Raw genomic sequence first — 50,659 nt, forward strand, 5'->3', positions numbered from 1 at the left:
GATGATGGTCTCGAATGTATGGCCGTCATCGTGGTTGAGGAGTCCTGTGACGTTCTCAAGGAATAGATATTTAGGTCTGAGAATAGATGCGAACCGAGCAATCTCAAAGAATAGAGTCCCTCTAGTATCTTCAAATCCTGCTCGTTTTCCAGCAATGCTGAAAGCCTGACACGGAAATCCTCCGCAGATAACGTCCACACGTCCAATTCCTCGAACAGACTCATCTGTGACTGTTGTGATGTCATGAAATTCTATTTCTCCTTTCGTGTCATGTATTGCTTTGTAGCTCTTTCTGGCAAATGGGTCAATCTCGCAAAATCCAACGCATTCATGTCCTGCTGCTTCCATGCCGAGACGAAAACCGCCGATTCCTGCAAATAAGTCTAGGAATTTCAATCCACTTTCTCCCTAATATCCTCCAACTGTGCCAGTTCTGCCTCGCCCTGAATCAAAACCCAAGCTTGATTTGCCCCAGCATAGCCGGCAAAATCGGCTTTTACCCAAACGGTTTGTCCTTCTTGGAATTTTGTCATTTTGCTTTCTCCTCTAGCAATTCAAAAATTAGCCCAAACTGTTTTTTCACAAACTCATCGTCGTTATATTTCTTACAGACTTCTGCCATAGACCACACAACCCAGTCCCAGTATGCATCTGTCGCAAAACCAACTTCTTGCATCTTCTGGTTGCTGGCTCGCATCCAGTTTGGGATTTCATTTTCAAAAAAATCAATGTAATTCATCTAACACCTCAATCTTAATGTAGATCCCGACCGTATCTGACCAAAACTTTTCTGCAATCTCGCTGGCCACTTGGGCATCATCTTCCCAAAAACCGACAGCAGTCATGCAGTCCTTGAGCAACTTCTGCAGATTGTCTGTATCTGGCTTAGTAGTCTTATACTGGCCATGCTTGGATTTCTTCGTCCGAGGAAATAACCATTTGACTGTCAGACGAATTGGGCCTTGCAACTTGTCAGGAGGTACATGCCTAGCCAGCAATGTTTCGTACTTAGCCCTGGCATCTGCTAGCTTTTCAGGCTCGTAAAATTGTGGCTTACCGTTGACCACTCGGACTTGTTTCTGTTGGTGGGTCACAGTCGGTATTTTTTTCATTGGCAGGAAAAAATCAATCATCTGTTAACTCCTTCGCGAACTGCCATGCCCAAGAACAAGAAGATTTTTTAATCCTGTCCTCGGTTATTCCTCCGTCAGGAACATTCCTATTGTGTTTTTCAAGTAACTTAAGGGAAGCATAGTTATAGTCACCTAATACTAAATTTCCTGTCTTAGAATGTTGCACAAGTGTCTTATAAAACCCATTACCAACTGGGATAGCCACTGTGTACCGTTTTTTAGGATTGAGGTCAATGCCGTCAAGTTTTGCACGAAATTCCAAAATTTGACAATACACTTGCATAGCATGACATTGCATTTTCAAGACTTCGATAGGATATTGCAAATCCCAATCTTGAGTATTGCCTTTGTCATATTCTTTGATAAAGTTCTTCAATCTGATAAAACGCGTTTTAAGCTGCTTGTATTCTTCAATCACTCTTTTTTGATAATCTTCCATATTTATTTTACCTTTCATCTTTCCATATATTTTTTGTTTTGTTTTTTGTGCGCTTTGTCAAAGATGAGATAAAGGATAAAGGGGCAGGACTTACAGCCCCTTTTCCTTTTCTCTTTGACTTTCGACAGAAAGAAAAACACTTTAACAACTACTTTAGTAGTTGTAACGTTTCTTTTTCCAGAAAAAAACATAACTTTTCCTGTTTTTTTCACAATTTAGAAAAAATGAAATTTCCTATTTTTTTCACAATTTAGAAAAGGAAAAAAACATAACTTTTCCTGTTTTTTTCTTAGAAATTTTCCTGTTTTTTTCTTTCTTCACTATTTGGATTTTTGATATACAATTCCATTCTTGATATCAAATCCACCATGTTCTTTTATGTAATTTCTAATTGTTCTTTCAGATACTCCATCCATGTATTCTTGGAGTTCATCTAAAGAAACTGGGGTAGTTCCATCAAATAATGCACCGTATGCTGTATCCAGTTTTTGTTTTCTCTCTTCAGCTTTATCTTTTTTTGATTTCCTGCCATCTTTAGCTTTCTGCCAATTCGGCTTGCTTTCTTCCAACTGTATATCTGCCAGCACACCCGATGTGTCCACACTGTGCACTGGATAGCTAAACCACATGTTGACTGGCTTAAACTTGGCAAACTCTCGTAGCGTACCTTCGACACGCCACGCAGTGGAAATCTCTATCGCATGTACGACTTTTTCGATTTCGTCGTAGTAGACCTTTCGGACCATGATGTCATTGATAGCTTTTTCAAAATGTTGCTGCATCTGTGCCCTGCTTTCCAAGTCGTCCAATGTCACTTCCTGTTGATAGTAAGCTAGATTGCGTTCTTGCAAAGCCCGCTGGTAAATGGCACATTTGGCTTTATCAACTCGTAACTTCAGCAAGTCTTCAGTCAATTCAAGCTCTACTAAGTCAATCAATGCATCTGGATCACGAGCAAACACTCCTGACCCGCTCGCACGGTCCATTGACTTCTTACCGCCCTGACTACCTTTTGAGTGGTGGTGGCAGTAAATCACACTGCATCCCAGCTCAGTAGCTACCTTATCAAACTGATTTGTAAAATGTGCCATCTGGTCTGCTGAGTTTTCGTCACCCGTCAAGACCTTGTAAATTGGGTCAATGATGATGGCAATGTAATTCTTCTTCAGAGACCGTCGGATAAGTTTTGGTGCTAGCTTATCCATCGGGACGGTCTTACCGCGTAAGTTCCAGATGTCAATATTTTGGATATTGTTAGCTGGTACACCCATAGCTGCATAGACATCCTTAAATCGATGCAAGGCCGACGGTCTGTCCAACTCAAGATTGACATAGAGGACCTTGCCTTTGGTACATTCCCAGCCCAGCCACTTGATACCCTCTGCAATAGCAATTGAGAGTTCAATCAAGGCAAATGACTTACCAGCCTTAGACGGACCAGCCATGAGTAGCTTATGGCCTTGTCTAAGCACACCCTTGATTAATTCAGGAGCCAATTCTGGCATATCATCCCAAGACTCTGCTAATCCTTCTGGATCAGGCAGGTCATCGTTTAAGTCCTCAATCCACTGGTACCATTCTTCGTAGTTAGATTTTCCGATGTTAGTATCAATCAAAAACTGCTTCTTACCGTTTCGCATGATACCAGGCATACGTGATAATCGACTAGGGTTGCGGTTCTGGGTATCAATATCCAAACCATTCTTCTTACAGATTTGGTAAATGTAGTCCACACGCTTTCGGTACTCTTGGTAGTCTCTCGCATCTACCTTGACGATAGCATGCAGGGATTTCTTCCCACTATGGACCAAGGCAGCAATTGGCAATTCCAACTCTTTGAATAGTGCATATTGCTTGCCTAGTTCCATGCTATCAGACTCAACCAAGGCATAGCGGAAATCAGTCACGTTGTCATTCTTAACACCCTTCCCGTCCAGTGGATTGAAACGAATCCAAGCCCCAGCTTCTTCCTTGTAGTCGCCGAAGACTGCGCCGATGTCACCATTGCAACTCTGTAAAAGTTGAATTAACTCTCCAGCTGTCCTATCAAACGCTCCCTGTGTTGGTTTAAATACTGGCCCATTATCAGTGTCAATCTGATAAGTCTGCGTGACATAGCCGACATTGTCTGTACTATTGAAGATTGTCTCTAAGTAAGTAATCAATTCTTGGACAGGTTGCCAATTCACAGGCTCTCGAATTTCTTTTGATTCCAACCAGTTTTTATCAACGATTTTATAATCACGGTCAATAGTGTCATTCCAACCCAATTCATGGGCTTCGTCAGTCATTCTAAATTCAGACACCCAGCCATTTTCTTTGGCCATCTGCGTGATTGTCGCCCCGGTCACAGTGCCTAGACTGCCACCTTGGAAGCTATCCCATTTCTTAAAACACTCACCTTTCTTGTATCGGATTGTGTCTTTCTGTGACCACACATCCCAATCCATTGCAGTATAGCCCTCTTGCTTAAGAGCGAAACCTACATTGACCCAGTCTTGATAAGACAAGACAGATGGGTCAATGTATTCAAGCAATGGGATGAGGTCAAATTCTCTTTCTGTCATTTATTCTCCTATCCTGGTTGATATTCTTTTGGTCTCACACCTGCTGGACATCTCCAACCCGCGCCAGCAATGCGGTCAATCATAGACCTAGCTTGGTCAAACTGCCACATACCAACATTGCGGAAACCATAGCGTTCCAGTAGCCTGATTTGTTTTGGTGTTGTCAAGCCTTCATCACGACGCTTGGCCAGTCTATCCAGTAATTTCGCTGCCTTACCAGCATTGCCAATCTCATCTGTGAAAATGCCGAATTTTTCCAAAGCTTTCTTTTGCTTGTCGGAAACAGGCGACTGCTCCCAACCAAATTCTGGTACATAGTCCACTAAATCTTCCGCATGGATAGACATCTCAAACTGCAATGGGTCTACCAGCTTGCGTTTCCGTTTCCGCATTTCTTCCAGCTGTTTGGCCAGTGCTTCTTCACGCTGAGCCACTACATCTTCTGCTGATTTTACTTCCAGCTCTTCGATGTCAAACAAGGCCCCAGCCTCATCTTCCATATTCTCAACCATTTTCTTAGCTACTTCTTCTGTGCCCGCGATAAGATGAGCAGGTCGGCAGAGTTCGTGTCGCTCTGTGTGCCACAGGAAGTCCAACAGTAATAGATTTTCTTTTCCCGGAAATAGTCGAGTTCCACGTCCGACCATCTGGCTATATAGGGCTCGTACCTTGGTTGGTCTAAGCACTACCACACAATCAACAGATGGACAGTCCCAGCCTTCTGTCAAGAGCATAGAGTTGCAAAGGACATTGTATTTACCTTTGTCAAAGTTTTCCAAGACCTCTGCACGGTCCTTGGATTCTCCGTTGACTTCAGCAGCCTTAAAACCTTTGGCATTTAAGATGTCACGAAACTTTTGCGAAGTCTTGACCAGTGGCAGAAAGACCACTGTCTTACGGTCTGCACATTGCTTGACCATTTCGTCTGCTATCTGCTCAAGGTATGGATCAAGCGCAGTCCCAAGGTCGCTTGCTTTAAAATCTCCCGACTGCATAGACACGCTTGATAGGTCCAAGGTCAATGGAATCGTCACGGCAGTAATCTTGGAAAGGTAGCCAGACTTGATTGCCTGCACTAAGGAATACTCATAGGCTAGACTGTCGAAATACTGCCCTAGATTTCGTTTGTCGCCTCGGTCTGGCGTTGCAGTAACGCCCAAGACATTGCTGTCGTCGAAGTGTTGCAAGACACGCTGATAGCCATCTGAGATAGCATGATGAGCCTCATCAATGATGATAGTGTCGAAATAGTTCGGTGGAAACTGACTCAACCGCTTCTCGCGTTGCAAGGTCTGTACAGAACCAACAACTACTCGAAACCATGAGCCAATAGATGTGCTCTCTGCCTTCTCTAAGGCTGTGCCCAACCCAGTGGCGGTCATTAGTTTGTCAGAGGCCTGTTCCAGCAGTTCCGACCTATGAGCAAGGACGAGCACACGCTCGCCCATGCGCACTCGGTCTTCAATGATTTTGGAAAAGACAATCGTCTTACCGCAACCTGTTGGCAGAACTAACAATGTCCGCTTGCGACCTGATTGCCATTCCTGCTGGACTGCACCACGAGCCTCTTCCTGATAATCTCGTAGTTGCATTCAGACCCCCCTTAAAATCCTTTGAAGCCACCTTGCATTGGCTGTGTTGGCTGTTGAGGTTGATAAGCTGGTTGTTGATATTGTCCCTGTGGCTGTTGTGGTTGATAAGCTGGTTGTTGTGGTTGGCTAGCATTTAGAACTTTTGACCAATCAACTTCATCTGCATAGATCATGGACTTGATGTTGTCAAATTCCTGATCCGCATATTGACCAGTGCCTTTTCGCTTGTTGATACGGCAAACGCCTTTAGCGCCAATGATGTTCCAATTCATCCGCAATGGTTCCCCGTGTTTTTTCTGGCCAATCGCTCCAAAGAAAGCTGATAGCATTCCTTCTGTTGAGGTATGCAAGAACAGATTGTGTTTTAGTTGAGCTGTACCATCTGCAGTTTCAATTTCAATGGATACGACAGCCTTGTTACATGCAGGAAGCTTCCCTGGATTTTGAGTATTTGGTGTGTGACGGGTACGCTCTACACCTTTTACCGTAAATTGATAGTCACCCGGCACCAGCGAGACAAATTCACCGCCATCATTAACGATTTCATCTTCCCATCCAAGTTCGCGCTCTGGTTGATTGTATTGTTGTGTCATGTTATTTCTCCTTTAATTTCAATATTTAATTTACTAATAATTTCTAAGACCCAAAATGGTCTAAACTTACTCACCTTCGACCGTAAAGGGTACTTCTGGATTGGCCCGTACCTTTGTATTGATGACATTTAGGACCTTATCCCAAACTGTAACCATGTAATCCCAATAGCCAGCGTCAATCGCTTCTATCTGCGTGCCTAGTGGATAGATACCATTGACATAAGTAGCTTGCAAGATTTCATCTTGACTCACACGGGCAGTGGTCATCAAATCACGCAGGCTTTGTGGAATTAGTGGGTTAATTTCCTGTGTAGGTACTGGCTGAGCAGGCTGGTTAGGAACTGCTTCTTGAGCCTGTTCTGGTACAGCATGTGCGGATTCATGCATTGGCTGTGATTGTGCTGGTTGTTCTGTCACTGTTTGAGCAAAGATATGAGCAATCGCTGCAAAGTCCATAGGCAACTCTTCTGGCAAGTTATGACGGTTCTTGGCGTCCCAGCTTGGCGAGTGCGTAGTTTGCATGACACGCTGGCCACCCTGTGCCTTCTGCTTCTTGGTCTTTTCGTCCGTGATGATATAGGTCTTGTAGTTGAGAAATAAGACCATATCGGCCCACTCCTTGACCTTGGCAGATACGTTAGTCTCAGTCTTCTTGTTGCTCAACTTGAGCTCATAGCGGTCATAGCCCCCTAATTCATCGGGCTTGGTAAATTTCTTTACCTGGGCATGGGCAGTCAGCACCACGTTGATGCCGAGCTCGACAAGCTCCTGCAGTCTGTCCAATAGACGACCGATTTCCTCGATGAGATAAGTATAGCCACTGCCCCAGCCAAAGTCCTCAATACCACTCTTGCCGTGCTGAGCGCAGATGTATTGCAGTGCCAAGGCTTCTGCCCAGTCGATTGTGTCAATGACCAAGGTCTGACAGATTGTCGGATTGGCCTTGACAAATGCGATGTGATTCATGAGCATAGTCCAGCTAGTGGGCTTATCTGCCCGAGTAACATCCATGTTGTCGGTTGAGCCTTCCGTGTCGATAAAGAGAGGGTTGGGAAATTGTGCTGCTAAGCTAGATTTACCAATTCCCTCTGGTCCATAGATGACTACTCGTTGGGCTCGTGCCCGTTTTCCTTTTGTAATTTGCATGTGTTTACCTCCTGTTTTTTGCTTGAATTTTTGAGTCTACCCATCTGCAATTTGACGGTTCGTAATTTCCATCAACATCTATACGATCGATAGTGCAGCTTCCTCTCGGAGCATTTGGATCATATCCATTAGCTAACGCCCATTTTCTAAAGTTCAAATAATCTTTCCATTCCGCACAAACCGTGATACCTCTTCCGCCATAATTCGCATACCGATTATGTGTTTTTAGATAGCACCTTTGTTTCATGCCCATCCACACTCTGTACAGTCGCTCTCCAGTAAACCCATGAGTACGCTTTGCATTACCTGTTTTTGCGTGTCTTACTCTAGAACAACCACAAGTTGTTGATGAACCATTCCTAAGAGATGACCCTCTAGTAATGATTTCTCTGCCACAATCGCACCGACATTTCCAAAATGCTTCTCTCCCCGTATATTGAGACCGTTCTACTACAGTTAATTCACCGAATCTATGCCCTGTAATATCAATAAATTGTCCCATTAAAATCCACCTTCCCAAGAAGGCTTGGCAGTTGTATTTTTATGAGATTCATAGTTTGGATTTTCTTCAGAATATCCATCGGTGATTATTATCGAACATTCGTCACCAGTCGATACTCGTGTCGCAATAGCTTGCAAGCCCTCACGCTTCAGCCACTCGCCGAATTCCTTAAGTGTGACTTGATCCATCTGCTCCAGTTTATCAATGAGCACGAAGCCACATTCTGGCTTGAGTTTACGGACAATGGCAGTGGCTACCATGAGTTGCTGAGAACCCGACATGTTATCCCATTCTTGACCTTTGTATAGAAGTTTGCCATCTTCTACCACTAGATCTGGCAACGGTAGGTCTGCATTAGTCAGCAAATCACGCTTTTCTTTTCGTACTGCTTCAATTTCAGTTGTTAACGTGTTGTACTCTTCACGCTGTGCTTTCGCGTCTTCCTCTGCCTTCTCTTTATCAAGATTGGCACGTACCTTGCGATTGATTTCGTCAATTTGAGCAATATTTGCTTCGATTTCTGCAGTTGACTCATCCAGTAGATCCATGGCATCTTTTTGAGCAATAGCCACATCATTAGCCAATTTCGATAATTTAGCTTGTTCTTCTTCCAGTTGTTGAGCTAGTCGGTTGACCAGTGCTGTCTGATTATCAAGTTGAGCCTGATAGTTGGCTAGATTTTGACGCTTGCGAGCATTCTCACCGTTTTTAGCCAAGATTGCTTGCTGTTGTTGAATAAGCTCTGCAATGCTAACTAACTCTTTAGGAGCATCTGGATAGTATTCTTGTTCTTTAGCAAACTTTTCTTTCTGGTCAGCAATCACACCGATAGCGTGCCGGTTGTTGTAAATTTCTTTTTCTTTTAGCTCAAGCTCTGCCAGTTGGTCACCAACACCAATAATTTGCAAAAGCGTGTCTGCTTTTTCTTTTGGGGTGCTTTCCATAAATTTAGGTAAGTTGATAGCAAGCTCTTCCACAAAGCTGTCTAGCAGTTGCTGACCGCCTTTTTGACCATTTGGGTCAATTACCTTTAGACTTGCATTCTTACCCTTACGCTCTACGATAAGACCGTTAGACATTACGATTTTTAGCGTAGGCGGTACCTGCGAGCCCTCACGTTGAGCTTGGCTAGGCTTGTACTTATTGCCACCTAATGCCCAAGCAATCGCGTCCAGTACACTTGTTTTCCCTTGGTTGTTGTTTCCGCCAACGATTGTCAAACCTGTTGCGGATGGTTCGATTTTAACTGCTTTGATACGCTTGACGTTTTCGATTTCAAGCCGGTTAATAGTTACTGTCATTATGCTAATCCTGCCTTTCTGCGTTCTTCCTTAAGGAATCTGTATGCTTCTTTTTTGCGATACTCATATGAGTTGATTTTGTGGATTATGTAAAATCCATAGCCAATAGCTGTAAATGCTACCAGACTCATGGCCACAAGGGCGATTGTTAAAATTGTCGTCATGCTGCATGTCCCCCTCTCAGCAAATTACGCTTCCATAATAGGTCGTACTTTTTAAACCCTCGCAGTGTTTCTCGGTCTTGGCCGGTATAGCTAATGATTTCATCAATAATGTTTTCAATTCCAATCATTTTGTTTCCCTTCTTCTAATATAGATTCCCATTTTCTCCATTTGTTTGACTTCTTTCTCCCATTCTGGAGATTTTCGATACTGCAAGTAGCTGTCAAATCCAGCAACTGTGACCATGCCATCACGTAAATATTTTGCTTGGCTTGGTAATTTCTGCATTTCTCTCCTGCGGATCCCACAGGCTCTTGAACTGTGCCCAAAAATACGGGAAAGTTCCTTATCATTGGCAGAAATCTTTTCAATAATGACATCGTTTATTCTGACAACTTCCATTGTTCTTTTCTCCTTTCTGTGATATACTATTTATAGTTATTTTTTCACAGCCACTGTTCCCGCAGTGGTTTTTTTGCACTCAGCTACCTTCAAACAATTCCCAAGGCTCGCGGATGCTGAGTAATTTTGAAACGCGAAGTTTCAAATCTGCACTGCCTTTTCCAGATTTTAGCAAATCTGTAATAGTCCCTTGGCTACTCAACCCAACAGCTTGTGCAAGGTCTGCTTTATTCCAGCCTTTTTCTTTAAGCCGTTGCTCAACTAGCTCAACCCATTTCTTATGTTGTTGACTCATGCTCTACTCCTCTCTTCAAAATTGTAAAGCGAATTTTTTAGCGAATTCTCATGTAATTTGTTGACATTTTTTATCGAATTAGTTAAAATTAATGTATAAGAAAAACATCAAACAAATAAACGCATTAAACTAATTTTATAACTTGCCACAGTTTATTATTTTTAGCTTTATTTTCGTTTTTTGTTTCGCTTAAATATTCGCTTTACACATTATATTTTAATCTATTCATTAAAACATGTCAAGTGTTTTTATCGAAAAAGTTAAAATATTTTTCGTAATGCCTAGAAAGGTTGAGTTACCAATGTTCTCGACATTCGAAAAAATAAAAGAACTTGCCAAAAAGCAAGGAATTTCATTGAATACGTTAGAAGAAAAAATGGGGTACCCAAGAAATACTCTTTATCGGTACAAGACACAAATTCCTAGTTCTGAACGTGTTGCAGAAATTGCGGATTATTTTAACGTATCTACCGACTATCTGCTCGGTAGAACAAACAACCCAAGCATTGCCAAAGAAGATAATTATATCTACGATGGAAAGGAGGTTGATGTCAATGATCTAGCTGAAACAGCGATGGTATTTGATGGAAAACCATTATCAGATGAAGATAAGGCTGCTATTGCAGAAATAATAAAAATATATCTAGTAGGAAGACAGTAGAATGTTTAAAACGGACAAAGAATTTTTAAAAGAGAATAATATTGGACTTTGTCTGTTTGAAGAGCAATTGTGGAAGCGGGACGGATTCTACATCCCTGGAATCCGAACTATTTTTATAAAAAACAATCTAACAGACGATGATAAGCACAAAGTATTGCTGCACGAACTAGGTCATATACATCATGACCCAATCAAATATCAGAGACTTCTTCTTCAATACGAAAACCAAGCCGATAGGTTTATGGTGAAAAGATTGATTGAAGAAGAATTAACTCAATATGAACCTAGCGATTTTAATTGGTTACAATTTGCCAATAGGCATAAAATTTCAACTTCTTGGGGCCAAGAAATGATCCAGGAAGAGTTTAAAAATATTGTTGGAATCTAATAAATAAAGGAGAATAATATGGAAATCGATAAAGTAAAAGATGGTATAAAAGCTGTCGGTAAGCGTGTAACTGATTTGGCAGCAAATATCACAAATGAGGAGCAAACGAAAAATGCTTTTATTATGCCATTTTTTCAAGCTCTCGGATATGACATTTTCAATCCATTAGAATTTGTTCCTGAATTTACTGCTGATGTGGGTATCAAGAAAGGTGAAAAAGTCGACTATGCAATTATTATCGATGACCAACCTCAAATCCTGATAGAGTGCAAATCAATCAACGAAAAATTGACAAAGCACGATTCACAACTCTTCCGATACTTTGGCACTACTTCTTCTAAGTTTGGCATTCTGACTAATGGCCGTGAGTACCGCTTCTTTACTGATTTGGATGAGCCAAATAAAATGGATTCAACACCATTCCTCAGTTTTGATGTGACTGATATCCGCGACAATCAATTTGTCGAAATCGTTAAATTCCATAAAGGAAATTTCGATATAGATAATATCGTCTCATCTGCTTCCGAATTGAAATACCTAGGCATTTTAAAGGGCTTTTTGTCTGAAAACATCAAAGAACCGTCTGACGCTTTCCTGAAGTACCTTGTTTCGGAAATTTATGAAGGAAGGGCTACTCAGGCAGCATTGGCTACATTTAAACCTATCATTGTCAAAGGATTCTCCCAATTTATTACCGACATGGTCAACGAGAAATTAAGTGCTGCACTCAACACGTCTGTCGAAACCAAGCAAGAAATTGTGGTTGAACCAGAAGAAACAACAACGCGAGAAAGTGCCATCGTCACAACACCAGAAGAACTCGAAGCCTATACGGTCGTTAAGATGATCCTGAAAGATATCGTCACCCCAGATCGTGTCTACTATCGTGATAACAAGAGTTATTTCAACGTGCTACTTGATGACAACATTAAGAAATGGATTTTGCGGTATCGTGTAAATTCTGCTAAAACGACCATCGAAATCCGAAATGCTGGCATTTTTGAAATAACCTCACCTTTAGAAATCTCAAATTACTATAAAGAGATTGTCGAGGTCGCTCAAAATTTTAAATAAAAAATCCCCACACTCTCCGCGTCGAAACTTTGAGTGTGAGGTGTCTAGTATAAAGAATAGGCATTAAATGGCCCATTTCTTTGTACCCATTTTAACACAGAAATGAGGTAAAAATCAAATGTATCCTGAATATTTGGCTGATGGCCGTGTGAAGTATATAGCAGAGTACAAAGATCCATATACCAACAAGAGACGAAGAGCAACTACCATTGTTCCATCTGACAGCTCACAGAATAGGAATAAGGCTGCCAAAATCCTGCAAGAGCGCATTAGGCAAAACACTTTATCAGCAAATGCATCGGACATCACATTTTATGAGCTATACCAGCGCTTTTACGACGAGTGGAAACTATCAGTCAAGCATCGCACCCTCTACACTTACCGACATATAGACAAGAGGCTCCTAGACACTGTCGAGGACATCCCGGTTAAAAATATCAACAAGCGCTATCTCCAGGACAAAATCAACCTAATCTTCTCTCAAGGGTTCTCCACTAACACTATGAAGCTCTATGTCGGACGCATAAAGGCAATCATGGGTTATGGTCTTGACAAAGATTATATCCAAAACGACATTACCAGAACTCTGAAGAGTCCGAAGAAAAAAATGACTCTGGAAGAAAAAAGAAAGAAAAAATTGGACTACATTTCCAAAGATGAGTTCCGGACTGTCTTCGAGCACTATGCCAAGAAAACAAACAAGCGAACCATGCGAATTGTGGCTATCCTCTATATGACAGGTTTACGCTTTGGAGAGCTTCAGGCTTTGACCAAAGATGATATTGACTTTGAAAATGGAACCATCCACATCCGAGGTACTTATGATAAAACACAAGGCAGGAAGACTACGACCAAGACAGAACGTTCTGAGCGTTCCATTTTAGCCCCTAGAATCGTTTTAAATTACATCCTAGACCAAATAGCCGACAACGCCCTAAAATTGAATACAGAGGCTCACAGAAGGAATACAGAAGGCTATATCTTTTTTAACGAAAAAGGACTGCCTTATTCGAATTCAGCATTTGACATCTCACTCAAAACCAATGCCAAGCATTTTGGATTGTCTAGCCATATAACAGCCCACACCTTTCGTCATTCTCACATCTCGTTACTGGCAGAAATGGGTATACCTTTGGCCGCCATCATGGACAGAGTTGGTCATGCTGATTCAAAGACTACCATTCAAATTTACACTCATGTTACCCAAAAAATGGCTAATAAAATGATTGACAGACTCAATGAAATTCAAATATAGCGCCACTTCAATGCCACTTTTACCCAAACTAGAATTTCAAAAACAATGAAACCCCTTGATAGACAAGGGGTTTTAAAGTTACTAGAAAATATCGCTTCATTATACCATACTTTTCTAATACATGCACTTGATTTTTTGCATTTTCTAGACATCCAACGTCGAATAGACAGCATTTTCTTCAATGAAGTCACGGCGAGGCTCAACTTTATCTCCCATGAGCATATCAAAAATCTTATCTGCTTCTGCCGCATCGTCCACTGTAACACGCGCCATGAGACGGTTTTCGGGGTTCATGGTTGTCTCCCAGAGTTGATGGTCATCCATTTCTCCTAGACCCTTGTATCGCTGGATGGTTGGTTTGGATCGGCCTTCACTATGTCTAGCCAAGGCTAGTTGCAACTCTTCTTCTTGATTGGTTCCTGGCTGAATGTATTCCTTAATCTCGCTGCCCACCTTGATACCATAAATTGGTGGTTGGGCAATATAGACATAGCCTGCTTCGACAATCGGACGCATATACCGGTAAAAAAGAGTCAAAAGTAACGTTCGAATATGGGCACCATCGACATCTGCATCCGTCATAATCACTAATTTTTGATAACGAGCTTTTTCCACATTAAAATCAGCCCCAAAACCCGTTCCCATCGCTGTAAAGAGAGAGCGGATTTCCTCGTTTGCTAGAATCTTATCCATGCTGGCTTTTTCTACATTCAGAATCTTACCACGGATTGGCAAAATCGCTTGAAATTCACGATCACGTCCAGATTTAGCTGAACCACCGGCAGAATCCCCTTCCACGATGAAGAGTTCTGTTTGGCTTGGATCATTAGAAGAACAGTCAGCCAATTTACCTGGCAGGTTGGAGATTTCCAAACCTGATTTCTTACGGGTTACCTCGCGTGCTCGCTTAGCTGCTATCCGAGCCTTGCTAGCCAAAATACCTTTTTCGACAATACGACGAGCAACCTGAGGATTTTCCATCAAGAAATCAGAGAAGGCCTCAGAAAAGAGACGGTTGGTAATTTTCACAACTTCACTATTGCCCAACTTGGTCTTGGTTTGTCCCTCAAACTGAGGATTAGGATGCTTGACAGAAATAACAGCTGTCAGACCCTCACGGACATCTTCTCCTGTCAAATTATCCTCATTTTCCTTGAGAATTTTGTTTTTCTTAGCATAATCATTGATGACGCGTGTCAAGGCTGTACGGAAACCTTGCTCGTGTGTACCGCCTTCATGGGTATGGATATTATTGGCAAAGCTAACCACATTTTCATGATAAGATGTGGTATATTGCATGGCTACTTCGACTGTGATGCCATCCATTTCACCATCGGTATAGATAGGCGTTTCAAAGATGGGATCCTTATTCTCGTTCAAAAATTCCACATAGGATGCAATCCCACCCTCGTAATGATAGTCCTTGGTTTGCTCCAGACCATCTCGTTTGTCAATAATGGAGAGATGCAGACCTCGGTTAAGAAAGGCCAACTCTTGAACTCGCTTATCCAACTTTGCAAAATCAAACTCAGTTGTTTCTGTGAAGATTTCTGGATCTGGTGTGAAGTGAACAGTTGTGCCAGTTCGGTCTGTTGTACCTACCACTTCAAGATCTGCTACCACTTCACCTCGATGGTATTCTTGGAAATAAATTTGACCATTTTTATGAACATGGACATCCAGTTGTGTAGAGAGGGCATTGACGACGGAAGAGCCGACTCCGTGAAGACCACCTGAAACCTTGTATCCACCACCGCCAAACTTTCCGCCAGCATGAAGAACCGTAAAGACTGTCTCTACAGCTGGACGACCTGTCTTTTCTTGAATATCAACCGGTATACCACGCCCGTCATCCACAACGGTGATTGAATTATCTTTTTCAATGTATACCTGGATATGGGACGCAAACCCTGCAAGGGCCTCATCGATTGAATTGTCCACAATCTCCCAAACTAGGTGGTGCAATCCCTCTTTCGCAGTCGACCCGATATACATACCTGGACGGAGACGCACTGCCTCTAAACCTTCTAAAACTTGAATCTGACTAGCATCATACTCTTGTGCTTTTTCTTGCATTTCTTTGATTTCTTCTGACATGCTACTTCCTTTAACTATTATTGAAATTTTTCAATACGTTTACCCTTCATTATACCATATTTTTTGTACTTTTCATAGAAAAAGGAAGCGATTTTCAGACGCTTCCTGTAGAAAGTTTGGTATATCTCCTTTATTGGAATAATTGATCATAAACCATGGTTTGGGCCAACTGAGTCCCATTTCCACCAAGGAGATCAACCAGTTTGTAAGCAAAAGCCAGGGCTGTACCAGCTCCCCTACTGGTAACAATCTGCCCATCCACAACGACCAAGTCTGTCTGATGTTGCCCCAACTGGATATTGTCCTCTTGTCCAGGAAAGCAGGTATACTTTTTCCCAGCCAAAAGTCCAGCCCGGTCCAAGACAACAGGAGCCGCGCAGATAGCTGCAATATACTTACCAGCTCTAGCTTCTGTCTGCAGAGCTGCAATCAACCCTTCATGATCACGAAGATGATGGGCTCCAGGCAAACCACCTGGCAGAACAATCATGTCATAAGACGATAAATCCCCATCAAAGACCTTATCCACAAGAACGGAAATAGCATGGGAACCTGTGACGGTTTGGTCAGTCAAACCAATCATATCGCATTCGATAGCTGCCCGACGCAGGACATCTACTGGCGTCAAGGCTTCGATTTCTTCAAATCCTTGTGCAAAAATAACAGCAACTTTTGGCATTATATCACCTATCTTTCTACCCTTTTTATGGTAATTTTTTTATAAGATCTCGACCTACTGAGTCGCTTGTCTTCTGATAAATAATATTGGTAACTCATGGACAGTACCAGACCCACTCCTATCAAATTCGCGATAATTGAAGAGCCACCCTGTGAGATAAAAGGAAGTGGTATACCTGTCAGTGGGAGAACTCCTGTAGCCGCCCCAATATTTTCAAAGATATGGAAAAGGAGCATCATGATATAACCAGTAGCAATATAAGTGTAGAAGCGATTGTTAGAAAGGAGGGTAGCCCTTAGCATACGAAAAATCAAGAGGAAATATAGGGCAATCACCACCAAGCCACCAACAAAGCCAAAATTTTCCCCGATAACTGTAAAAATCATGTCACTTTCCCGTACAGGAATTAGGAGATTACTCTTGTTAAATCCAAGACCTGTCATACCACCACTTCCTATGGCAATCAAACTTTGAGCCTGCTGGTAGGTTGTAGACTGGGCATACTTGAAAGGATCCAACCAAGCGGTTATGCGGTTAATCTGGTAAGTATCCATACCTATATTGTGAAGTACGGTAGTGCCTCCAGGCGACGTAAACAGTAAAAGAAAACCTGCGATTAGAGACACAGCAAAAATAATAGCCGGTAGCAAAATCTTCCAAGAAACTCCTGACATGAGAACCATCCCACTAAAAATGGCTAAGAAAACCAAGGCCGTCCCCAGATCCCTTTGAAATCCAAGCAATATAAAGATAGGAAGGGTACAAAGTACCAAATAGCCTATTAGCTGAAAATCTTTTTTAATCCCCCGTTTAGGATGTTTCTGATGAAAGGCAACAATGATTCTCGCCATCGTCACAATATAAGATATTTTCATAAATTCAGAGGGCTGAAACAAGGTAACACCATTGATTGTGACCCAGTTTTTAGCCCCTGTTGAAGCCACCAAGGATGGACTGTAGAAAAAGAGAGGTAAAACCATTAGTCCGATGCCTAGCAAGTAGAGAAGAGGTGTTACCTGCCAAAGAAATTTGGTACTAAAAAACATGACCAAAAAAGCTAGCAGAATCCCTAAGAAAATCCACATAACTTGCTGTCCCACTACCGTTACAACATTATTAGGATAATCTTGACTAACTGCCACATAAACTGCCAGTACACCAATAATCAACAAAAAAAGAGTTGGCAAAATCACACTATAATCAATCCGACTCTCAATTGAGCCGCTTTTCATCTTCATATCTTTCCCCATTACTTTCAAAACACATTCATACTAAACTACATTCAGTATAGCAAAAAAATACCCATTTTTGAAGAAAAAGCAAAAGAAAACCACTCTCAAATCTTGAGAGCGGTTTAAGTTCAACCTTGTATTGTTTCTTATTTGATACCGTATTTTTTGTTGAATTTGTCGACACGGCCATCTGCTTGGGTAAACTTCTGGCGTCCAGTATAGAATGGATGTGAATCTGATGAAATTTCCACACGGATAAGTGGGTAAGTTTCACCTTCAAATTCTACAGTTTCTTTAGAGTTCTTTGTGGAACCGCTAAGGAACTTGTAACCAGTAGTTGTGTCCATGAAGACTACAGTACGATATTCTGGATGGATATCTTTTCTCATTTTTAAAAATTTCCTTTCTGCCATAGTCTCTTTTGCGAGACCATAGATATGATGACATTTTATCAAAAATAAATTACTTTTGCAAGAACTTTTTCCGCTTTTTTCAAAAAAACTAGATAGCCGATGCTCCAGATACTGCATCAGGTACTATTCGTTGACCGAGATAACCTTCTGAAGCCCCTGCATTAGCATCTGTTGATACCAAGAGTAAACTCTCTTCAGATGGAAGGTCTTTTATGGGTAAGTCTTTTGTGGAATGAATTTTCTGATTGATCATAACCCCTCCCAATCTACTGTATTTTTCCTGCCAAACCAGGTGTATAAATGAGTTGATCCTCCTTGGTAATGATAATCGCTTCTATGCCCTCTTGGGCGACCACTGTATTATAAATATCTAAAACAGAGCAGCCAAAGAGCCGGGTGGTCCAGATTTCTCCATCAATGGACTTTTTGGAAACGATGGTCAAACTGGCCACATCTGTCGCTACAGGATAGCCAGTCTCACTATCAAAGATATGATGATAGGTCTGCCCCTCAAACTCTAAGGTCCGCTCATAAATACCAGAGGTTACGACAGATTCTTCACCAATCTTAATAATGATGGCATTAGTTCCACGCGCCCGCTTAGGATGTTGAATACCGATTCGCCAGAGTCCATCATCATTGTGAGTGGCTTTTCCCATAGTCAAGACATTCCCCCCGAGATTGATGAGTCCAGCTGTCACTCCTATCCGTTTCAGATGATCCATGATTTTATCAGCAATGTACCCCTTAGCTAGCGCCCCTAAGTCGATAGCCATCCCTTCTTTTTTTAGATACACCATTTGCTCATCTGGAAAAAGCTCGATATCTTGAGGATTGATCAAAGCTAACTTTTTTACAATGGTCTCTTGATCAGGTACCTTAGCATCGGAAAAACCAATCCGCCACGTCTGCACAAGAGGACCAATAGTAATATTTAGATGACTATCTGGAGCGCAGGAGTGTTCCTTACCAAGCTCAATCAATTCATACAAATCAGGAGCAACTGGAACTGGCTGAACGCCTGCATTGAGATTGACTTCCATGAGCTCTGAGGTCAAATCATTTGCTGAAAAGCGATCCTTGTAGAGATACAAAAGCTCCTCTACCTGATCCAAAATGGGCTCTGGCTCCTCATGCCAAATCTTAATATCAATAGGTGTCCCCATTAGGCGAATACGTCTGCTACTTACTTGCATGCACCACTGCCTCTTGTATTTCTTGATAAATCTGCTCGTTTTCTACTAGACCTGATGAGTTGGCCCCACTAGCTAGAGGATGTCCACCACCGTCATGCCTTTTGGCAATCTCATTGATGACAACTGTCTTACTCCGTAGGCGGACTCTGTAGGCTCCATCAGCTTGCTCGACAAAGATTGCCCAAGCCTCAACACTGTCAATCTTGCCAGGCGTTCCGACAATAGCTGCTGTTTCAGCCTCTGTTACCTCAAATTTCTGTAGAATTTCTTGACTTAGAAGGAGTCTGGCTGCACCATTTTCATCTATTTCTAAATTATCAAAAACATAACCCTGCAACTTAGCAATTTTAAAAGGAAAGGAATCCATCTGACGAGAAATAGCTGCAAAATCAAAATCATGTTGGCGTAACAGGCTCGCAACTTCCATGGTCTTGCTGGTGGTCGTTGGATAAAGAAATCGTCCAGTATCACCGATAATACCAGTGTAGAGAAGACGAGCCACCTCATCTGATAGAGATAAGCCTGTTTCCAAGGCAAAATCTGCAATAATTTCACTAGCACTAGAGGCTGTGGTGTCTACATGAACTAGGTCTCCATAAACATCCTCATTGGGGTGGTGATCAATTTTGATGAGAAAATCACCTTGCGTATATCGGTCATCATCAATACGAGGAGTATTGGCCGTATCGGTCACAATAACCAAGGCACCCTCATAATCACTGTCTAGTACTGGATCCATCTTGGTTATCCAGACTAAGCTGGGTTCATCTTCTCCAGTTGCTAAAACCTTTTTCTCCGGAAAGTGGTAGCGAATCAATTCTCGCAAACCTACTTGGCTCCCCAGGGCATCGGGATCAGGCCTTTGATGCCGATGAATAATGATGGTCTGGTAGGCCTTAATTTTTTCTAAAATTTCTTGAAACACTGATAGTACATCCTCTTTTGATAGATTATCCACATATTATACCATGAAAAAGCCAATCCTGGGGTGGACTGACTCTTCCTTAATTTTATTGGATGGCTTTATAGTCCACACCCAATCCACGTTGGACAGCAGGACGTTGGGCAATTCTAGAAGTCCATTCTTGGAGATGCTTGTATTCTTGAACATTCAGAAAATGTCCCGCTTTAGGCCATAGTTTGTCTTGAATTAGTTGACCATACCAAGACCAGATAGCTATGTCTGCAATGGTATAGACTTCGCCAGCAATATACGATTTCTTGGCTAATTCCTTGTCCAATAAATCCAGCTGACGCTTCGCCTCCATTGCAAAACGATTGATTGGATACTCCAGTTTTTCAGGAGAGTAATGATAGAAATGACCAAATCCTCCACCCAAAAAAGGAGCTGCTCCTGTTGACCAGAAGAGCCAGTTAAGGACTTCTGTCCGTTTGGCAAAATCGCTCGGAATAAAGTGACCAAATTTATCTGCTAAGTAAAGAAGAATATTGGCCGATTCAAACACACGAATATCCTGTTCTCCAGATTGATCACACAAGACAGGAATTTTGGAATTAGGATTGAGGGCAACAAAACCACTTCCAAACTGGTCTCTCGAACTGATTGAAATCTGATAAAGATCATAGTCTGCCTCCATAACACCCAACTCTTTGAGTTCTTCCAAAAGAATGGTTACCTTGACACCATTGGGTGTTCCTAGCGAATAAACCTGCAAAGGCTTGTCTCCTACAGGTAATCTTTGTTCAAAACGAGCCCCAGCCGTTGGTTGGTTTAATCCTCCCCAAGCACCTCCTATATTAGCTGGATTTTCCCAGACTTCTGGCAATTGATAATCAGACATCGCATTCTCCTTTTCTTCTTTCTAGCTTCATCCTAGCAGATTAAGGGGATTTTTTCAAAAATTCGCTACCTAGCATGGTGTCTTTATCCTATGTAGATAAAAATATTTTATTTTTTGGAAAAACCTATTGAAATCTATGTCTTTTATGTTAAGATAGTACAAATAACTCGATGAGGTAAAATGTCAATGACCGATTTTTACAAACAACTGGCAAAAACCGAACTTCACTGTCATTTGGATGGTTCGCTTTCTATGGAGGTCATTCGAGAATTGGCCAAGATGGCTGCTATTTACCTTCCTGATTCGGATGAAGAACTGAAATCCTTGATTACAGCGCCGAGTCAGACAGAAAGTCTCATAGACTACCTAAAGACCTTTGATTTTGTGCGTCCGCTTCTACAAACTAAGGAAGCGCTCCAGTTAGCTGCCTATGATGTAGCCAGACAAGCAGCTTTAGAAAATGTCATCTATATAGAAATCCGCTTTGCTCCTGAATTGTCCATGGACAAAAATCTATCAGCAAGAGAGACAGTAGAAGCGGTCTTGGTAGGGCTCCAACAAGCGCAAGAAGAGTTTGGCATCGTAGCCAAGGCACTCGTCTGTGGTATGCGACAATCTGACCCAGCCCTTACCTACGATATCTTATCCAATATCGTAGAGTTTGCACCACAAGGTTTGGTAGGTTTTGACTTTGCTGGTGATGAGCATGGCTTCCCACCTAGACACATTGAAAAACTCATTCGGAAAGTTCAAGAGCTTGGTTATCCCATGACGCTACACGCTGGGGAATGTGGCTGTCCCAATCATATCGCAGATACGTTAAAGCTAGGTATCAAGCGCATGGGGCACGTGACGGCTATTCATGATCAACCCGAACTAATTCAAGAATTTATTCATCAAGGAGCGACTGCTGAACTCTGTCTGACTAGTAATCTGCAAACCAAGGCTGCTAAAACTATAGAGGAGTTCCCTTATCTAGCATTAACATCAGCAGGAGCAAAAATCACTATCAATACGGACAATCGAACAGTCTCGGATACAAGCCTAACAAGAGAATACCATCTCTTTAGAAATCATTTCGGTACTACTACTTCTGACTTTCTAGCCTTCAATCAGAATGCCCTTCACGCGGCTTTTTGTACTTCTTCTGAAAAAGATTTTCTTCTAGAGAAATTAGCAAAATTATATGCACCATTTCTCTAAAAATATGCTAGAATAGTAGTAATTTATATTTGGAGGATATTATGGCTTTAGCAAAAGTTGTGTATGCCAGCATGACTGGAAATACAGAAGAAATCGCAGATATCGTGGCTAGCAAGTTAGAAGAGCTAGGGCTCGAGGTTCACAACGATGAGTGCACGACCATCGAGACCGAGGAAATTCTGGAAGCAGACCTTATTGTCATTGCAACTTATACTTATTCTTATGGTGGTGATGGCGAAATTCCTGATGAGTTCGTTGATTTTTATAGCGATTTAGCTGATTTAGACCTTTCTGGCAAAGTCTATGGTGTCTGTGGTTCGGGAGATACCTTCTACGATGACTTTTGTACAGCTGTAGATGACTTTGATGCCATGTTGGCATCACGTGGTGCCAAAAAAGGAGCCGAAAATGTCAAGGTAGACTTGGCAGCAGAAGACGAAGACATTGAAAATCTTGAACAATTTGCCAGCGATTTGGTGGCAACTTTAGGATAAATACAAAAAGCTCGGAATCTTTCCGAGTTTTTTCTTGTCAAATGCTTTGAAAAATTATATAATTAACCAGTTAACTTTTTTTGCAAAGGAGAATCTCATGGCCAAAAAATCAAAAATTGCCAAATACAAAAAGCAGCTGATGCTCATTGAGCGCTATTCCATTCTTCGACAAGAACTAAAGGCGAAGAGGGATTATGAAGGGTTACGAAAATTACCACTGAACTCCAATCCAAACCGACTGAAGCTACGGGATAGAATAGATGGTCGGCCCCATGCCTACATGCGAAAATTCGGTCTTAGTCGGATCAATTTTCGTCATTTAGCTCATAAAGGACAGATTCCAGGTGTGAAAAAAGCCAGTTGGTAAGGTGTGGGCAAGCCACTCCTTTTTTGGTATAATAGTGTCAAATCTGGAGGGAAACATATGATTTTAGAAGACATTCGCAAGAACATCGATAGTATTGACACGGAGCTAGTTCATCTCTTAGAAAAGCGGATGGACCTAGTCAATCAAGTAGCGGCCTATAAAAAGGAGAGCGGAAAAGCTATTCTGGATACCAGTCGTGAACAGGCAGTCCTTGAGAGAATCGAATCTCTGGTCAAAAATCCAGAGTATAGGACAACGATTAGGGATAGTTTTGCAGATATCATGGCCCAATCCCGTACTTATCAAAAAGAAAAGTTGAACGTAAAATAAACGCAAAAGACCTGAGGCCTACCTCAGGTCTTTTACTGTATTTTTATCTTCCCTGCCGGAATCGAACCAGCAACTAATTCTTAGGAGGAATTTGTTATATCCATTTAACTAAGGGAAGTCACTCTCTTATTGTATCCTAGGAGGTCAAAGATTGCAAGTCTTGGGAATAGTTTCATCCATATCTTGCTTTTTTGTTGACAAGTTGTCCCTTTTCAGTTTATAATAAAAATATAGACCGACTGTCAGTCTAATAAATAAAATAGGTGAATGACATGCTGACAAAAAAAGATAAAATTTTAGACACATCGCTTCAACTGTTTATGAAGAAAGGATTTGATGCGACTTCTATTAGCGATATTTTATCCAAAACAGGCATCGCACGTGGTACACTCTACTACCACTTCGAATCAAAAGAAGCTATCATGGATGCGATTATTGAACGACTCCTTGACCAAGTTTTGAAAAAAATTGAAATTGTACTTGGTAATCCTCATTTGAGCCAATTTGAAAAATTTATAGCCTTCTTTTCTTCAATAAACTTGACACAGCTAACTGGTGATGAAGAAATTGTTGAGTACTTTAATCAACCACAAAATGCTCTTTTTCACGAAAAAAGCAACCAACTGCTAATTGAAAAACTCTCTCCTGTTCTGACTCAGTTAATTGTCGAAGGGATTGAGACTGGACTGTTTGACACTCCTTATCCTGCTGAAACAGCTGAGCTTATTCTGGTGGGAATTACAGGATTTGTAGATAGTAAAGACTCACCAATAGGGCATGAAAAATATATACGACGTATGGAGAGCTTCATCTATAATATCTCGTGTATGCTCGGTTTAACGCAATCTCATATTGATGAGATGAAGACATTATTTCTAGGAGAAGGATAAGGTGGAAACATGAAGACAGGTTTTAAACAATTTCTTCTTTTATGGGGAACCAGTCTAGTATCTGCAACAGGTTCAGGTATGACTTCCTTTGCTTTGGGGATTTATATTTTCCAAGAAACGGGTTTGGCTAGTTTGACAGGTCTTCTGATTCTTTTGGGCTTTTTGCCTGGTTTATTATTGACCCCTTTTGCTGGTATTCTAGCAGATCGAATAGATCGTAGACTCTTGATGATGTTGGGAGATGGTCTCTCCATTTTAGGACTTGTGGTCATTCTTTTTTCTATTTTCTTCCTAGATAGCAAGCAACAAATCTGGGGAATTGGAAGTGGCGTAGCGATTAGCTCGGTATTCTCATCCTTTGTGGAACCAGCTTTTCGAGCAACGATTTCAGATCTACTGGATAAGGAGGATTTTTCAAGAGCTAGTGGATTAGTCCAACTGGTATCCAGCGCCCGTTACTTACTCTCTCCAATTTTGGCAGGTAGTATTCTTAGCTTTACGAGCATTCATATCATTCTGATTATTGATATGCTGACCATTGTTCTAACTCTACCAGTAACCCATCTTGTCCGCAAAAAAATGATTGTTCAGTCTGAACAGGAAAACCATTCCATTCAAGAAGATTTTCATTTTGCTTTTCAGCTCCTTTACCAAAAGAAAGGAGTTTGGCTATTGGTGCTCTTTGGGATTCTCGTCTCTTTTTGTCTAGGAGTTGTCCAAACCCTGATGGGACCGATTGTTCTAGCTTATGCTGATGCTCGTTTCTTAGGTTTTTTAACTACTTTTTCTAGTTGTGGTATGGTTGCAGCAGGTCTTTTTTTGGGAAAATACAAAATACGAAAACAGTTTGTTTCTGTATTGTCAGTATCCCTGCTTCTGGTCGGAATAGCCATGATAGGTTTTTTCATCCGTGAAAATCGTAGTTTAACCTGTTTCTTTGGCTTTTCTCTCTTTGCTAGCCTAACTTTTTGCAATACAGCCCTTGATTATCTGGTGCGCACGAACTTACCAAATCAGCACCAAGGAAAAGTTTGGGGCTTGATTGGCATTATCTCTCAAGCAGGCTATGTCGTGGCTTATGCAAGCATTGGGCTTATTGCAGACTATCTTATTAAGCCTCTTTTGATGAAGAATGGTCCACTAGCTCCTAGTCTGGGAAAACTGATTGGGGTCGGGCCAGGAAGAGGAGCTGCCTTTACGGTCATCCTAGCTGGTCTACTTCTCATAGCAACTTCTTTCTTCTTCTCCCAAAACTATCATATCAAAGAATTGGAGGATGTTCATGCTCTGGAAACTCGTAAAAAATGATCTGCGACATCAACCTCTACAAACCTTTAATATCGCTTTCTTTATCTTCTTAGCTGTGACATTTTTGGCTACTGCAAGTCAACTAACCGTTCACCTCACGAATTCTATCAATCAACTGGTTACCTCTGCGAAGACACCACATATCTTACAGATGCACACTGGTGATTTGAATAGAAAACGACTAGAAGAATTTGTGGAAAAGCACCAAGAAATCAGTGATTACCAAGTCCTGAACTTTTTAAATATTGACAATACTGAACTGTCTATCAACGGCCACTCTCTAAAGGACTCTGTTTATGACAACGGTTTTTCTGTTCAAAGTCCACATTTTGACTTCCTACAGGATTTGGATGGGCAGCTGATTGAAGCTGAACCTGGTCAGGTTTATGTACCCATTTTCTACTATATCAGTAAGCAGATGAAACTGGGAGATCGTTTAACCATTGGCGATCGAGAACTAGAGGTTGTTGGCTTTGTCAGAGATTCCCAAATGAATTCCTCTTTATCTGTTTCGCGTCGTTTTGTCATCAGTCAGGAAGACTATGCTGTCCTTGAACAAATGGGAAGTGTAGAATACTTGATTGAATTTCGCCTCTACGACTTGGCTGATTCATCAAAAATCGAAACAGCTTATAACCAGGCTGGCCTAGAAGCAGATGGCCCACCACTCCTGACCTACACTCTCTTTCAGCTCATCAACGCCTTCTCAGATGGCATGACCATTCTAGCTTTAATTGTCATCAGTCTGCTCATCATCCTCATAGCTTTATTCTCTATCCGATTAACCTTATTAGCTAAACTCGAAGAAGATTACCGAGAACTATCCATTCTAAAAGCTATTGGTATTCCTCTTAGAAACATTCAACGTCTCTTTCTAAGCAAGTATCTCATCGTAGCTGGTCTTGCTAGCTCCCTTGGATTTCTAGCTTCCTTTGGGGTCAAACAGCCTCTACTCGTAAATATGAAGATTTTCTTTGGTGAAAGTCAGGCTACAATTTGGACCTATTTATTGGCCTTAGCTATCAGTCTTCTGGTTTTCTCCATTATTGCCTTTAGCATGGGACGCTTAGCCAAACAACTAAAATACCTGAGTCTCAATCCTGATCAAATTCACGAAAGAGAAGTACTTTCACCACGTTTTGGTTCCTTACCCCACATTTTACAGCTAGCACTAGCTGACCTATGGGCTCGTAAAAAAATCTATACTACCATGCTGTCAGTATTTGTTCTCTCACTATTTGTAGTTCTTTTACCTATGTCCATCTACTCTACAATTTCCCACCCTAGTTTTATAAACTACTTGGGTTTGGGAAACTACGATATTCGAGTGGATTTATCTCAAATTTCTGGCAAGGAAAAAGAAGTAGAACAGCTGATTTCCGAGCTAGAAACTGACTCCCTCATTCAAAAAATCTCTGTTTATCGCTCCTATATGCTAGATTACAAAACGGAAACAGGCAATAAACAAAAACTTTGGGTTGATACAGGAAATCAGAAAGACTTTTCTATCAAATACATCAAGGGACATGCTCCAACTACAGATGACCAGATTTCTCTATCCAAGTTAAGGGCCGACGACATGGAGAAAAAAGTCGGAGATCAGATACCCATGCTCATCAATGGTCAAGAGAAAAACATCACCATTTCTGGCATTTACTCCGATTTAACCAATGGTGGTAAGACAGCCAAAGCTTCCTTCCCTGTAGAACATCAAGAAGCAGTTTGGATAATCATTCCTATCACCCTGAAAACCGAAACATCTAGTCAGGACTTTATCAAAGCTTATCAGGACCGCTATACCTTCGCCAAATTCTCTGATATTGAAAGCTATCGCAACCAGATTTTTGGCTCTACTATCCAAATGGTTTCCACTATCAGCTGGTGGGCCTTTGCTGGAGCTATCTTCCTAGTTTTACTGATTACCAGCCTCTTCATTCGTATGCTCTTTATCAAAGATTTAAGTCAGACTGCCCTACTCAAGGCTATCGGTTTTTCTAACAAGCAGATTCAATTGCAATACGTGATCACTTCTAGCTTAATCTTAATTCTAAGCTTAGTGATAGGTAACTTTTTTGCACTGACAGTAGGGGATTCAATTGCCTCACTCCTACTGTCTACGATTGGTATAGCAGGTGTGACCTTTATCCACAATCCACTTCTCACTCTTCTTTTAATACCGCTTTCCATTCTGACTGCTAGTCTCTTAGCAACAAGAGTGGCTATCTCAGACCTACATCATTTTAATATCTCGCAACTCATCAAGGAGGACAACTAATATGATTTTACAAGGAAAATCAATCTTTAAATCATTCGGAAGAGGTGAGGCCATCACTCCGGTCCTAAAGGGTGTTGATATGAACTTGGAAGTTGGTGAGTTTGTGACCATCATAGGAAAATCAGGTTGTGGCAAGTCAACCCTACTCAACATTTTGTCCACTTTGGATCAAACTGATAAAGGACAAGTTCTCTTCGAAGGTAGGGATATCAGCCAACTATCTGATGACCAAGCAGCCAAGCTTCGCTTAGAATCCTTCGGATTTGTTTTCCAAATGCCCCGTATGGTTAAAAACTTGACGATTTTAGATAACATTCTCCTACCATCTTTGACCTACAAGAAGAACAAGGAAGAAGCTAAGAAACACGCCCTCGCTCTGATGGAGGAAATCGGTATTTCAGATTTGGCGAATAAACGAATTTCCCAAGTGTCGGGTGGTCAGCTGCAACGAGCTGGTATCTGCCGTGCTCTCATCAACAATCCCAGTCTGATTTTTGCGGACGAGCCGACTGGCGCACTAGATTCAAAAAGTAGTCAAGAAGTGATGAAACTATTTAACCACTATCACAAGGCTGGAAAAACCATTCTGATGGTAACCCATGACATGACCCTAGCTGCTAAATCTCAACGGGTTCTACTCATGAAAGATGGTTCTATCCAGGCAAATCTGACCATGGGGACCTCCGAGGAGGACAACCTCATTCTTCTGCAAAGCTGTATGAACAAGATCTAAGCATACATAGATTACAAACCGGATAAAACAGTGAGATTTTAATGATTTTTACTTTACAAAGAAACGAGACTTTAGTATAATATCTTTTGTGTGTAATGGACACACAAAAATACAGTTTATCCGCTGGGTTTAAAAGCACCTATGATTGACAAAGATAGGAGAAAAAAATGAATCCATTAATCCAAAGTTTGACAGAAGGTCAACTTCGTACTGATATCCCATCATTCCGTCCCGGTGACACTGTCCGCGTTCATGCGAAAGTTGTCGAAGGTACTCGCGAGCGTATCCAGATCTTTGAAGGCGTTGTTATCGCTCGTAAGGGTCAAGGTATCTCAGAAATGTACACTGTTCGTAAGATTTCTGGTGGTATCGGTGTAGAACGTACATTCCCAATCCACACTCCACGTGTTGACAAGATTGAGGTTGTTCGTTACGGTAAAGTACGTCGTGCTAAATTGTACTACTTGCGTGCCCTTCAAGGTAAAGCTGCACGTATCAAAGAAATTCGTAAATAAGCGTATTTCAAAACTCTCCAAACAGATTTGGAGAGTTTTTTGCTATATTATATATAGTTAACAAAAGAAAAACGAGCGTCTCCAAACTGGATTTGCTCGTTTTTTCATAGCTAAGCGAATATTAGTTCAGCATATTCTGTTTACAATTCATCTGCAATCTTGTTAATTTTACGAAGACGATGGTTAACACCCGATTTGGTGATGGGGTGTCTGAGACTATCAGCTAACTGCTGGATGGAATAATCGGGATGCTGTAGCCGTAACTGGGCCACTTCTTGCAGGTCAATTGGAAGCTGTTCTAACCCTATAGTATCTATGATTTTAGCAATATTATTGATGGTTTTTACGCTAGCGGTGACCGTTCTGGCAATATTGGCAGTCTCGGCGTTGTTAGCCCGATTGAGGTCATTTCTGGTTTCCCGCAGAAGCTTAACATTTTCAAACTCAATTTTAGCCTCATCCGCTCCAATCACTAACAGAAAATCCATGATGTCTTCCGCCCGCTGCAGGTAGGTAATGGTCCCCTTACTACGCTCGATGACCTTAGCATCTAGGAGAAACTGTTGCAACAGTTTTGCCAAATCATGGGCATGATCACTGTAGATAGAAGCGATTTCTAGTTGGTACTTACCTTTCTCGGGATCCTTGACAGAACCACTGGCCAAAAATGCGCCTCGTAGATAGGCTTGACTCCACTGGTCATTGTCCAAGATTGCTTGCGAGATTCCTGTCTCGATGCCAAAAAAATTATCTGCTAGATACAAATCATCGAGGATAGTATTGACATCCCTGTCTACAAATACCGTATAAACACGGTTTTTTCGTAAATTAGTCTTCTGATAGTGGCGAATGTCCCCCTTAACTTGGTAGAAATGGAGAATGAGTTCATAGATATGACGGGCTACCTTGGCATTCTCAGTAGAGATAGAGAGAGTCAGACCTGTAGAGGCTAATCCCAAACTTCCAGCTAGCTTAATGATGGCTGCTAGTTCACTCTTTACAGCCTGATGATATCCATGACTCAGGACCTCTTCCTTCACTTGAACCGTAAAACTCATGAGCGCACCTGGATGATTTTTAATAATTCTTCTACCACCAAATCTCCATCATGGAAGGCTCCACCCTTTTCCAAACGCAGAAAATTAGATGAAATGACTCGTTCGGCCTGTGCCTGAAGGCCCATAAAATCATGCTTTACCTGAACCAAATACTCATCAAATTGGTTTGTATCCATATAATCCTTTGGAACTGGTTCCACATTAACTAATACTATATCCACAAAATGTTGACCTAAATGGTCATTTAGAACCCGGACATGATCTGCATCGCTGAAAAATTCTGTCTCTCCTCGTTGGGTCATAATATTGCAGACATAGGTCACCTGAGCCTTGGTCCCACAAAGAGCTTGTCCGATTTCAGGAATCATAAGATTGGGTAAAATTGAGGTAAATAAAGAACCAGGGCCTAGGACAATCATGTCACTTTCCATAATGGCTGCAACCACCTTACGACTGGCAGTTGGCTCATCATCATTGTAAGAATTGGTTACATAGACATGATCAATCATCCCCTTATAGCCTGCAATCTTACTCTCACCAGCCACTTCATGACCATCTGCAAATACAGCATGAAGAGTCAAGGCATTGTCACTAGAAGGATAAATCTTACCTGTTGTATGGAAAAACTTGGTCAGAAGTTGCATAGCATTATAGGTAGAACCCTGCATTTCAGAAATACCAGCAATCAAGAGATTCCCCAGAGGGTGACCAGCCAAGGCTCCGTCTGATTCTGCAAAACGGTACTGAAAAATTTGTTCATAGAGTTTAGGCATATCTGATAGGGCTAAAAGCACATTGCGTAAGTCACCTGGAGGTGTCACTTGCAAGGCTTGGCGAATCTCACCTGAGGAACCTCCATCATCCGCCACCGTGACAATAGCCGTGATGTCCACATCCTTATCACGTAGACTTTTGAGAATGACAGGGATACCTGTTCCTCCTCCTATTACAGTGATTCTCGGTTTTCTCATGAGCGATTAACAGTTTCCTTTCGTCTATCCTTATCACGATGGCTACGATTCACCACCCAATTTTTTTCCAAGTCGTCTGCTAAACGTTTGGCAAAGGCTACACTACGATGCTGACCACCTGTACAACCAATAGCAATGGTCAACACAGATTTTCCTTCCTTACGATAACCCGGCAAGATTGGCTCAATTAGACCGATCAGATGCTTGTAAAATTCCTCGGATTCCTCATGTTCCATGACATAATGATAAACATCCGCATCCAGACCAGTCAGATTGCGCAATTCTGGCCTATAGTAAGGGTTTGGTAAAAAGCGAACATCAAAAACCAGATCTGCATCCAGAGGTAAGCCGTATTTGAAACCAAATGACACCACCTCAACACGAAAACCGGATTGTTCATTTTGTCCAGCAAACTGGTCAGAAATTTTCTGCCGTAACATCCGTGGTGTTAACTCACTAGTATCAATCACATTTTGGCTCATGTTTTTCAAGGGGGCCAGGAGCTCACGCTCTAAATGAATACCATCCAAAACCCGACCACCAGGTGCTAATGGGTGGCTTCGTCTTGTCTCCTTATAGCGAGCCACCAACTCACTATCGGTCGCATCTAGAAACAAAATCTTGAAATCTAAATCCTGAGCCGATTCAACTTGGTCTAGCACTTCTCGGATTTCGGTAAAGAAGGAACGACTCCGCATATCTACTACCATGGCAATCTTATCGTTATCCTGACTATGGCGAATCAGCTCGATAAATTTCGGAACCAAGGTTGGGGGCATGTTATCAATGGTAAAGTACCCCAAATCTTCAAAAGATTGAATGGCAACAGTCTTACCTGCGCCACTCATCCCAGTCACAATAACCAAATGAATCTTTTCAGTCATACTACTCTCCTTTGTTATCACTTTCTTCTCTTGAAAAGATCGATAGATGAGAAAGGCCATTTCCTTCACTCCTGACTATGCTCATCAAGGACAAACGATTTCCTTATCAGCTCATTATATCATAAAAAACCTGCCCAATGAACCTCTCCAAAATCTAGATACAGCATCTAAGGAATTGGTACAGTTCATAATGCAGGTTGTCTATATCTTATTCCACTTCGGCAATGACTTCAATCTCCACCTTAACATCACGCGGAAGACGAGCAACTTCCACTGCTGAACGTGCTGGAAATTCTCCTTGAAAAGCCGTTGCATAAACTTCATTAAAAGCCACAAAATCATCCATATCCGCTAAGAAGCAGGTCGTTTTGACTATGTGGTCGAAGTCTGTACCTGCTGCTGTTAGGATAGCTGCAATATTTTTCAAGACCTGCTCTGTCTGCTCTTGAATGGTTTCACCGACCACTTGTCCTGTTTCTGGTGAGAGTGGCACTTGACCACTGGCAAACAAAAGATTGCCCACAACTTTTCCTTGTACGTATGGCCCAATAGCTGCTGGAGCCTTATCTGTCTGAATGATTTTCATAAGCTTACTCTTTCTATATTCCTATTTTAATCCTTGACCAAACTGATCTGCCAACCGGATGGCTACTGCTAACTGTTCAGTATCAAACGGTGTATTTCTATACTCTGCTGTTGATTTAGTGTATTCGACAATAGCTGGGATATCTTCCTGCGTCAAACTCATGTCTGCCAAAGTCAATGGTAAACCAAGATCCTTATTAAAGGCCGCTACTTTAGCCAATTGGTCCTGCTCATCAAAGTAGGCATGTAAGACCATCACACCAAAGGCTACAATCGCCCCGTGCAAGTGCTTGCGACTAGCTCTGATAACAGTTGTGCCATTGTAGAATGCATGGGCATGACAGGTCGTCAAATCAAAATTGGGCTGAACCACCATATTGGAAGCATAGGCGGTGGAAATAATGATCGCTAACACAACTTCTTCAACCGCTGCACTAACCCGATTCTCCCTGACATCTTCCATAGCTTGATGGGAATACTTATAAAGAGAATCAAGGGAGGACTGGGCGATAGCCCGGCCCAAAACGGCAATGTGAGGGGGTTCAAATCCCCGACCAATAGCCTCTTGCATGGTCCTAGTCACTTCTGGACCTTTGGAAATTCCATCTCCTATTCCCGCCCAGAAGTACTCATTTGGTGCTTCTGCTATGATGCGAGTGTTGATAAAAGTATGGATAGCTGGTCCCGTAATTTCGTAAAAATCAAAGGCATGCTCTTCTGTATAGATGACTGCCAAGCCTGTCCCAGCAGCACAGGTGGAGCAGATGGTTGGCACGGTCACCAGCCTCTTGCCTAACTTTTTAGCTACCATCTTGGTCGTATCTAGAGCCTGACCACCGCCAACACCGATGATGACATCAGCCACCTGAACCTCTTCACGATTGGTTAGGGTTTGGATATTGGCCATGGTAGCTGCCTTGCCATAGACAAAGCTCCCTGTCACTGAAATTCCAGCCTCCTGTAAAATAGTCACTATTTCATCTTCAACAGCAAAGAGAGCTTTTTCACCACCAATCAAGACGACTGATTGGGCCCCATAAGTGTCTAGAATCTCTGGCATTTCTAGAAAACAATCTGGGCCGTAGGAATAATTACTTAGTTTTTGTGTGGACAAAGGACGAGCTCCTTTCAAGATTTCTCTAATCAAAAACTCGCACAGGTGTTTCTTGTAGTGCGAGTCCTGACAATTCTATCAAAACTAGATAGGTTATTTTTTATGGTTTTATACGATGAAGCATCCGCGGGAATGGAATGGCTTCACGAATATGCTTTGTACCTGCTACGAATGTCACCATACGCTCCAGACCAAGACCAAAACCACAATGAGGGACTGAACCATATTTGCGCAAATCAAGATAAAATTCATAGTCTTCTGGATTCAGTCCTTCTGCTACAATCTTGTCCAAAAGTTTATCATAATCCGTTTCCCTCTCGGAACCACCGATGATTTCCCCATAGCCTTCTGGAGCCAAAAGATCTGCACAGAGTACGCGCTCTGGATTACCGGGAACTGGTTTCATGTAGAAGGCCTTAAAACTTGCTGGATAGTTGACAACAAAGGTCGGTACACCGAAGTAATTGGAAATCCAAGTTTCATGTGGCGAACCGAAGTCATCTCCATGCTCCAAATGCTCATAATCAGTATCTTCATCTGCTTCGTGCTCTTGCAAGAGACTAATGGCATCGTCATAAGCAACACGCTTAAAGGGCTCTGCTACATAGCGCTTAAGGGCTTCAACATCTCGCTCCAAGATTTCCAATGCCTGTGGTACGCGGTCTAAAACACCCTGAATCAAGGCTTTTACGTAAGCTTCTTGCAGATCAAGAGACTGGTCATGGGTCAAGAATGGGTATTCTGCATCCATCATCCAGAACTCGGTCAAGTGACGGCGAGTTTTGGACTTTTCAGCACGAAAAACAGGACCGAAGTCATAAACACGCCCCAAGGCCATGGCTCCTGCTTCTAGGTAAAGCTGACCTGATTGACTGAGGAAGGCAGGTGTACCAAAGTAGTCTGTTTCAAAAAGCTCAGTCGTATTTTCCGCAGCATTCCCTGATAAGATAGGACTATCAAACTTGATAAAGCCATTTTTATCAAAAAACTCTGCCGAAGCCATCAGGATAGCATTGCGAATCTGCATGATAGCCATTTGCTTACGAGAACGCAACCAAAGATGACGATTGTCCATAAGGAAGTCTGTTCCATGTTCTTTTGGTGTAATCGGATAATCAACTGACTCCCCGATAACTTCAATATCGGTTATATCCAACTCATAGCCAAATTTAGAGCGCTCATCTTCTTTTACAATCCCTGTCACATAAACAGAAGTTTCTTGGCTGAGACGTTTTACGGTGTCAAACTTAGCAGCACCTTCCTCTTCTCCGAACTTCTCTAGGAAGTTTGGCTTGAAGGCTACAGCTTGGAAAAAGGCAGAGCCATCTCGTAATTGCAGAAAGGCTAGCTTACCTTTGCCTGATTTATTAGCTACCCAGGCTCCGATAGTTACTTCTTGCCCCACATGTTTGGGCACATCAATAATGGTTACTAAATCTTTAGACATAACTTTGTTCTCTTTTCTTTTGAAAATCTATTTTTTTCTAAGACTCCATAAAAGCCTTAATCCGGCGAACTGCTTCTTTTAGAGTCTCCATATCACTAGCATAGCTAAGGCGAATATTATCCGGTGCACCAAATCCAGCTCCTGTGACTAATGCTACTTCAGCTTCTTCTAAGATGGCATTGGTAAAGTCGGTCACATCTGTAAAACCTTTCATCTCCATAGCCTTCTTGACATTTGGGAAGAGATAGAAGGCACCTTGTGGCTTGATGACTTCAAAGCCGGGAACCTCTGCCAGCAGTGGATAGATGGTATTAAGACGCTCTTCAAAAGCCTGACGCATGGATTCGATAGAAGCCTGATCGCCCGTCAGGGCTTCGATAGCTGCATACTGGGAAACAGCTGTCAGATTGGAAGTGGTTTGACTGATAACCTTCGCCATGCCAGCAATGATATGCGGTTCAGCCACTGCAAATCCAACTCGCCAACCAGTCATAGAGTAAGTTTTGGAAACTCCGTTGACAACAATAGTTTGTTTACGCAGAGCCTCCGATAGACTGGAAATAGCTATAAATTCATTGCCATTATAAACCAGACGACCATAAATATCATCCGCTAAAATCAAGATATTATGTTCCAAAGCCCAGTTTCCAATAGCTTCCAACTCCTCACGATTATAAATCATGCCAGTGGGATTGGATGGAGAATTGAGCAAAATAAGCTTGGTCTTATCCGTTCGGACTGCTTCTAGTTGCTCTACTGTCGCCTTAAAATTATTTTTTTCAGTAGTTGGAAATGTGACTGGCACCCCATCTACCATCTTGACCTGGTCTACATAGGAAACCCAACAAGGAGTTGGAATGATGACTTCATCACCAGGGTTCAGAAGAGTAGCAAAAGCGGCATAGAGAATAAATTTTGCCCCTGTTGCAACCACGACTTGATTGCGAGGAACTGTGTAACCATAGAAGGTTTCCATATAGCTAGAGATAGCATCCTTAAGACTTGGCAGGCCTGAAGCCGCTGTATAAAAGCTTGCCTTCCCATCTTGGATAGCAGCTATAGCTGCATCTTGAATGTTACTTGGTGTAACAAAATCTGGTTCTCCCAATGTTAAAGATAAGATATCACGCCCTTGAGCTTTTAATTCAGCTGCCCGCGCACTAGCTGCCAAGGTCACACTTTCTTCCATTTCCAATACACGTTTTGATAATGTCATGGTAGTCCTTCTTTCTTGATTAACTCTCCAGTTATGAAATCAATGAGATAATAAGTTCGACCCGATTTGACCTCCCAGACAGCATGCTCATCTTGGTAGCCCAAAACCGTTTTTTCAATCGTCTTGGCTCCATTTTCCTGAGCTCGCTGCTCTGCATCTAGCCTTGAAATTCCTTCTGCCACTTGGTAAACAAAAATCTCTGATGATTTTTCTGGAACCAAAACATAAACATCTTGTCCCGATTGATTTTTCCCTTGTACATTAAAATAAGTTTCCTTACCATTGTAGATAGTAACTTGGGAAATATCGTTCACTGAAGCATACTTTTTAGCCACTGCAACTGCATACTTTTCTACCGTTGCAAAAGGCCTACTAGCCGATTCTAAGATGTAGAGGCAAGAGAAAGTAAGCACACTAAGCAAAACAAAAAAACCAATCAACAATTGTCTCCAAATGGTTAAAGGTTGTATTTTTTTTCTGTTATTTCTCTGCGTTCTTCGTCTTGAATTTGCCATAATAGGTACATTATACTATAAGTCCGTCTAGAATGCTAGAAAACCATGAAAAAAAGGAGTAAAATTCTCGGATATTTTTAGGGTTATATTTGAATATTTCTCCCTTTCTTGCTAAAATATTTCTATGGAAAAGAAGATTGAAGAAACACTCAAAAACAATGAATTGGCACTACATAGTTTGGTTATTTTTCGACGGGCATCCAACGCGATTAGCCGGCAGGAAGTGCAGACTATCAAAAAGCATCATCTGACCGTTGCCCAGTTCGGTGTGATGGAGGCACTCTACAATAAGGGAAATTTGCGTATCCAAGACCTAATTGATAAGCTACTCAGCACTTCTGGCAATATGACAGTGGTTATTCGCAATATGATTCGCGATGGCTATATCTTTAAAGTTGCAGATGAAAAGGACAAGCGCTCTTATCTGATTGGTCTGACACCTGCTGGTCGTAAAATCATTGAAAGGATTCTCCCTGAACATTATGATAATATCGGGCAGATTTTTTCTGTTCTCAGTCAGGAAGAACAGGAAGATTTAGTCCAAATCCTAAAAAAATTTAAATTATGAGCAAAAATGTTGCTAATTAGTGATAAAAGTGATATCCTTGTCTTGTTCAGTTGAACGAGACATGATTTCTCTAGAACAAGTCTCATTTCATATTTTTATAAAAGGAGTCTCATATGACAAAAGTATTGTTTATCGTCGGTTCTCTTCGCGAAGGTTCTTTCAATCAGCAATTGGCTGCTCAAGCTGAAAAAGTATTGGAAGGAAAAGCAGAAGTTTCTTACCTTAACTGGAAAGATGTTCCTGTTTTCTCTCAAGAATTGGAAACACCAGTACTGCCAGCTGTTCAAGCTGCTCGTGACGCTGTTCTCGCTGCAGATGCTATCTGGTTCTTCTCACCAGTCTACAATGCCAATATTCCTGGCTCAGTGAAAAACTTGATTGATTGGTTAAGTCGTGCTATTGATCTTTCAGACACGACCGGAGCATCAGCTCTCCACGAAAAAGTAACAACTGTTTCTATCGTTTCAGCTGCTCATCAAGATTTGGCTGCTGATCAGTACCGTGCTCTTCTTCCATTTGTCCGCACTAACTTTGTGGATCAAGTAACCACTTCTGCTATCAACCCTTCTGCTTGGGCAGACGGTACTTATGTTCCATCCGAAGAAGTACTTGCTGACTTGAACAAACAAGCAGATGCCTTGCTTGCAGCAGTAAAATAAGTTTATCCATTAAACACACAACCACTCTCTGAGTGGTTTTTTTGTTGTAAAATCAGGAAAAAGGATGAAAGATACATAAAATAATTTGTAATAAATAAATGTATTTTCTGGAAACAAAAGGAAACATTTACTTAATGAAAACGTTTGCTCCTTATGGTACAATATTTTTAAAATAACTAATAAGGAGACTATAATGAAAAAAAGTCATACCTATCCTCAGTTGCAAAAGGCTGAAAAACCTTATAAGAACGTGCTGAAACAGTTCGGTATTTGTCTGGTTACAGTTGCAACCATTTCTCAATTTCTTACTCCTCTTAGTGTCGTTTGGGCTGAAGAATCTGGTACTTCAGATCCACAAGATACGGTCAATATGCATGTAGATAATGCAAACGTTAACGCCGCTGTACCAGCTATTGATCAATCCCTGAATACAGTCCATATTCACTACAAGGCTAACTCTGGTGATACACGTCAGTTTTATGCTTGGGTCTGGGGAGATTCTGCTCAGCATGAGCAAGGACGTTGGATTGAAATGCCCCTCATAGGTGAAAACCATACTGCAACCATTTCACCTGATGCTGGAAAAAAACAGTTCAATTATATTATTGTTGCAGGAAGTAGACTTGAGGGAGATAGCTCGAACTGGGATAGTTTTAAAGATAATCAAAAAGTATTTCAAGACGACTTTCTTGCCCCTGTCAATCCTTTAACCAATATTGATATCTATCACGGTGCAGATGGTTGGTACTCTCAGTTTTTAAATGTTCAGACAAAAGAATTTGACCAAAAATATGGCTATAAAGATAGAGAAGCTGGTGGTGTAGTTGTGGGTAAGGAAGGAGCACTCGGTGCGACACTACTTCCTGATGGCAGTGCTAAATTCAATGTTTGGGCTCCTACTGCTACCACTGTTTCCTTAAACATTTATCAATCAACTGCTGAAGATGCACCACTGAAAAAAACAATCGAAATGACTCGTGGAACGGGCGAAAATGTTGCAGACCATACACAAAATACAATCGGCCTTTGGACAGTAACTGTTAGTGCTAGTGATTTGGACGGCATGAATGTCGAAGGTGCTGCCTACGATTATACAATCACCGCTCCAAACTCCTATTTCATCCAAAAATCAGTTGCTCTTGCCAAGGATCAAGGTGGAGGACATTGGGTTCCTGTAGCCTATAACTATACGAATACAGCAACTGGAGCAACTCTCCATTCTCAAATCAGCAACAATGAAGTTCAAAGCCAACCAAGTCCGAAAGATATTGCCGCCTTCTATGTAGGAGATGGCACTGATCGTCAGGTCAATACCCAGGATCCTTATTCAGTTGCAACTGTACGAAATGGTAACCGCTCAGTCGTTCTGGATCCTGCTAAAGTAGGACCTGCGGTTACCGTTACAAACAACAAGCGTGTCAGCTCAACCTCTCAAATGAGTGTGTTGGAAACTAATGTGCGTGATTTCTCTATCGCAACTAATTCTGGCATCAATGAGGCTGATAAGGGAAATTATCTCGGTTTTGTGCAAGAAGGTACTACTGATTCTAGCACAGGACAAAAAACTGGTCTTGATTATCTCAAGTATCTTGGTGTCAACTACATCCAAATGATGCCACTAAATGACTTTGAAACTGTTCCAGAATTAGATAAGAATAGTGCAGAAAATACTCAAATCTCAGAACCCGAGCCAGATGGTGTGCACAATAATCAACAAAACTGGGGTTATGATCCAAAAAACTACAATGTTCCAGAAGGTTCTTACTCAACTGATCCTGCTGACCCAACCAACCGGATTATTGAGCTGAAGACTATGATGCAAAAGCTTCATGATGCTGGTATCAATGTCAACCTAGATGTCGTTTATAACCACCTCTACGATGGACAGAGAAACCCATTTGAATATACCGTTCCGGGCTACTACTATGCTGTCAATGGCGATGGAGCAATGAACAATGATATCGGTGTCGGAAATGCTATCCGCTCAAACTCTGAAATGATGCGCCAATACATTGTCAATTCTGCAGTTTACTGGGCTACAGAATATGGTATGGATGGTTTCCGCTTCGATGCCATGAGTGATTTGGATGTCACTACTCTAAATACTGTCCGTGCTGCACTAGACCAAATCGATCCAAACATTGTCACTTATGGTGAAGGTTGGGATTCTATGGGGAATTACCTAGCAAAAGATGGTGATATAAAATCAAGCATCGGCAACGCTAGCCTTCTTCCGAAATATGGTTTCTTTGATAGCACTGGTCGCGATGCCATCGCCGGTTCTGCCTATGGCGATCATCCTAACCATCCAGGATTTATCAACCGTACAGACGGTGGTACAATCAGCAATCATTTCCGTAATGCTACCGATGTCGCCAATAGCTTACTCGGCGGTCTTCATCGTACTTACTCTTCTGCTTCTCAACAATTAAACTATGTCGAGGTTCACGATGGTATGACCTTGAATGACCTCCTAAAAGTATATAATCCACAGGATTCCAAGGAAGAACACTTCAATCGTGTTAAACTAGCTTCTGCCATGAGTGCCTTGTCACAAGGAATTCATTTCTCACAACACGGTCAAGAATTTTTGAGAACAAAAGACGGATCACATAATACCTATAATGGCGGTGATAGACTCAATCAAATTGACTGGACCTTGGCAAAAGAAAATGTTGATGCTGTCAATTTCACGAAATCTATTCTGACACTTCGCCAAACAGACAGCAGCTTCCACCTGTCTAACTACGACGAAATTATCCAAAAAATGCTAATTTCAAATGCACAACCAGAATCAGGCGTTATCACTTATGAATTGACTCGTGAAAATGGTGGTAAATATTTAGTTGTATTTAACAACAATCCTTTGGATGATAAAACATTGTCTCTAGGTGGAAATAGTTATTATTATGGTTCAGAAGCAAGTCGCGGTAAAATAAATGAAGGGAACGATTTCTCAAAAGCCTTTATCGTAACCTCTAGTGCCCAAGGCTTGTACAAGAAGATTGGTCATTATAATGAAGAGAAAACAATTAGCTTAGATCCACTATCTGCTACTGTTTTCTACATTGGAACAAGTCCAACAGTCGTTAGTCAAACCGTCGATTATGAAAAAGATACCAGCAAAAAAGTAACAGCTATTACCATCACATCAGATGCTCCTGAAGAAATGTTTGGTTATGAAACCTCAGGCATTCAAGTCAACAGTGACAAGGATATGGGACATGAAAAAAATGTTTTAACTTCCTTGAAAGATGCAACAAAAGAAGCGGTTTACTATGCGACAGATGCCGATAACAACCTTATCACAACAGATGTTGTTCCAGAAGTAAATGTGGATGGGACACCGGTAGATACACCGACTGTTAAGTGGGTACTAAAAGGCAAGGAATCCATTGGTGCTAAGCCTATCACTCCTATTCCTAGTATCAAAGAAGGGCAGAAAATTCAAACCAAACTGAACCAAGCCCCAACTAAGGAAGAGTATCAAAAAGGCTTAGAATTGCCTACAGATGCGACGGTTAGCCATATTGTAGAAGCTGCCGATGTTAACTCTGCTGGGCAAAAAACGTCTAAAGTGCGTGTAACCTTTAAAGATGGTAGTAGCCGAGTAGTCAAAGTCCTTGTGGAGGTTCTATCAGAATCAACAACCACTACGACGACAACTACAACTACAACCACTACGACGACGACAGCTACTACCGCGGCTACGACGACAACAACAGAGGCAACAACATCAGCCACAACGACAGAGGCGACAACATCAACTACAACAACAGAGACAACAACTAAGGAAAAAATTATTGGTAAGCCTATTACCACCATTCCAACTGTCAAAGAAAACCAAGTCATTAAGACCAAGCTGAAGCAGTCTCCAAGTAAAGCGGACTATCAAAAAGGCTTGAAACTACCTGATGGAGCTACAGTCAGCAAAATTGTGGAGCCAGCTGATGTTAGCACGACTGGGCAAAAGACCTCTAAAGTTCGTGTAACCTTCAAAGATGGTAGTAGCCGTGTGGTCACTGTCCTTGTAGAGGTAGCACCAGAACAAACCAATCCTCCTAAGGTAGATGATGCTCTTAAACCTGTTTATCGTCTCTATCATCCAGGATTGCAAACTCATCTCTACTCAACAGATTCAAACGAGCGGAACACCCTCAAAGCACGTGGTTGGAATGACGAAGGTGTCGCTTGGAAAACAACCACTAAGAAAGGGAAACCTGTCTATCGTCTCTACAATCCTAGCTTGAAGGTTCATCTGTATACCAAAGATAGCAATGAATATAAGGTTTTGGCTACAAGAGGTTGGCTACAAGAAGGTATTGCCTATCGTTCATACGGTAAAGTGAAAGTATACCGACTCTATCACCCTGGTATCAAAAAACATTTGTATACTCGAGATAGTAACGAGTATAAAGTTTTGGCTACGAGAGGTTGGTTACAAGAAGGTGTCGCTTGGTATAGTGAAAAATAAAATCAGTATCAAGGAGGATAACCTTACATAAATGGTACTTTGTATCATCTCCATTTTAAGAATCTCCTAAAATGGCTCTAGTTTCCTTCACGGATATACAAAAAGGGCTCCTGGTTCTAGTTCACTAGAATCAGGAGCCTTTTTCCAATCAATAATGAGTTCCTATTTCACCAAACAATATAAAAAGACTTGAAGCCTGTTCACTACAGAAAACAAGTCTCATAGTGGATTTTTTTCTTCTGCCCCATATAATGTTTGGGTCCACATCCTAAATATTTTATTTCCAAGGATTATAGAAACGGCCTTGATTGAGCCAAAAGAGAATCAATGTCGCAAGGACAATTAGGATGGCTAGGCTTATCGCCAGCCAGTCTTTCTTTTTCAAAGGTTGAGCCATATACCAAGTCCGTTTTTTATTTTTGCCAAAACGGCGGAGCTCCATAGCTGTCGAGATAGTATCAATACGGTCCAGAGAGCCAAAGATAAGGGGGATAACTAGAGCTAGATTGCCCCGAATTCGTTCCATCAGCTTTCCTTTGGACGATAACTCTAGACCTCTTGCTTCTTGAGACATGCGGATAGTGTAAAACTCTTCTTGAATATCCGGAATATAGCGCATCGTTAAACTGACTGCATAGGCAATTTTATAGGAAACTCCAATCTGATTGAGACTAGAAGCAAACTGGCTGGGATGGGTAGTCATAAGAAAAATTACTGCTAGAGGTACAGTACACAAATACTTTAAGAGAAGATTGAGAAGATAGAACCCTTGCTGAGCAGTAAAGGAATAATGACCTAAACCACCAATTAAGACCGTCTCAGCTCCATAGAGTTGCACACCATATTTTGGCGAAAAAAGATAGACCATCAGAGCATTGAGGCTGGCAAAGATAAGGGTAAAAATCAATACAAAAGCAACTTCCTTGATGCGAATATGGGACACGCGAAAAAGCAGAAGAGAAAACAAAGCAATTCCCACAATCAAGCGCGTATCATAGGTAGCCATGGCTGAAATCGAAACGAGTAGGAAAAAGAGAAGTTTACTGGCTGCTGAAAGTTGGTACATAAATCCAGTGCCCTCATGGTAGCCAATGATTTTTTTATCACTCATGCACTTTCTCTCCTTCCATGTAAAATTGGGTCAAAGTCAATGGTTCCACATTCAATTTCTGAGCCAATTTGAAAATACTGGTCTCCTTGAGATTGGCTTCCCTTAAAAGTGTAGGATTGGACAAGACCTGAGCTGGGCTAGCATCACTGATTATCTGACCATCTACCAGAACGATAGCCCGATCCGAGTAATCTAGCATCAGTTGCATATCATGGGTGATCATGACAATCGTATGCCCCTGCTGATTTAATTCATCTAGAAATCGCATCATTTCTGTATAGTGCTTATAGTCCTGTCCAGCAGTTGGCTCATCTAGGAGGATGATACTGGGGTTGAGAACCAGGATGGAAGCAATCGTTACCCGTTTTTTCTGACCATAGGATAGGGCAGAAATAGGCCAATTTCGAAAAGGCCCCAGACCACAAACCTGCAAAACTTGGTCCACACGCTCTTGGATAAGATCATCAGAAAAACCGCGTAGTTTGAGTCCCAAGGCCACTTCGTCAAAAATCATAGTCTGGCTAATCATCTGGTTGGGATTTTGCAAGACATAGCCGATACGCTCTGAGCGCTCCTTGACAGAATCAGTCAGGATAGACTGACCCTCCCAAATCAAATCTCCTTCAATCTTGACAAAGCCACACAGAGCCTTAGCCAAGGTTGATTTACCGGCACCATTTTTTCCAACAATAGCTATCTTTTCTCCCTTGTGGATAGTCAAGTTGATGTCCTTAAGCACATTTTTCTTAGGATAGGAAAAATGCAATGACTGGACTTCAAGGAGAGGGGTCTGAACCACTGTTTTGTCTTGCTCCGGTTGTGTAGGGAACTCAGGTAAGCTGCTAGGTGGAAGCTCAAGTGTTGATAGATTTGCAAGATGTTCCAAACCGGCTAGTGAGATACCGAGCTGCCGCAGTGTGGTTATATAGAGAGGCTCTCGAATCCCATTTTCACGTAAGAGAGTTGAACGCAACAAGTCATCTGGACTTCCATTATAGAGAATACGACCATCATTGACAAGGACGACACGGTCAACGGCACGATAAAGGACATCTTCGAGGCGATGCTCAATGATAATCGTCGTTACTCCTTCTTCCGCATGCAGGCGGTCGATTAGGTCGATAGTGTCCTGACCTGACTTCGGATCCAAATTGGCCAAGGGCTCGTCAAACAGTAGAATAGGGCTCTCATCTATGAGAACACCAGCCAAGCTGACCCGCTGCTTCTGACCACCAGAAAGATCTTGGGGGCGATGACTCAAAAGTTCTGTCAAATCCAATCGTCCCGCCCAATCCTGAACCCGCTCTTTCATTTCAGGTAGGTCTACGACATCATTCTCCAGAGCAAATGCCAAGTCTTCTGCTACCGATAGCCCGATGAACTGACCATCTGTATCCTGAAGTACTGTGCTAACCAATAGGGAGGTTTCATAGATAGACATGTCAAAGGCTGGCTTACCCTTAATCAGTAGTTGACCTTTACTCTCTCCTGGATATATGGATGGAATAATGCCATTGATGGCATGACCAAGGGTAGACTTGCCAGAACCCGATGGTCCGATAATTAGAACCTTTTCACCCTTGTAGATAGTCAGATGAATATTCTTCAGGGTCGGTTCTTGCTGTGCCTGGTATTTAAAACTGAAATCGATGTATTCGATTATTTTTTCTTTCATGACTCTATTATATCCTATTTCATGTTTCTTGAATATCCTAGAAATCAAAGGAGGCCATGATTGGATATCATAGCCTTACCCTTCTTTATTCTTTTGTCAAGCTATTTTGTTGGACCTGAGTTTTGGCATAAACCGCGAGAAGAATGGTCCCTCCGATGGCGACGGTCACGCTATTAACTAGACCAGCCGCAAGTCCCTGAATGAATACTTTATTAACTGGCTCACTATAAATGACAATATCTAATACTGGAGCTACAACACCCCAAAGAACAACGTTGGCAGCAAACTGAACAAGATTAAATAAAACAATATCTTTTTTCTCAAATTTCCCTTTTTGAAGATGTATACGGGATTTGAGTAATCCGATAATCAGCCCAAAAAGACCAGAGGCTAAAATCCAAGACCACCACGGAGAATAAACAATAGCGTCCTTCAATGTATGTCCAATAAATCCGATAAAGAATCCCGCTATCGGCCCAAAAATTAAAGCCAGAAGAGATTGGACGGCATATTGGAGCTGGATAGAAGTATTGGGAACAAAGGTTGGAATATTGATAAGAAGACCAATCACCACAAAGAGGGCAGATCCGATACCGATAGCAACAACTGTTTTGATAGAATTATTTTTCATATTTTTCTCCTTGATAGGTTTGTGTCTCCTTTTGTCACAAACAAATTATACTTTTTTGATTTCAATGTGCCAATTATGTCCAACACCGACATTATAGGCCTTGGCAAAGGAACCTTGGTTGATAGCCAGACCGACCCGATAAAGGGAATTGATGTAAATAAGTGGCTGACCAATACGAACATCTGCAAAGGACTTGCCATAAGTCACTTGATTTTGATAAACCAGCATGTCATTATTGTAAATAGTAACCTCAAAACGCTCACCAAATGCCGGAGAGAGAGTATAAAACTCCTCGCGAGTGATAGAGGTCCAAAGCGAACCAAAACGGACGTCCAGGATATCGATGGCCCCCTTAACAAAGTCAGTACCCAACTCCGTCGCTACGGTTGGAATCTCAACAACGTCTTCTACCTTGAGTAAAGGACCAACTTCTTCAAAACTGATGTGACCTGAAGCCAGTTTAGCTCCTGTATAGGCATAAACATCTCGCCCATGAAAGGTATAGGACAACTCTGTGTTAGCCCTGCGGTTAGCTACTTCAGAAATCTCGCGAACAGCCCGGATACCGACATGTTGCTTGATAAATGATAGCGTCCCATTATCGGGTGTGACGATATACTGATTTTTTTCTGTCAAAGCTACCACACTACGACGTTTGGAACCAACACCTGGATCAACAACAGATACGAAGGTCGTTCCTTCTGGCCAATATTCGACCGTTTGGAATAAACGATAGGACCCTTCAAAAATATTGTAAGGTGTGATGTCATGCGTCAGATTGTGGACAACCAAGTCAGCAGATTCCTGTAAAGCTACACCAATCATAGCTGACACAGCACCATCTACTAGACCAAAATCAGACTGTAAAACTAATAAATTATTGGTCATAAACTCTCCTTGTTCCTTCTTTTTCCATCTTATCAGAAATCACTTAGCTTGGCAATTATATATAATTTATCACCTCTGATAGCTTTTATTTATAGAAAAACTGCACAAGTATTCTTGTACAGTTGAGGTAAAATATTAGTCCAAAAGAGGCTCACTAGATTTCTTGATAATCGCACCAGTCTCGGTATCAATTTCGTAATCATAGTCCAAACCTGTTGCTAAATCATCGAAATCTACATCATAGTGTACTCGACCATCATCCTCGTCTAATTTGACCATAAGGTTAGCAACTGCAGTTTCTGCTAAACCAGCGTCTTTCAAAGCAATTTCCTTAGCTTGGCTGTCTGAAACCTTATAGGTCATCACATTGCTACTAGGAGTTGTTGAGGAATTAGATGCGGACGGTGCACTATTAGAAGATGAGGATGAACTAGCTTGACTAGAAGATTGAAGAGGTGCTACGGAAAAGCTTTCATGTTCGCGGTCCATAATAGAGCCAGTCGATGCATCAATAGTATAGCTGTATTCTCCTTCTGCTGTTGCAAAATCAATATCATAGGTTGCAACCAAACCTTCTCGGTCCTTTTCAACTCTATTGTAGGTAATATCTGATTGACGGACACCTGCATTTTTATAGGCAATATCTTGAGCTTCTACTGCTGTCAAGGAATAGCCTACATGTTGATAAGCATAAATGCCTCCAGCGACTAAGAGAGCAGAAGCTGCAAGACCACCGATGATGATTTTTTTCAATGTAGTTGTTAGTTTCATTTAGAAAACTCCTTTTGTTTATTTTTCTTTATGAACCTAGTATATAAAAAACCGAGATAAACTTCTCGGTTTTTTTGGTGTAAAAGTATGGCAAAACAGTGGCAAATAAAGCACTAAATTTGCCTCATTTCCGCTCAGTCGGCAGAAAGATGATGAATGTTGTAGCACTCTCATCAGATTGGACTGAAATAGAACCACCGTGTCGCTCAATAATTTCCTTGGTCATAGCGAGACCAATTCCAAAATTTCCTTCTTTCCCCTTATAAAAACGTTTGAAAATATGTTCCAAATCTTCGGGATGAATAGGCGGGCCGTCATTACTCAGACGAACTTCAAGGCCATTTTCTACAGGTCTGGTTGCCAAGGTGATATTTTTTCGAGCAAAGCGCAGAGCATTATTAAGGATATTTGAAATCGCACTTTCGAGAAGAGCCTCATCTCCTTGAATCTGATCATCCAATCCTTGAAAATCATGGATAAACTGCAAACCAGCAGAATCAGCCTTGGGTTTGAGGCGCCAGCTAACATCATAGAGAAGCTCAGACAGAGATAAGTCTTCCACCACTAGAGCCTGTTGGAAATCTTCAACACGAGCAAGCGTCAAGATATCATCTACCAGCTGTTTCATTTTTCCGCTTTCCTCCTGAATGATAGCCGCAGCTGCCTGAGAATCGGTTACAACTCCCTCCCGAATGGCCTCAGCATAACCTTGGATGGACATGAGCGGTGTCCGCAATTCATGGGAAGCATTTTGAAAGAAAATCTTTTGACTGCGTTGGTTAACATCAATCATATGACTCATGGTCTCGACGGACTGGCCAACTTGATTCAGCTCATCATAGGGCAATCGTTCTAATACCAAGTTTTGCTCCCGCTGGCCGACCTTTGAAATATAGGTTTTCAAGCTCGAAAAAGAACCATCTAGTTTCCGTGAAGTTAAGAAAATCAAACCACTGGCTAAAAGGCCAATTACCAAAGTCAAACCTGCTAAAATCCAGTTCACTAAGTCCGAAAATCCCTGAACAGGGCTGATATTGGCAAAAACTAAAACATAGTAAGTTTGATCCATCGACTCGGACTGGCGGATATAGTAATCTCTTAATTGACCTTCGTATTCCTGAAGTTTGACAGCGTAGTTACTGTCATTTAAAGTGATGAAAACTGGATTACTACCGGATTCAGATTCTTCAATCTCTAACTCATCAGCTTCATCATCCCCTAACAAATCCCAATCATCATCATGCTCTCGGAAGTAGTTGACCACTTGGTTAGAAATGCTAGAAGCCGATATGTCATCTTGACTAGCTGAAATATAAAGAGTTTGAAACTGCTCATCAACAATCACATAGCTGGTTGAAAAAATACTATCATACTGATTGTCTGAAACAGCTTGTCCCAGATAGAGCTCATCAAGGTAGTCATAGCGATGCTGCACCGCCGTATTGACCTCGTCATTAACAAAGGCTCTCAAACTGATATTAAAGATTAGCAGCATCAAGCCTAATGATAAGAAAATGATAGCCAATGGTTGGACAAATAGAGTTGCCTTCAAACTCTTGGTGCCATCTTTTCTGAAAGGATTAAGCTTTCTTAACCAACTTGAAGCCATAACCCCAAACGGTTTCAATTTGAACATCACTCTCCACCTGCCTTAGTTTCTTTCGTAAACGTTTTATAGTATCGTCCGTCACACGTGTCTCCACATTACTCTCATATCCCCAAACCTGTGTCAATAACTCATCACGAGAAACAGCCGTATCCTGCTTTTGTATGAGTAGTTTTAGTAACTCAAATTCTGTATTCGTTAATTTGATAGTTTTCTCTTTAAAATAAGCTGTCCGCTCCTTATCGGATAAAAGAAGACCTTGAAAACTGAGACTATCAGATGCAGCAAGTGCCTTCGTTTTCCGAGACAAGATAGCCTTTATACGCAAGGTCAGCTGAATCGGTGAAAAAGGTTTGGTGAAGTAGTCATCTGCTCCAGATGAAAAGCCCTCCACAAAATCTCCATCACTATCTCGAGCTGTCAAGAGAATAATAGGTACATCTGAACGTTTGCGGATAGCCGCAGCAGTCCCAAAACCATCTGTTCCAGGCATCATTACATCCAGCACAACCACATCGGCTTCTTCTTCCATAAAACGCAACAGTAACTGGTCGCCCGTTTCAAACAACTCGACAGCGATGTCTTCCTTACTCAAAAATGTTCCTAGTAGTTCTCGGATATTTTTCTCATCATCCGCGATGTAAACTTTAGCCATCATCCCTACTTCCTCCATACTTTCTCCCATCATATCACAATTTCTATCAAAACTAGGCTGACTAACCCTCTTGCCACAAAATTGCCTCAGATTATTGTTCAAAAAAGAGGGGGACACTAACGGTCCCCCCATAACAGGCTATACTCACTGATGAGCGAATGACAAATCTTAGATACTAGTCATTCTTTCTTTTCATTGTATAAGCCATTCCAAGAAGCAGTAATCCAACAATAAGAGTTAAGGCACTCTCTGTTGAACCTGTTTTTGGTAAGTTCACTTTGTTTTTCTTTGGCTTAGATGGGATATAGGTATTTACCACCTCAATCTGCCCATCTTTCAACTCACCAACGCTAGTCTCATAACCATTGACCTTATCCTCTTTTACTGTATAGGCAACAAGAACACCCTTATTGTAAATTGGAAGTTTATCAAAAGTATGCGACCAGTCACCGCTAGCATCTGGCTTAACTGTGGCTACAGCAATTTCTTTACCATCCGCAAACAATCTGATGGTAATAGAATCTGGACGAGTCTTAGAAGCATTTTGGTTATCTTTCCAAATCTTTTGGACCTTGATACTTCTTGTTGATTCGTCATATTGGTCTGTGATAACCAACTTGCCATCCTTGTATTCAACAGCGTTGCTGTTGGTCTCAAGGACCGTTACTGTACCATCATAGTTTACTTGGAAAGTAATATCTGTGACTGCAACGTAACCATTTGGTGCAGCTTCTTCATGGAAGACATACTTACCAGGTTTCAAGTCAATAATCTTAGACTTGCCAGC

Annotated in this window: 54 protein-coding genes; 16 read left to right on the top strand and 38 right to left on the bottom strand. The window is 41.6% G+C overall.

Features of this window, described 5'->3' with window-relative positions:
* From F602_RS0101835 to F602_RS0101910, 14 genes are all read right to left on the bottom strand, one after another.
* Nucleotides 1–396, bottom strand: a 396-nt coding sequence (locus tag F602_RS0101835) for a DNA cytosine methyltransferase (protein WP_018166257.1), incomplete at its 3' end; no start/stop codon positions are given.
* Nucleotides 393–533 (bottom strand): hypothetical protein, encoded by a 141-nt coding sequence (locus F602_RS10855; protein WP_018166258.1) that lies wholly within the window; start codon nt 531–533, stop codon nt 393–395. The genes F602_RS0101835 and F602_RS10855, both read right to left, overlap by 4 nt.
* Nucleotides 530–739, bottom strand: a complete 210-nt coding sequence (locus tag F602_RS0101845) for a hypothetical protein (protein WP_018166259.1) — start codon at nt 737–739, stop codon at nt 530–532. Before F602_RS0101845 ends, F602_RS10855 begins: the two co-directional genes overlap by 4 nt.
* Complete coding sequence (locus F602_RS0101850; RefSeq protein ID WP_018166260.1) at nt 726–1,133, bottom strand: RusA family crossover junction endodeoxyribonuclease; 408 nt, start codon at nt 1,131–1,133, stop codon at nt 726–728. Before F602_RS0101850 ends, F602_RS0101845 begins: the two co-directional genes overlap by 14 nt.
* Complete coding sequence (locus tag F602_RS10245; protein ID WP_018166261.1) at nt 1,126–1,590, bottom strand: crAss001_48 related protein; 465 nt, start codon at nt 1,588–1,590, stop codon at nt 1,126–1,128. The genes F602_RS0101850 and F602_RS10245 overlap by 8 nt, the downstream gene beginning before the upstream one ends.
* Before the next feature lie 302 nt (nt 1,591–1,892).
* Nucleotides 1,893–4,139 (bottom strand): AAA family ATPase, encoded by a 2,247-nt coding sequence (locus tag F602_RS0101865; protein WP_018166263.1) that lies wholly within the window; start codon nt 4,137–4,139, stop codon nt 1,893–1,895.
* A gap of 8 nt (nt 4,140–4,147) precedes the next feature.
* The gene (locus F602_RS0101870; protein WP_018166264.1) at nt 4,148–5,731 is read right to left on the bottom strand and encodes a DEAD/DEAH box helicase; all 1,584 of its coding nucleotides are present in this window, start codon (nt 5,729–5,731) and stop codon (nt 4,148–4,150) included.
* An 11-nt stretch (nt 5,732–5,742) separates the two neighbouring features.
* On the bottom strand, nt 5,743–6,324 hold the full coding sequence (locus tag F602_RS0101875) for a hypothetical protein (RefSeq protein WP_018166265.1): 582 nt from the start codon (nt 6,322–6,324) through the stop codon (nt 5,743–5,745).
* A 66-nt stretch (nt 6,325–6,390) separates the two neighbouring features.
* Complete coding sequence (locus F602_RS0101880; RefSeq protein ID WP_018166266.1) at nt 6,391–7,470, bottom strand: ATP-binding protein; 1,080 nt, start codon at nt 7,468–7,470, stop codon at nt 6,391–6,393.
* 4 nt (nt 7,471–7,474) lie between these two features.
* Entirely contained in the window at nt 7,475–7,972 is a 498-nt protein-coding gene (locus tag F602_RS10250; protein ID WP_018166267.1) for a hypothetical protein, read from the bottom strand.
* Nucleotides 7,972–9,273 (bottom strand): AAA family ATPase, encoded by a 1,302-nt coding sequence (locus F602_RS0101890; protein WP_018166268.1) that lies wholly within the window; start codon nt 9,271–9,273, stop codon nt 7,972–7,974. The genes F602_RS10250 and F602_RS0101890 overlap by 1 nt, the downstream gene beginning before the upstream one ends.
* Nucleotides 9,273–9,437 (bottom strand): hypothetical protein, encoded by a 165-nt coding sequence (locus tag F602_RS10860; protein WP_018166269.1) that lies wholly within the window; start codon nt 9,435–9,437, stop codon nt 9,273–9,275. The genes F602_RS0101890 and F602_RS10860 overlap by 1 nt, the downstream gene beginning before the upstream one ends.
* A 124-nt stretch (nt 9,438–9,561) precedes the next feature.
* Complete coding sequence (locus F602_RS0101905; protein WP_018166271.1) at nt 9,562–9,837, bottom strand: hypothetical protein; 276 nt, start codon at nt 9,835–9,837, stop codon at nt 9,562–9,564.
* Between the two features lie 79 nt (nt 9,838–9,916).
* The gene (locus F602_RS0101910; RefSeq protein ID WP_018166272.1) at nt 9,917–10,132 is read right to left on the bottom strand and encodes a hypothetical protein; all 216 of its coding nucleotides are present in this window, start codon (nt 10,130–10,132) and stop codon (nt 9,917–9,919) included.
* Between the two features lie 301 nt (nt 10,133–10,433).
* Between F602_RS0101910 and F602_RS0101915 the strand changes: the two genes are divergently transcribed.
* The 4 genes from F602_RS0101915 (at nt 10,434) to F602_RS0101930 (ending at nt 13,510) form a co-directional block, all read left to right on the top strand.
* Complete coding sequence (locus tag F602_RS0101915; RefSeq protein WP_018166273.1) at nt 10,434–10,793, top strand: helix-turn-helix domain-containing protein; 360 nt, start codon at nt 10,434–10,436, stop codon at nt 10,791–10,793.
* A 1-nt stretch (nt 10,794) separates the two neighbouring features.
* Nucleotides 10,795–11,181: an ImmA/IrrE family metallo-endopeptidase gene (locus F602_RS0101920; protein WP_018166274.1), complete on the top strand. Its 387-nt coding sequence runs from the start codon at nt 10,795–10,797 to the stop codon at nt 11,179–11,181.
* Between the two features lie 18 nt (nt 11,182–11,199).
* On the top strand, nt 11,200–12,255 hold the full coding sequence (locus F602_RS0101925) for a type I restriction endonuclease (RefSeq protein WP_018166275.1): 1,056 nt from the start codon (nt 11,200–11,202) through the stop codon (nt 12,253–12,255).
* A 118-nt stretch (nt 12,256–12,373) separates the two neighbouring features.
* Nucleotides 12,374–13,510 carry a tyrosine-type recombinase/integrase gene (locus tag F602_RS0101930; RefSeq protein WP_018166276.1) on the top strand — a complete coding sequence of 379 codons (1,137 nt, stop codon included), beginning with the start codon at nt 12,374–12,376 and terminating at the stop codon, nt 13,508–13,510.
* Nucleotides 13,511–13,654: 144 nt separating this feature from the next.
* On the opposite strand, the gene gyrB is transcribed toward F602_RS0101930, so the two are convergent.
* The 8 genes from gyrB to yghU form a co-directional block, all read right to left on the bottom strand.
* Nucleotides 13,655–15,607 carry a DNA topoisomerase (ATP-hydrolyzing) subunit B gene (gene gyrB, locus F602_RS0101935; protein ID WP_018166277.1) on the bottom strand — a complete coding sequence of 651 codons (1,953 nt, stop codon included), beginning with the start codon at nt 15,605–15,607 and terminating at the stop codon, nt 13,655–13,657.
* Nucleotides 15,608–15,737: 130 nt separating this feature from the next.
* Entirely contained in the window at nt 15,738–16,286 is a 549-nt protein-coding gene (locus F602_RS0101940; RefSeq protein ID WP_018166278.1) for a DJ-1 family glyoxalase III, read from the bottom strand.
* Nucleotides 16,287–16,294: 8 nt separating this feature from the next.
* Nucleotides 16,295–17,536 (bottom strand): FtsW/RodA/SpoVE family cell cycle protein, encoded by a 1,242-nt coding sequence (locus F602_RS0101945; protein ID WP_425423261.1) that lies wholly within the window; start codon nt 17,534–17,536, stop codon nt 16,295–16,297.
* A 128-nt stretch (nt 17,537–17,664) separates the two neighbouring features.
* A complete protein-coding gene (locus F602_RS0101950) occupies nt 17,665–17,907 on the bottom strand; it encodes a type B 50S ribosomal protein L31 (protein WP_018166280.1) in 243 nt (80 codons plus the stop codon).
* Between the two features lie 112 nt (nt 17,908–18,019).
* Nucleotides 18,020–18,184: a hypothetical protein gene (locus tag F602_RS10865; RefSeq protein WP_018166281.1), complete on the bottom strand. Its 165-nt coding sequence runs from the start codon at nt 18,182–18,184 to the stop codon at nt 18,020–18,022.
* Between the two features lie 13 nt (nt 18,185–18,197).
* Nucleotides 18,198–19,127: an FAD:protein FMN transferase gene (locus tag F602_RS0101960; RefSeq protein WP_018166282.1), complete on the bottom strand. Its 930-nt coding sequence runs from the start codon at nt 19,125–19,127 to the stop codon at nt 18,198–18,200.
* Entirely contained in the window at nt 19,114–20,052 is a 939-nt protein-coding gene (locus tag F602_RS0101965) for a DHH family phosphoesterase (protein ID WP_018166283.1), read from the bottom strand. Before F602_RS0101965 ends, F602_RS0101960 begins: the two co-directional genes overlap by 14 nt.
* Nucleotides 20,053–20,137: 85 nt before the next feature.
* Nucleotides 20,138–20,929: a glutathione-dependent disulfide-bond oxidoreductase gene (gene yghU, locus F602_RS0101970; protein WP_018166284.1), complete on the bottom strand. Its 792-nt coding sequence runs from the start codon at nt 20,927–20,929 to the stop codon at nt 20,138–20,140.
* A gap of 180 nt (nt 20,930–21,109) precedes the next feature.
* Here yghU and add point away from each other — a divergent pair, with 180 nt between their 5' ends.
* From add to rplS, 9 genes are all read left to right on the top strand, one after another.
* Nucleotides 21,110–22,132, top strand: a complete 1,023-nt coding sequence (add, locus tag F602_RS0101975; protein WP_018166285.1) for an adenosine deaminase — start codon at nt 21,110–21,112, stop codon at nt 22,130–22,132.
* A 41-nt stretch (nt 22,133–22,173) separates the two neighbouring features.
* Complete coding sequence (locus F602_RS0101980) at nt 22,174–22,626, top strand: flavodoxin (RefSeq protein ID WP_018166286.1); 453 nt, start codon at nt 22,174–22,176, stop codon at nt 22,624–22,626.
* 97 nt (nt 22,627–22,723) lie between these two features.
* Nucleotides 22,724–22,993, top strand: coding sequence for a 30S ribosomal protein S14 (rpsN, locus tag F602_RS0101985; RefSeq protein WP_018166287.1), 270 nt, complete (start codon nt 22,724–22,726; stop codon nt 22,991–22,993).
* A gap of 57 nt (nt 22,994–23,050) precedes the next feature.
* On the top strand, nt 23,051–23,323 hold the full coding sequence (locus F602_RS0101990; protein ID WP_018166288.1) for a chorismate mutase: 273 nt from the start codon (nt 23,051–23,053) through the stop codon (nt 23,321–23,323).
* A gap of 272 nt (nt 23,324–23,595) precedes the next feature.
* Nucleotides 23,596–24,213, top strand: a complete 618-nt coding sequence (locus F602_RS0102000; protein ID WP_018166289.1) for a TetR/AcrR family transcriptional regulator — start codon at nt 23,596–23,598, stop codon at nt 24,211–24,213.
* A 9-nt stretch (nt 24,214–24,222) separates the two neighbouring features.
* Nucleotides 24,223–25,521 carry an MFS transporter gene (locus F602_RS0102005; RefSeq protein ID WP_018166290.1) on the top strand — a complete coding sequence of 433 codons (1,299 nt, stop codon included), beginning with the start codon at nt 24,223–24,225 and terminating at the stop codon, nt 25,519–25,521.
* Nucleotides 25,496–27,796: an FtsX-like permease family protein gene (locus tag F602_RS0102010; RefSeq protein ID WP_018166291.1), complete on the top strand. Its 2,301-nt coding sequence runs from the start codon at nt 25,496–25,498 to the stop codon at nt 27,794–27,796. The genes F602_RS0102005 and F602_RS0102010 overlap by 26 nt, the downstream gene beginning before the upstream one ends.
* 1 nt (nt 27,797) lies before the next feature.
* Nucleotides 27,798–28,529, top strand: a complete 732-nt coding sequence (locus F602_RS0102015) for an ABC transporter ATP-binding protein (protein WP_018166292.1) — start codon at nt 27,798–27,800, stop codon at nt 28,527–28,529.
* Nucleotides 28,530–28,696: 167 nt separating this feature from the next.
* The gene (gene rplS / locus F602_RS0102020) at nt 28,697–29,044 is read left to right on the top strand and encodes a 50S ribosomal protein L19 (protein ID WP_018166293.1); all 348 of its coding nucleotides are present in this window, start codon (nt 28,697–28,699) and stop codon (nt 29,042–29,044) included.
* A gap of 140 nt (nt 29,045–29,184) precedes the next feature.
* Here rplS and whiA read toward each other — a convergent pair whose 3' ends face one another.
* From whiA to F602_RS0102060, 8 genes are all read right to left on the bottom strand, one after another.
* Nucleotides 29,185–30,102 carry a DNA-binding protein WhiA gene (whiA, locus tag F602_RS0102025; RefSeq protein WP_018166294.1) on the bottom strand — a complete coding sequence of 306 codons (918 nt, stop codon included), beginning with the start codon at nt 30,100–30,102 and terminating at the stop codon, nt 29,185–29,187.
* The gene (locus F602_RS0102030; RefSeq protein ID WP_018166295.1) at nt 30,099–31,073 is read right to left on the bottom strand and encodes a YvcK family protein; all 975 of its coding nucleotides are present in this window, start codon (nt 31,071–31,073) and stop codon (nt 30,099–30,101) included. Before F602_RS0102030 ends, whiA begins: the two co-directional genes overlap by 4 nt.
* Entirely contained in the window at nt 31,070–31,957 is an 888-nt protein-coding gene (rapZ, locus tag F602_RS0102035) for an RNase adapter RapZ (protein ID WP_026183261.1), read from the bottom strand. The genes F602_RS0102030 and rapZ overlap by 4 nt, the downstream gene beginning before the upstream one ends.
* Before the next feature lie 208 nt (nt 31,958–32,165).
* Nucleotides 32,166–32,543 carry a RidA family protein gene (locus F602_RS0102040; protein WP_018166297.1) on the bottom strand — a complete coding sequence of 126 codons (378 nt, stop codon included), beginning with the start codon at nt 32,541–32,543 and terminating at the stop codon, nt 32,166–32,168.
* 21 nt (nt 32,544–32,564) lie between these two features.
* Nucleotides 32,565–33,656 carry an iron-containing alcohol dehydrogenase family protein gene (locus F602_RS0102045; protein ID WP_026183262.1) on the bottom strand — a complete coding sequence of 364 codons (1,092 nt, stop codon included), beginning with the start codon at nt 33,654–33,656 and terminating at the stop codon, nt 32,565–32,567.
* Between the two features lie 100 nt (nt 33,657–33,756).
* Nucleotides 33,757–35,103 carry an asparagine--tRNA ligase gene (asnS, locus tag F602_RS0102050; RefSeq protein WP_018166299.1) on the bottom strand — a complete coding sequence of 449 codons (1,347 nt, stop codon included), beginning with the start codon at nt 35,101–35,103 and terminating at the stop codon, nt 33,757–33,759.
* Between the two features lie 37 nt (nt 35,104–35,140).
* A complete protein-coding gene (locus tag F602_RS0102055; protein ID WP_018166300.1) occupies nt 35,141–36,319 on the bottom strand; it encodes a pyridoxal phosphate-dependent aminotransferase in 1,179 nt (392 codons plus the stop codon).
* Nucleotides 36,316–36,759, bottom strand: coding sequence for a cell wall elongation regulator TseB-like domain-containing protein (locus F602_RS0102060; protein ID WP_018166301.1), 444 nt, complete (start codon nt 36,757–36,759; stop codon nt 36,316–36,318). Before F602_RS0102060 ends, F602_RS0102055 begins: the two co-directional genes overlap by 4 nt.
* A gap of 199 nt (nt 36,760–36,958) precedes the next feature.
* Between F602_RS0102060 and F602_RS0102065 the strand changes: the two genes are divergently transcribed.
* The 3 genes from F602_RS0102065 (at nt 36,959) to F602_RS0102075 (ending at nt 42,535) form a co-directional block, all read left to right on the top strand.
* On the top strand, nt 36,959–37,402 hold the full coding sequence (locus tag F602_RS0102065; RefSeq protein ID WP_018166302.1) for a MarR family winged helix-turn-helix transcriptional regulator: 444 nt from the start codon (nt 36,959–36,961) through the stop codon (nt 37,400–37,402).
* 113 nt (nt 37,403–37,515) lie between these two features.
* Nucleotides 37,516–38,061: an NADPH-dependent FMN reductase gene (locus F602_RS0102070; RefSeq protein WP_018166303.1), complete on the top strand. Its 546-nt coding sequence runs from the start codon at nt 37,516–37,518 to the stop codon at nt 38,059–38,061.
* Between the two features lie 193 nt (nt 38,062–38,254).
* Nucleotides 38,255–42,535 (top strand): Rib/alpha-like domain-containing protein, encoded by a 4,281-nt coding sequence (locus tag F602_RS0102075; protein ID WP_018166304.1) that lies wholly within the window; start codon nt 38,255–38,257, stop codon nt 42,533–42,535.
* 277 nt (nt 42,536–42,812) lie between these two features.
* Here F602_RS0102075 and F602_RS0102080 read toward each other — a convergent pair whose 3' ends face one another.
* The 8 genes from F602_RS0102080 to F602_RS0102115 all read right to left on the bottom strand — a co-directional run.
* The gene (locus F602_RS0102080) at nt 42,813–43,646 is read right to left on the bottom strand and encodes an energy-coupling factor transporter transmembrane component T family protein (protein WP_018166305.1); all 834 of its coding nucleotides are present in this window, start codon (nt 43,644–43,646) and stop codon (nt 42,813–42,815) included.
* Nucleotides 43,639–45,321, bottom strand: a complete 1,683-nt coding sequence (locus tag F602_RS0102085) for an ABC transporter ATP-binding protein (protein ID WP_018166306.1) — start codon at nt 45,319–45,321, stop codon at nt 43,639–43,641. The genes F602_RS0102080 and F602_RS0102085 overlap by 8 nt, the downstream gene beginning before the upstream one ends.
* 85 nt (nt 45,322–45,406) lie before the next feature.
* A complete protein-coding gene (locus tag F602_RS0102090) occupies nt 45,407–45,952 on the bottom strand; it encodes an ECF-type riboflavin transporter substrate-binding protein (protein WP_018166307.1) in 546 nt (181 codons plus the stop codon).
* 45 nt (nt 45,953–45,997) lie between these two features.
* Nucleotides 45,998–46,840 (bottom strand): SAM hydrolase/SAM-dependent halogenase family protein, encoded by an 843-nt coding sequence (locus F602_RS0102095; protein ID WP_018166308.1) that lies wholly within the window; start codon nt 46,838–46,840, stop codon nt 45,998–46,000.
* A gap of 135 nt (nt 46,841–46,975) precedes the next feature.
* Nucleotides 46,976–47,611: a PepSY domain-containing protein gene (locus tag F602_RS0102100; RefSeq protein ID WP_018166309.1), complete on the bottom strand. Its 636-nt coding sequence runs from the start codon at nt 47,609–47,611 to the stop codon at nt 46,976–46,978.
* 124 nt (nt 47,612–47,735) lie between these two features.
* Complete coding sequence (locus F602_RS0102105; RefSeq protein ID WP_026183264.1) at nt 47,736–49,247, bottom strand: sensor histidine kinase; 1,512 nt, start codon at nt 49,245–49,247, stop codon at nt 47,736–47,738.
* The gene (locus tag F602_RS0102110; protein ID WP_026183265.1) at nt 49,192–49,872 is read right to left on the bottom strand and encodes a response regulator transcription factor; all 681 of its coding nucleotides are present in this window, start codon (nt 49,870–49,872) and stop codon (nt 49,192–49,194) included. The genes F602_RS0102105 and F602_RS0102110 overlap by 56 nt, the downstream gene beginning before the upstream one ends.
* 175 nt (nt 49,873–50,047) lie before the next feature.
* Nucleotides 50,048–50,659 (bottom strand): Cna B-type domain-containing protein (locus F602_RS0102115; RefSeq protein ID WP_026183266.1); only part of this gene is annotated, 612 nt, incomplete at its 5' end.

Source organism: Streptococcus minor DSM 17118 (assembly GCF_000377005.1).
GTDB lineage: Bacteria > Bacillota > Bacilli > Lactobacillales > Streptococcaceae > Streptococcus > Streptococcus minor.

Excerpts from the sequence above, each read along its gene's own strand:
- F602_RS10865 (WP_018166281.1), bottom strand. The coding sequence starts at position 18,184 with ATGATCAATCAGAAAATTCATTCCACAAAAGACTTACCCATAAAAGAC.
- F602_RS0102015 (WP_018166292.1), top strand. The coding sequence starts at position 27,798 with ATGATTTTACAAGGAAAATCAATCTTTAAATCATTCGGAAGAGGTGAG.
- yghU (WP_018166284.1), bottom strand. The coding sequence starts at position 20,929 with ATGTCTGATTATCAATTGCCAGAAGTCTGGGAAAATCCAGCTAATATA.
- F602_RS0101880 (WP_018166266.1), bottom strand. The coding sequence starts at position 7,470 with ATGCAAATTACAAAAGGAAAACGGGCACGAGCCCAACGAGTAGTCATC.
- F602_RS0101950 (WP_018166280.1), bottom strand. The coding sequence starts at position 17,907 with ATGAGAAAAGATATCCATCCAGAATATCGTACTGTAGTCTTCATGGAC.
- F602_RS0101960 (WP_018166282.1), bottom strand. The coding sequence starts at position 19,127 with ATGCAAGTAAGTAGCAGACGTATTCGCCTAATGGGGACACCTATTGAT.
- F602_RS0101920 (WP_018166274.1), top strand. The coding sequence starts at position 10,795 with ATGTTTAAAACGGACAAAGAATTTTTAAAAGAGAATAATATTGGACTT.
- F602_RS0102010 (WP_018166291.1), top strand. The coding sequence starts at position 25,496 with ATGCTCTGGAAACTCGTAAAAAATGATCTGCGACATCAACCTCTACAA.
- F602_RS0102085 (WP_018166306.1), bottom strand. The coding sequence starts at position 45,321 with ATGAAAGAAAAAATAATCGAATACATCGATTTCAGTTTTAAATACCAG.
- rapZ (WP_026183261.1), bottom strand. The coding sequence starts at position 31,957 with ATGACTGAAAAGATTCATTTGGTTATTGTGACTGGGATGAGTGGCGCA.
- gyrB (WP_018166277.1), bottom strand. The coding sequence starts at position 15,607 with ATGTCAGAAGAAATCAAAGAAATGCAAGAAAAAGCACAAGAGTATGAT.
- asnS (WP_018166299.1), bottom strand. The coding sequence starts at position 35,103 with ATGTCTAAAGATTTAGTAACCATTATTGATGTGCCCAAACATGTGGGG.
- F602_RS0101940 (WP_018166278.1), bottom strand. The coding sequence starts at position 16,286 with ATGCCAAAAGTTGCTGTTATTTTTGCACAAGGATTTGAAGAAATCGAA.
- F602_RS0102040 (WP_018166297.1), bottom strand. The coding sequence starts at position 32,543 with ATGAAAATCATTCAGACAGATAAGGCTCCAGCAGCTATTGGGCCATAC.
- F602_RS0101915 (WP_018166273.1), top strand. The coding sequence starts at position 10,434 with ATGTTCTCGACATTCGAAAAAATAAAAGAACTTGCCAAAAAGCAAGGA.
- rplS (WP_018166293.1), top strand. The coding sequence starts at position 28,697 with ATGAATCCATTAATCCAAAGTTTGACAGAAGGTCAACTTCGTACTGAT.
- F602_RS0102070 (WP_018166303.1), top strand. The coding sequence starts at position 37,516 with ATGACAAAAGTATTGTTTATCGTCGGTTCTCTTCGCGAAGGTTCTTTC.
- rpsN (WP_018166287.1), top strand. The coding sequence starts at position 22,724 with ATGGCCAAAAAATCAAAAATTGCCAAATACAAAAAGCAGCTGATGCTC.
- F602_RS0102000 (WP_018166289.1), top strand. The coding sequence starts at position 23,596 with ATGCTGACAAAAAAAGATAAAATTTTAGACACATCGCTTCAACTGTTT.
- F602_RS0102105 (WP_026183264.1), bottom strand. The coding sequence starts at position 49,247 with ATGTTCAAATTGAAACCGTTTGGGGTTATGGCTTCAAGTTGGTTAAGA.
- F602_RS0101925 (WP_018166275.1), top strand. The coding sequence starts at position 11,200 with ATGGAAATCGATAAAGTAAAAGATGGTATAAAAGCTGTCGGTAAGCGT.
- F602_RS0101850 (WP_018166260.1), bottom strand. The coding sequence starts at position 1,133 with ATGATTGATTTTTTCCTGCCAATGAAAAAAATACCGACTGTGACCCAC.
- F602_RS0101945 (WP_425423261.1), bottom strand. The coding sequence starts at position 17,536 with ATGGGGAAAGATATGAAGATGAAAAGCGGCTCAATTGAGAGTCGGATT.
- whiA (WP_018166294.1), bottom strand. The coding sequence starts at position 30,102 with ATGAGTTTTACGGTTCAAGTGAAGGAAGAGGTCCTGAGTCATGGATAT.
- F602_RS0102030 (WP_018166295.1), bottom strand. The coding sequence starts at position 31,073 with ATGAGAAAACCGAGAATCACTGTAATAGGAGGAGGAACAGGTATCCCT.
- F602_RS0101905 (WP_018166271.1), bottom strand. The coding sequence starts at position 9,837 with ATGGAAGTTGTCAGAATAAACGATGTCATTATTGAAAAGATTTCTGCC.
- F602_RS10860 (WP_018166269.1), bottom strand. The coding sequence starts at position 9,437 with ATGACGACAATTTTAACAATCGCCCTTGTGGCCATGAGTCTGGTAGCA.
- F602_RS0101990 (WP_018166288.1), top strand. The coding sequence starts at position 23,051 with ATGATTTTAGAAGACATTCGCAAGAACATCGATAGTATTGACACGGAG.
- F602_RS0102080 (WP_018166305.1), bottom strand. The coding sequence starts at position 43,646 with ATGAGTGATAAAAAAATCATTGGCTACCATGAGGGCACTGGATTTATG.
- F602_RS0102090 (WP_018166307.1), bottom strand. The coding sequence starts at position 45,952 with ATGAAAAATAATTCTATCAAAACAGTTGTTGCTATCGGTATCGGATCT.
- F602_RS0101910 (WP_018166272.1), bottom strand. The coding sequence starts at position 10,132 with ATGAGTCAACAACATAAGAAATGGGTTGAGCTAGTTGAGCAACGGCTT.
- F602_RS0101980 (WP_018166286.1), top strand. The coding sequence starts at position 22,174 with ATGGCTTTAGCAAAAGTTGTGTATGCCAGCATGACTGGAAATACAGAA.
- F602_RS0102110 (WP_026183265.1), bottom strand. The coding sequence starts at position 49,872 with ATGGCTAAAGTTTACATCGCGGATGATGAGAAAAATATCCGAGAACTA.
- add (WP_018166285.1), top strand. The coding sequence starts at position 21,110 with ATGTCAATGACCGATTTTTACAAACAACTGGCAAAAACCGAACTTCAC.
- F602_RS0101870 (WP_018166264.1), bottom strand. The coding sequence starts at position 5,731 with ATGCAACTACGAGATTATCAGGAAGAGGCTCGTGGTGCAGTCCAGCAG.
- F602_RS0102005 (WP_018166290.1), top strand. The coding sequence starts at position 24,223 with ATGAAGACAGGTTTTAAACAATTTCTTCTTTTATGGGGAACCAGTCTA.
- F602_RS0101845 (WP_018166259.1), bottom strand. The coding sequence starts at position 739 with ATGAATTACATTGATTTTTTTGAAAATGAAATCCCAAACTGGATGCGA.
- F602_RS0101865 (WP_018166263.1), bottom strand. The coding sequence starts at position 4,139 with ATGACAGAAAGAGAATTTGACCTCATCCCATTGCTTGAATACATTGAC.
- F602_RS0102100 (WP_018166309.1), bottom strand. The coding sequence starts at position 47,611 with ATGAAACTAACAACTACATTGAAAAAAATCATCATCGGTGGTCTTGCA.
- F602_RS10855 (WP_018166258.1), bottom strand. The coding sequence starts at position 533 with ATGACAAAATTCCAAGAAGGACAAACCGTTTGGGTAAAAGCCGATTTT.
- F602_RS0102075 (WP_018166304.1), top strand. The coding sequence starts at position 38,255 with ATGAAAAAAAGTCATACCTATCCTCAGTTGCAAAAGGCTGAAAAACCT.
- F602_RS0101930 (WP_018166276.1), top strand. The coding sequence starts at position 12,374 with ATGTATCCTGAATATTTGGCTGATGGCCGTGTGAAGTATATAGCAGAG.
- F602_RS0102065 (WP_018166302.1), top strand. The coding sequence starts at position 36,959 with ATGGAAAAGAAGATTGAAGAAACACTCAAAAACAATGAATTGGCACTA.
- F602_RS0102095 (WP_018166308.1), bottom strand. The coding sequence starts at position 46,840 with ATGACCAATAATTTATTAGTTTTACAGTCTGATTTTGGTCTAGTAGAT.
- F602_RS10250 (WP_018166267.1), bottom strand. The coding sequence starts at position 7,972 with ATGGGACAATTTATTGATATTACAGGGCATAGATTCGGTGAATTAACT.
- F602_RS10245 (WP_018166261.1), bottom strand. The coding sequence starts at position 1,590 with ATGAAAGGTAAAATAAATATGGAAGATTATCAAAAAAGAGTGATTGAA.
- F602_RS0102055 (WP_018166300.1), bottom strand. The coding sequence starts at position 36,319 with ATGACATTATCAAAACGTGTATTGGAAATGGAAGAAAGTGTGACCTTG.
- F602_RS0101890 (WP_018166268.1), bottom strand. The coding sequence starts at position 9,273 with ATGACAGTAACTATTAACCGGCTTGAAATCGAAAACGTCAAGCGTATC.
- F602_RS0101875 (WP_018166265.1), bottom strand. The coding sequence starts at position 6,324 with ATGACACAACAATACAATCAACCAGAGCGCGAACTTGGATGGGAAGAT.